Origin of the sequence: Hydrogenophaga sp. OTU3427 (assembly GCF_038440225.1) — a bacterium.
GTDB lineage: Bacteria > Pseudomonadota > Gammaproteobacteria > Burkholderiales > Burkholderiaceae_C > Hydrogenophaga.
Genome location: NZ_JASATI010000005.1, coordinates 1 through 55,201, shown reverse-complemented (window position 1 = coordinate 55,201; position 55,201 = coordinate 1). Strand labels below are relative to the sequence as shown.

At 68.4% G+C, this 55,201-nt stretch carries 54 protein-coding genes and 1 pseudogene (1 of these 55 cut by a window edge); 14 read left to right on the top strand and 41 right to left on the bottom strand.

The features are described 5' to 3' along the window. From AAHB17_RS04560 to AAHB17_RS04540, 5 genes are all read right to left on the bottom strand, one after another. Positions 1–1,941, bottom strand: the 5' portion of a protein-coding gene (locus tag AAHB17_RS04560) for a TolC family outer membrane protein (RefSeq protein WP_342129313.1). The gene continues 24 nt to the left of window position 1, outside the view; the window shows 1,941 of its 1,965 coding nt (coding positions 1–1,941); it begins with the start codon at positions 1,939–1,941; its stop codon lies beyond the left edge, outside the window. Further along, on the bottom strand, positions 1,938–2,396 hold the full coding sequence (locus AAHB17_RS04555; RefSeq protein ID WP_342129312.1) for a FecR family protein: 459 nt from the start codon (positions 2,394–2,396) through the stop codon (positions 1,938–1,940). The genes AAHB17_RS04560 and AAHB17_RS04555 overlap by 4 nt, the downstream gene beginning before the upstream one ends. A 93-nt stretch (positions 2,397–2,489) precedes the next feature. Then, positions 2,490–4,379, bottom strand: coding sequence for a patatin-like phospholipase family protein (locus tag AAHB17_RS04550; protein WP_342129311.1), 1,890 nt, complete (start codon positions 4,377–4,379; stop codon positions 2,490–2,492). 209 nt (positions 4,380–4,588) lie between these two features. After that, positions 4,589–4,960: a YciI family protein gene (locus tag AAHB17_RS04545; RefSeq protein ID WP_342129310.1), complete on the bottom strand. Its 372-nt coding sequence runs from the start codon at positions 4,958–4,960 to the stop codon at positions 4,589–4,591. 21 nt (positions 4,961–4,981) lie between these two features. After that, entirely contained in the window at positions 4,982–5,746 is a 765-nt protein-coding gene (locus AAHB17_RS04540) for an enoyl-CoA hydratase (RefSeq protein ID WP_342129309.1), read from the bottom strand. Between the two features lie 106 nt (positions 5,747–5,852). On the opposite strand from AAHB17_RS04540, the gene lexA reads away from it, so the two are divergent. Next, positions 5,853–6,506, top strand: coding sequence for a transcriptional repressor LexA (gene lexA / locus AAHB17_RS04535; RefSeq protein WP_342129308.1), 654 nt, complete (start codon positions 5,853–5,855; stop codon positions 6,504–6,506). Between the two features lie 12 nt (positions 6,507–6,518). Next, entirely contained in the window at positions 6,519–6,911 is a 393-nt protein-coding gene (gene gloA2 / locus AAHB17_RS04530) for an SMU1112c/YaeR family gloxylase I-like metalloprotein (RefSeq protein ID WP_342129307.1), read from the top strand. Positions 6,912–7,046: 135 nt separating this feature from the next. Here the strand turns inward: gloA2 and AAHB17_RS04525 are convergent, their stop codons facing one another. The 6 genes from AAHB17_RS04525 to bfr all read right to left on the bottom strand — a co-directional run bounded on the left by AAHB17_RS04525 (position 7,047) and on the right by bfr (position 14,089). Then, positions 7,047–7,634, bottom strand: a complete 588-nt coding sequence (locus AAHB17_RS04525; RefSeq protein WP_342129306.1) for a nucleotidyltransferase family protein — start codon at positions 7,632–7,634, stop codon at positions 7,047–7,049. After that, the gene (locus tag AAHB17_RS04520) at positions 7,627–8,163 is read right to left on the bottom strand and encodes a GNAT family N-acetyltransferase (protein WP_342129305.1); all 537 of its coding nucleotides are present in this window, start codon (positions 8,161–8,163) and stop codon (positions 7,627–7,629) included. The genes AAHB17_RS04525 and AAHB17_RS04520 overlap by 8 nt, the downstream gene beginning before the upstream one ends. Positions 8,164–8,192: 29 nt before the next feature. Further along, complete coding sequence (locus AAHB17_RS04515; protein WP_342129304.1) at positions 8,193–11,363, bottom strand: error-prone DNA polymerase; 3,171 nt, start codon at positions 11,361–11,363, stop codon at positions 8,193–8,195. An 88-nt stretch (positions 11,364–11,451) separates the two neighbouring features. Beyond that, positions 11,452–12,795 carry a DNA polymerase Y family protein gene (locus tag AAHB17_RS04510; protein ID WP_342129303.1) on the bottom strand — a complete coding sequence of 448 codons (1,344 nt, stop codon included), beginning with the start codon at positions 12,793–12,795 and terminating at the stop codon, positions 11,452–11,454. Then, positions 12,737–13,489, bottom strand: a complete 753-nt coding sequence (gene imuA, locus AAHB17_RS04505) for a translesion DNA synthesis-associated protein ImuA (RefSeq protein ID WP_342129302.1) — start codon at positions 13,487–13,489, stop codon at positions 12,737–12,739. Before imuA ends, AAHB17_RS04510 begins: the two co-directional genes overlap by 59 nt. 123 nt (positions 13,490–13,612) lie before the next feature. After that, positions 13,613–14,089 carry a bacterioferritin gene (gene bfr / locus AAHB17_RS04500; protein ID WP_342129301.1) on the bottom strand — a complete coding sequence of 159 codons (477 nt, stop codon included), beginning with the start codon at positions 14,087–14,089 and terminating at the stop codon, positions 13,613–13,615. Positions 14,090–14,348: 259 nt separating this feature from the next. On the opposite strand from bfr, the gene AAHB17_RS04495 reads away from it, so the two are divergent. Together AAHB17_RS04495 and AAHB17_RS04490 are read left to right on the top strand one after the other, a co-directional pair. Beyond that, positions 14,349–14,678 carry a hypothetical protein gene (locus AAHB17_RS04495; RefSeq protein WP_342129300.1) on the top strand — a complete coding sequence of 110 codons (330 nt, stop codon included), beginning with the start codon at positions 14,349–14,351 and terminating at the stop codon, positions 14,676–14,678. A gap of 11 nt (positions 14,679–14,689) precedes the next feature. Further along, positions 14,690–15,091 carry a hypothetical protein gene (locus AAHB17_RS04490; protein WP_342129299.1) on the top strand — a complete coding sequence of 134 codons (402 nt, stop codon included), beginning with the start codon at positions 14,690–14,692 and terminating at the stop codon, positions 15,089–15,091. 27 nt (positions 15,092–15,118) lie between these two features. Here the strand turns inward: AAHB17_RS04490 and AAHB17_RS04485 are convergent, their stop codons facing one another. Next, positions 15,119–15,340, bottom strand: coding sequence for a (2Fe-2S)-binding protein (locus AAHB17_RS04485; protein ID WP_342129298.1), 222 nt, complete (start codon positions 15,338–15,340; stop codon positions 15,119–15,121). Positions 15,341–15,412: 72 nt separating this feature from the next. Next, on the bottom strand, positions 15,413–17,377 hold the full coding sequence (locus tag AAHB17_RS04480; protein ID WP_342129297.1) for a YhgE/Pip domain-containing protein: 1,965 nt from the start codon (positions 17,375–17,377) through the stop codon (positions 15,413–15,415). A 101-nt stretch (positions 17,378–17,478) separates the two neighbouring features. Between AAHB17_RS04480 and AAHB17_RS04475 the strand changes: the two genes are divergently transcribed. Next, positions 17,479–19,329 (top strand): GGDEF domain-containing protein, encoded by a 1,851-nt coding sequence (locus AAHB17_RS04475; protein WP_342129296.1) that lies wholly within the window; start codon positions 17,479–17,481, stop codon positions 19,327–19,329. 4 nt (positions 19,330–19,333) lie between these two features. Here the strand turns inward: AAHB17_RS04475 and AAHB17_RS04470 are convergent, their stop codons facing one another. Together AAHB17_RS04470 and AAHB17_RS04465 are read right to left on the bottom strand one after the other, a co-directional pair. Further along, positions 19,334–20,503, bottom strand: coding sequence for a GGDEF domain-containing protein (locus AAHB17_RS04470; protein WP_342129295.1), 1,170 nt, complete (start codon positions 20,501–20,503; stop codon positions 19,334–19,336). A 150-nt stretch (positions 20,504–20,653) separates the two neighbouring features. Then, positions 20,654–20,902 carry a hypothetical protein gene (locus AAHB17_RS04465; RefSeq protein ID WP_342129294.1) on the bottom strand — a complete coding sequence of 83 codons (249 nt, stop codon included), beginning with the start codon at positions 20,900–20,902 and terminating at the stop codon, positions 20,654–20,656. Between the two features lie 70 nt (positions 20,903–20,972). Between AAHB17_RS04465 and AAHB17_RS04460 the strand changes: the two genes are divergently transcribed. After that, positions 20,973–23,255 carry a patatin-like phospholipase family protein gene (locus AAHB17_RS04460; RefSeq protein WP_342129293.1) on the top strand — a complete coding sequence of 761 codons (2,283 nt, stop codon included), beginning with the start codon at positions 20,973–20,975 and terminating at the stop codon, positions 23,253–23,255. Between the two features lie 9 nt (positions 23,256–23,264). Here the strand turns inward: AAHB17_RS04460 and AAHB17_RS04455 are convergent, their stop codons facing one another. The 13 genes from AAHB17_RS04455 to AAHB17_RS04395 form a co-directional block, all read right to left on the bottom strand. Further along, a complete protein-coding gene (locus AAHB17_RS04455) occupies positions 23,265–23,666 on the bottom strand; it encodes a MarR family winged helix-turn-helix transcriptional regulator (RefSeq protein WP_342129292.1) in 402 nt (133 codons plus the stop codon). A 73-nt stretch (positions 23,667–23,739) separates the two neighbouring features. Beyond that, positions 23,740–24,576: an alpha/beta fold hydrolase gene (locus AAHB17_RS04450; protein WP_342129291.1), complete on the bottom strand. Its 837-nt coding sequence runs from the start codon at positions 24,574–24,576 to the stop codon at positions 23,740–23,742. A 9-nt stretch (positions 24,577–24,585) separates the two neighbouring features. Then, complete coding sequence (locus AAHB17_RS04445; RefSeq protein ID WP_342129290.1) at positions 24,586–25,317, bottom strand: ABC transporter ATP-binding protein; 732 nt, start codon at positions 25,315–25,317, stop codon at positions 24,586–24,588. Further along, entirely contained in the window at positions 25,314–26,045 is a 732-nt protein-coding gene (locus AAHB17_RS04440; protein WP_342129289.1) for an ABC transporter ATP-binding protein, read from the bottom strand. The genes AAHB17_RS04445 and AAHB17_RS04440 overlap by 4 nt, the downstream gene beginning before the upstream one ends. Next, on the bottom strand, positions 26,042–26,983 hold the full coding sequence (locus AAHB17_RS04435; protein ID WP_342129288.1) for a branched-chain amino acid ABC transporter permease: 942 nt from the start codon (positions 26,981–26,983) through the stop codon (positions 26,042–26,044). The genes AAHB17_RS04440 and AAHB17_RS04435 overlap by 4 nt, the downstream gene beginning before the upstream one ends. A gap of 3 nt (positions 26,984–26,986) precedes the next feature. Then, positions 26,987–27,892: a branched-chain amino acid ABC transporter permease gene (locus AAHB17_RS04430; protein ID WP_342129287.1), complete on the bottom strand. Its 906-nt coding sequence runs from the start codon at positions 27,890–27,892 to the stop codon at positions 26,987–26,989. A gap of 79 nt (positions 27,893–27,971) precedes the next feature. Beyond that, positions 27,972–29,171 (bottom strand): amino acid ABC transporter substrate-binding protein, encoded by a 1,200-nt coding sequence (locus tag AAHB17_RS04425; protein WP_342129286.1) that lies wholly within the window; start codon positions 29,169–29,171, stop codon positions 27,972–27,974. Positions 29,172–29,201: 30 nt separating this feature from the next. After that, positions 29,202–30,053, bottom strand: a complete 852-nt coding sequence (locus AAHB17_RS04420) for an alpha/beta hydrolase (protein ID WP_342129285.1) — start codon at positions 30,051–30,053, stop codon at positions 29,202–29,204. Positions 30,054–30,055: 2 nt separating this feature from the next. Continuing rightward, positions 30,056–32,407: a xanthine dehydrogenase family protein molybdopterin-binding subunit gene (locus tag AAHB17_RS04415; protein WP_342129284.1), complete on the bottom strand. Its 2,352-nt coding sequence runs from the start codon at positions 32,405–32,407 to the stop codon at positions 30,056–30,058. Beyond that, positions 32,404–32,901, bottom strand: coding sequence for a (2Fe-2S)-binding protein (locus tag AAHB17_RS04410; protein WP_342129283.1), 498 nt, complete (start codon positions 32,899–32,901; stop codon positions 32,404–32,406). Before AAHB17_RS04410 ends, AAHB17_RS04415 begins: the two co-directional genes overlap by 4 nt. An 8-nt stretch (positions 32,902–32,909) precedes the next feature. After that, positions 32,910–33,764: an FAD binding domain-containing protein gene (locus AAHB17_RS04405; protein WP_342129282.1), complete on the bottom strand. Its 855-nt coding sequence runs from the start codon at positions 33,762–33,764 to the stop codon at positions 32,910–32,912. Positions 33,765–33,773: 9 nt separating this feature from the next. Beyond that, the gene (locus AAHB17_RS04400; RefSeq protein WP_342129281.1) at positions 33,774–34,367 is read right to left on the bottom strand and encodes a CoxG family protein; all 594 of its coding nucleotides are present in this window, start codon (positions 34,365–34,367) and stop codon (positions 33,774–33,776) included. Positions 34,368–34,383: 16 nt separating this feature from the next. Next, the gene (locus AAHB17_RS04395) at positions 34,384–35,460 is read right to left on the bottom strand and encodes a hypothetical protein (RefSeq protein ID WP_342129280.1); all 1,077 of its coding nucleotides are present in this window, start codon (positions 35,458–35,460) and stop codon (positions 34,384–34,386) included. A 290-nt stretch (positions 35,461–35,750) separates the two neighbouring features. Between AAHB17_RS04395 and AAHB17_RS04390 the strand changes: the two genes are divergently transcribed. Continuing rightward, positions 35,751–36,329: a TetR/AcrR family transcriptional regulator gene (locus AAHB17_RS04390; RefSeq protein ID WP_342129279.1), complete on the top strand. Its 579-nt coding sequence runs from the start codon at positions 35,751–35,753 to the stop codon at positions 36,327–36,329. Between the two features lie 172 nt (positions 36,330–36,501). On the opposite strand, the gene AAHB17_RS04385 is transcribed toward AAHB17_RS04390, so the two are convergent. Beyond that, positions 36,502–36,867, bottom strand: coding sequence for a hypothetical protein (locus tag AAHB17_RS04385; RefSeq protein WP_342129278.1), 366 nt, complete (start codon positions 36,865–36,867; stop codon positions 36,502–36,504). Positions 36,868–37,045: 178 nt separating this feature from the next. After that, positions 37,046–38,137: a redox-regulated ATPase YchF gene (gene ychF / locus AAHB17_RS04380; protein ID WP_342129277.1), complete on the bottom strand. Its 1,092-nt coding sequence runs from the start codon at positions 38,135–38,137 to the stop codon at positions 37,046–37,048. Positions 38,138–38,188: 51 nt separating this feature from the next. Between ychF and AAHB17_RS04375 the strand changes: the two genes are divergently transcribed. Continuing rightward, positions 38,189–39,436, top strand: a complete 1,248-nt coding sequence (locus tag AAHB17_RS04375) for a tyrosine-type recombinase/integrase (protein ID WP_342129276.1) — start codon at positions 38,189–38,191, stop codon at positions 39,434–39,436. 78 nt (positions 39,437–39,514) lie between these two features. Here the strand turns inward: AAHB17_RS04375 and AAHB17_RS04370 are convergent, their stop codons facing one another. The 3 genes from AAHB17_RS04370 to AAHB17_RS04360 form a co-directional block, all read right to left on the bottom strand. Next, positions 39,515–39,895: a BrnA antitoxin family protein gene (locus AAHB17_RS04370; RefSeq protein ID WP_342129275.1), complete on the bottom strand. Its 381-nt coding sequence runs from the start codon at positions 39,893–39,895 to the stop codon at positions 39,515–39,517. Further along, entirely contained in the window at positions 39,885–40,067 is a 183-nt protein-coding gene (locus tag AAHB17_RS04365; protein ID WP_342129274.1) for a hypothetical protein, read from the bottom strand. Before AAHB17_RS04365 ends, AAHB17_RS04370 begins: the two co-directional genes overlap by 11 nt. 336 nt (positions 40,068–40,403) lie before the next feature. Further along, positions 40,404–40,625 (bottom strand): hypothetical protein, encoded by a 222-nt coding sequence (locus AAHB17_RS04360; RefSeq protein WP_342129273.1) that lies wholly within the window; start codon positions 40,623–40,625, stop codon positions 40,404–40,406. A gap of 112 nt (positions 40,626–40,737) precedes the next feature. On the opposite strand from AAHB17_RS04360, the gene AAHB17_RS04355 reads away from it, so the two are divergent. After that, positions 40,738–41,400: a recombinase family protein gene (locus tag AAHB17_RS04355; protein WP_342129272.1), complete on the top strand. Its 663-nt coding sequence runs from the start codon at positions 40,738–40,740 to the stop codon at positions 41,398–41,400. 206 nt (positions 41,401–41,606) lie between these two features. Here AAHB17_RS04355 and ttdB read toward each other — a convergent pair whose 3' ends face one another. The 3 genes from ttdB to AAHB17_RS04340 are packed head-to-tail and all read right to left on the bottom strand — an operon-like array spanning position 41,607 to position 44,127. Then, positions 41,607–42,215, bottom strand: coding sequence for a L(+)-tartrate dehydratase subunit beta (gene ttdB, locus AAHB17_RS04350; protein WP_342129271.1), 609 nt, complete (start codon positions 42,213–42,215; stop codon positions 41,607–41,609). Next, positions 42,212–43,111, bottom strand: a complete 900-nt coding sequence (gene ttdA, locus AAHB17_RS04345; protein WP_252658593.1) for a L(+)-tartrate dehydratase subunit alpha — start codon at positions 43,109–43,111, stop codon at positions 42,212–42,214. Before ttdA ends, ttdB begins: the two co-directional genes overlap by 4 nt. A 29-nt stretch (positions 43,112–43,140) precedes the next feature. Next, positions 43,141–44,127 (bottom strand): Bug family tripartite tricarboxylate transporter substrate binding protein, encoded by a 987-nt coding sequence (locus AAHB17_RS04340; protein ID WP_342129270.1) that lies wholly within the window; start codon positions 44,125–44,127, stop codon positions 43,141–43,143. A 121-nt stretch (positions 44,128–44,248) separates the two neighbouring features. Here AAHB17_RS04340 and AAHB17_RS04335 point away from each other — a divergent pair, with 121 nt between their 5' ends. Continuing rightward, positions 44,249–45,178: a LysR family transcriptional regulator gene (locus AAHB17_RS04335; RefSeq protein WP_342129269.1), complete on the top strand. Its 930-nt coding sequence runs from the start codon at positions 44,249–44,251 to the stop codon at positions 45,176–45,178. Positions 45,179–45,528: 350 nt separating this feature from the next. Here AAHB17_RS04335 and AAHB17_RS04330 read toward each other — a convergent pair. The 4 genes and pseudogenes from AAHB17_RS04330 to AAHB17_RS04315 all read right to left on the bottom strand — a co-directional run. Then, positions 45,529–45,627: pseudogene (locus AAHB17_RS04330) on the bottom strand (GTPase); the annotation flags it as partial. A gap of 149 nt (positions 45,628–45,776) precedes the next feature. Continuing rightward, the gene (locus tag AAHB17_RS04325) at positions 45,777–46,931 is read right to left on the bottom strand and encodes a GGDEF domain-containing protein (RefSeq protein WP_342129268.1); all 1,155 of its coding nucleotides are present in this window, start codon (positions 46,929–46,931) and stop codon (positions 45,777–45,779) included. A gap of 4 nt (positions 46,932–46,935) precedes the next feature. Next, complete coding sequence (locus AAHB17_RS04320) at positions 46,936–47,850, bottom strand: MOSC domain-containing protein (RefSeq protein WP_342129267.1); 915 nt, start codon at positions 47,848–47,850, stop codon at positions 46,936–46,938. Between the two features lie 48 nt (positions 47,851–47,898). After that, positions 47,899–49,929 carry an AsmA-like C-terminal region-containing protein gene (locus tag AAHB17_RS04315; protein WP_342129266.1) on the bottom strand — a complete coding sequence of 677 codons (2,031 nt, stop codon included), beginning with the start codon at positions 49,927–49,929 and terminating at the stop codon, positions 47,899–47,901. Between the two features lie 79 nt (positions 49,930–50,008). Here AAHB17_RS04315 and AAHB17_RS04310 point away from each other — a divergent pair, with 79 nt between their 5' ends. From AAHB17_RS04310 to AAHB17_RS04295, 4 genes are read left to right on the top strand one after another with little or no spacing between them, the layout of a single operon-like run. After that, positions 50,009–51,151 (top strand): FAD-dependent monooxygenase, encoded by a 1,143-nt coding sequence (locus AAHB17_RS04310; protein ID WP_342129265.1) that lies wholly within the window; start codon positions 50,009–50,011, stop codon positions 51,149–51,151. Positions 51,152–51,190: 39 nt separating this feature from the next. Then, positions 51,191–51,928, top strand: a complete 738-nt coding sequence (locus AAHB17_RS04305; RefSeq protein WP_342129264.1) for a DsbC family protein — start codon at positions 51,191–51,193, stop codon at positions 51,926–51,928. Further along, on the top strand, positions 51,928–52,392 hold the full coding sequence (locus tag AAHB17_RS04300; protein WP_342129263.1) for a DUF3429 domain-containing protein: 465 nt from the start codon (positions 51,928–51,930) through the stop codon (positions 52,390–52,392). Before AAHB17_RS04305 ends, AAHB17_RS04300 begins: the two co-directional genes overlap by 1 nt. Before the next feature lie 8 nt (positions 52,393–52,400). Beyond that, complete coding sequence (locus AAHB17_RS04295; RefSeq protein ID WP_342129262.1) at positions 52,401–54,221, top strand: M61 family metallopeptidase; 1,821 nt, start codon at positions 52,401–52,403, stop codon at positions 54,219–54,221. Here the strand turns inward: AAHB17_RS04295 and AAHB17_RS04290 are convergent, their stop codons facing one another. Continuing rightward, on the bottom strand, positions 54,222–55,040 hold the full coding sequence (locus tag AAHB17_RS04290) for an enoyl-CoA hydratase-related protein (RefSeq protein WP_342129261.1): 819 nt from the start codon (positions 55,038–55,040) through the stop codon (positions 54,222–54,224). It lies immediately after the preceding gene. Positions 55,041–55,201 lie beyond the last annotated feature (161 nt).

The window sequence follows — 55,201 nt, the reverse complement described above, 5'->3', positions numbered from 1 at the left end:
CCGGTTGCGGGGCTCCGAGACGTTGTCGGCCGTCGGCACCACCGGGCTGGTCTCGCCCATGCCGCCGATGTCCATGGCCACGATGCGCGAAGCCACCGGCTTGAGCATGCGGCTGACCGACTCGGCACGGCGCAGCGACAGCGACTGGTTGGAGGCCGCGCTGCCCAGCGTGTCGGTGTGGCCCACGATGGACACGTCGGTGCTGGTGCGCTCGCGCACGCTGCCGAAGACGCGGTCCATCATGGCCTGCGACTGCGGCGTCAGCTTGGTGCTGCCCTTCTCGAAATTCAGCAGGAAAACCTGCGGAGCGATCGGGCTGCCGTCGATGGCGCGACCGGTGTCGCGGGCCAGCATGTCGTCGGGCACGGCGTAGGGCTGGCGCGAACCGTCAAGGGCCGAGGCATCGCGGGGTTGCCCCAGCTCGATCGTGCCCTTGTCGCCCGCAACCACCACCTTGCCGGTGGTGCCGTCGGCGTTCTGCAGCAGCACCACATACGAACGTGGCAGCGGCACCGGGCGCGGCGGCGGCGTCTTGTCGACCGCGACCAGGGCCACGGACTCCGGTGAGCACAGGCTGCCTGGATCGATTTCGGGCTGATCCTGCCCCATGTCGCTGGCGCTGGGCATGCCTTCGCGGGTGATGCCCAGCGCCGGTCCCAGGCGGCCGGTGGACGCGAGCACCTTGGCCTGCGCGGCGAACAGGGCATAGCGGGCGCGGGTGTAGGCGCGGCTGGCTTCAAAGGCCTCGTTCTGCGTGTCCAGCAGGTCCAGCAGGGTGCGCTGGCCAATGTTGAACTGCTGCTGGTAGGCCGCCTGCACCTTCTCGGTGGCCAGGCGCTGAGTGTCCAGCAACTGGGTCTGCTCGCGCTGGGTGTTGACCTCGTTGAGGGTGATGGCCAGGGTCTGGCGCAGGTCGCGGCAGGTGGCCTCCTGGTTGTCCAGCGCCTGGTTCATCGCCTCGGCCGCCTGCACCACACGGGCCTCGTAGCCGCCACCGCGGTAGAGGTTGAAACGCAGCAGCAGCTCGATCACCGCGTCGCGGGAACGGCCGCGCACGCCATCGAGGTTGCGGTCCAGCGACTGGCTGGCCCGCAGGTCCAGGCGCGGCCGGTTGGCGCTGCGGTAGACGTCCACCGCCGCACGGCTGGCGCGCACGTTCTCCACCGCCATCCACAGGCGCGGGCTCTGGCGCAGGGCCTGCGACAAGGCCTCGGGCACGTTGCCAGCAGGCACCGGCAAGCCCACGCTGGCCGCCAATTCGGGCACGTTGGCCGGGGGCAGCTCGCCCACCGCGTGCAGGTAGGCCTGCGCGGCGCGCTGGTGGCCCGCCAGCTCCTCGGCCAGGTTGGATTCGGCCAGGGCCAGACGCCCCAGGGACTGTTCCACGTCGGCGCGGCGCGACACGCCGCCACTCTCGCGCTCGGTCAGCTGCTGGTTGACCAGCTTGTGCTCCACGTAGTTGCGCTTGGCCAGCTCCACCAGTTCAGTGGCGCGCGCCAGATCGGCGTAGGCGAGCACCGCCGCCAGGGCGATGGCCTCGGCGCTGTCGAGCAGGCCGTAGTAGCGCGACAGGCGCTCGAAACCGGCCTGGCGCACGGCGCCGCCGGCGGCACCGCCGTCGTACAGCATCTGGTTCAGTGACAGCGTGCCGTTGGTGTGCGTGTAGCCGCCGGTGGAGCTGCCGGGGCGCTCCTGCCATTCGCGGCCCACGCTGGCGTGCAGGTCCACCTGCGGCAGCATGGGGCCACGTTCGGCTTCCTGGCGCGCGGTGGTGCCCAGCAGGGCATGCCACTTGGCCTGCACGCTGGGGTGGCTGTTGACGGCCTTGCGGGCGGCCTCGCGCATGGGTTCAGGCAGGTTCTGGGCCGTGGCCACGCCACCGGTCAGCAGCACCCCGCAGATGGCCGCCACCGCGGCCCGGGCCAGGATGTGCCGGTTCATTGCGACACCACCGCCACAAAACGGGTGCCACGGGCACCGATGGTGCCGGTCGGGGTCTTCACCGTCACGGCATCGGGCTTGGTCTTGGCGATCAGCCCCGACACGTAGTGCAGCGAGCCGCTGGTCAGGCGACCGCCCAGCTTGGCGTCGCCCTTGGCGGGGGCAAACAGGTATTCCTCCAGCACGAACTGCGTCGCCGGGCCGAAGGACATGACGGTGTTGTCCTTGAGCGTGATGCCCATGCTGGCGTTGGCGCCGGTGCGGATGGTGTCGCGCACCTTCAGGGGCGTGCCCGGCTTGGCGGCGACGCTTTTGCCGTCGGTCACCACAAAGGCCTCACCACTGACCGTCTTGACGTACCCGATGGCCGCCGTATCCGCCGACGTGCCCTGTGCGCTGGCGGACCAGCAGGCCACCGCCATCGCACTCGCCACCCAGGCTTGTTTGCACCACATGTTCACTCCAATCCTCGGGCACCCAGGTGCCCGTCCCCGTTTGAACCCGTCTGCCGCGCTGAGCCCTGCAGACACCCGGACCATCCAAAAACGTCAAATGGCGGTCGCCCGAACCCGCTTCAGCAGGGCGGGATCCAAGGACTGCAACACTTCGTTACCGTGTGTGTAACCTTGTTTTACGATTTGATCAAGTTTATTCCAAGCCAGCATGCCCACGCGGTCCAACGGCGGATTGAAATAAACATCGGTCAGGGCCTCGACCTCGCGCTGCCGCGACACACTGTACAGAATGGTCACATTCATCAGCAAGGCGGCCATGGACGGCAGCTTGTAGCGACGCCGCGCGCGCGGGCGCAGCTTGTCGCGCAGCAGTGCCCAGGTGCCGGGCACCTCGTTGAACGTGATTTTTCGGGGCTTCTTGAAGCTCAGATCCACGCCGAGCACCGTGCCCACTCCTCGCATTTTTCGCATCACATCGACCGGAAAATTGTTGAAAGTGCCACCGTCACACAACAGATCACCGTCGTGGATGACCGGCGGCAGGGCTCCCGGGATGGCGATGCTGGCCCGGATGGCCCGGCCCAGGTTGCCACGGCGCAACACCACCTCGCTGGCGGTGGAGTAATTGGTGGCGATGCAGTAGTAGTTCTTCCACAGATCCTCGACGTTGGGGTCGCCGTTGAACAACGTCTGCATCGACTCCTTGACCACTTGGCGCAGGCGGTGGCCCTTGATCAGCGAGATCAGCGGCAGCCAGTTGAAGTCGCCCGTGGGGTTGCTGCCAAAGGCCTTGCGGGTCACCGCCATCAGGTCGTCCAGCGGCTGGTCGGAGGCCACCAGCATGGCCATGATGGCGCCTATGCTGGTGCCACCGACGCAGTCGACCTCGATGCCATGTTCCTGCAAGGCACGGTAGATGCCCAGCTGCGACAGGCCACGGGCTCCGCCACCGGCGAACACCAGGCCCACCGCGGTGCGGGTCTGCAGCCGCGCCAACCGGGCCATGTCGCGCTCGGCGCCACGGCGCAGGTGCACGTGGTCGGCCACCGGGCGGCGGTCCAGCCAGGCCCGGGTCTTGACCGGGGTCTGGTCGTCGTCGTCGTGCAGCAGCACCAGCACATGGGCGGCCTCGGCACGCGGGGGGCGCAGCATGAGGAAGTCGGTCTCGATGGGGTGCAGCCGCGCCGGCTGGCGGGTGTCGACCAGCAGCAGCAGTTCGTCGCAGTGGCGCGCGCAGCGGTGGGTCCACGGCGAAGGGGTGGCATCGGCCACCAGCAGCACGAAGTCGTTCTCGGCCTCGATCTGGTCGAGCACCATGGCGACCTGGCGCCGCACCTCGGCACTGTCGTGGGCGCCATCGCCTTCACTGTCGGACAGCCCCAGGGCCAACAGGCGCTGGCGCATCAGCGCCGAGTCCACCACCTGCACGCGGCCAGCCCGCGCCATGTGGGTGGCCAACTGGGCACCCAATCCCGCCACGTTGACGCCGTCGGTGATGGCCATGAGCGCGATCGTGACCGGTTTGTCGGCCGACACCCGCGCGTGTTCGGTCTGCAGGCGGCGGATGAGCTGGCCGGTCAGGCCGATGGAGGCCTGCGCGCTGCTGGCCAGCAGGTGGTTGAAGGCGGTCTTGTTCAGCCGGATCAGCACCGAATCGCGGATGGCCACCACGGTGGCCGAACGCGGCGCCCCGGTGTAGAGGCTCATCTCGCCAATCACCTGCCCGCGCGCGAGTTCGCGCACCGCGCGCTGCTCGCCGTTCTCGTCGCGGATGTAGGCACGCAGGCGCCCGCTGATCGCCAGGTACATCGAGTCGCCCGGGTCGCCCTGCTCCATCAACGTTTCACCGCTGCCGACCTCTATCCATTCCAGGTGCTCGCGCAACAGGTCGATGGCGGCCGGATCGGTGTCGCCCAGAAACGCCTGCAGGTGCCGAACCAGCAGCCCATCCTGGTACTTGTGTCTCGTTTGTATGACTTGCATGCGCTGCTTGTGGTGGTGGAGGACGGGCGCGAAGCGCAAATCCAACTGCCAAAAATGAACAGCCGGGACCGTTAGCAAGCTTAACCACATTTGTAAAAAATCGTCAATCACACAGATGGACGAGGGCGGCGGGCGCCCCACCCCGGGCACGGTGCCGGGACCCGAGCCCACACGCAGGGCTCGAAGCGTGTGGTGGCGCGGGCGGTGGCTCAGGCCGCCGCGCGGCTGTCGTCGAAACAGGGCGCCAGCGAGCGCACCTCGACCGTGGCCCAGGCCGCCGCCGGGCAGCGCTGGGCGATGGCCACCGCCTCCCGCATGTCGGTGCAATCCAGCAGGAAAAAGCCGCCGATCATTTCCTTGGCCTCGGCGAAGGGGCCGTCAAGCACCTGCGGGTGGCCGCCGCCGGTGTGCACCCGCACCGCGCTGGCGTGTGACGCCAGCGACTCGGCCGCCTTGAGCTTGCCCTGCGCCCGCAGGCCGGCCGCGAAGTCCAGCATGCTCTGGTAGGCCGCCTGGCCCTCGGCCTCGGTGCGGGTGGCGCGCTGGCCGGTGGGTTCGATGATCAGCAGCATGCAGTCCATGGGCGGGCCTCCTTGGAGGGATCAGAGCTTGGAGAAATCCGGCTTGCGCTTTTCCATGAAGGCGCCAAAGGCCTCGCGCGCGGCGGGCTCCGTCAACATGCGACCAAAGTGCGTGGCCTCCTCGTTCATCTGCGCCAGCACCAGCGCGGTCTGGCCCTTCTTCATGAGCTGCTTGGTCTGCAGGAGCGCGCTCATGGGCTTGGCCGCGAGCTTGCGGGCCACGGTCTGGGCGTAGGCATTGGCCTCGGTGGGCGGCAGCACCTTGTTGACCAGTCCCACCTCCAGCGCGGCCTCGGCCATGAAGGGCTCGCCCAGCAGCAGCGCCTCGGCGGCACGGTGGTAACCCATCATCTGCGGCACCAGCAGGCTGGACGCGGCCTCGGGACACAGGCCCAGGTTGACAAAAGGCATGGCGAAGGCGGCGTTGTCGCCCGCGTAGACCAGATCGCAATGGAACAGCATGGTGGTGCCTATGCCCACCGCCGGACCGCAGACGGCGGCCACCACCGGCTTGGGGAACTGGGCAATGCCGCGCAGGAAACGGAACACCGGCGCGCCCTCGTTGTTGGGCGGTGCGTTGAGGAAATCGGCGATGTCGTTGCCGGCGCTGAACACCGCCTCGTGGCCCTGGAAGACCACCACACGCACGGCCGCATCGGCCTCGGCGGCGACCAGCGCGTCGGCCAGCGCTGCGTACATGGCCGCGGTGATCGAGTTCTTCTTGTCGGCGCGGTTGAAGGTGATGGTGCAGACGCCGGCTTCGGTGTGGACGAGGATGTCGCTCATGGGGGCATTCCGTTGGGGTTGGCGGGATGGGAAATCGAAACGCGCAAGTTATCATGGGAAAGCGCTGTATATTGATACAGTTGCGACACATTGGAGTCACCACCCCATGAACGAACCGGTCAAGCTCACCCTCCGCCAGCAGGACATCCTGACGCTGATCGAGGACACCATGGCCGAAACCGGCGCCCCGCCCACCCGCGCCGAGATCGCCACCGCCTTCGGCTTCAGGTCGGCCAACGCGGCCGAGGAGCACCTGCGCGCCCTGGCGCGCAAGGGCGTGATCGAGCTGGTCGGCAACACCTCGCGTGGCATCCGCCTGCGCACCGGCAGCCACCCCACGCCCCGCCAGATGCCACTCGGCCTGCCCGAACTGCAGCAGCTCACCCTGCCCCTGATCGGCCGTGTGGCCGCGGGCGTGCCCATCCTGGCGCAGGCCCACGTGGAGAGCACGTTCACGGTGGAGCAGCGCCTCTTCAGCCGCCGCCCCGACTACCTGCTGCGCGTGCGCGGACTGTCCATGCGCGATGCCGGCATCCTCGACGGCGACCTGCTGGCCGTGCACACCACCCGCGAAGCCCTGCACCAGCAGATCGTGGTGGCCAGGCTCGGCGACGAAGTCACCGTCAAGCGCCTGGTGCGCCAGCGTGGCCACATCGAACTGCACCCCGCCAACCCCGACTTCCAGCCCATGGTGATCGGGCCGGCCGACGGCTTCGAGATCGAAGGCGTGATGGTCGGCCTGATCCGCAACATGGGCTGACGCGGGCGGCCCATGCTCAAACGCATACACCATGCCGCCATCATCTGCTCGGACTACGCGAGGTCCAAACACTTCTACACCGAGGTGCTGGGGCTGCGGGTGGTGGCCGAGAACGTCCGTGCCCAGCGCCAGTCCCACAAGCTGGACCTGGCCCTGCCCGACGGCAGCCAGCTCGAGCTGTTCTCCTTCCCCGACGCCCCACCCCGCCCGTCCTACCCCGAGGCCAGGGGCTTGCGCCACCTGGCCTTCGAGGTGGATGACGTGGGGGCCTGCAAGCAGCGGCTGGAGTCACAGGGCGTGGTGGTCGAGGCGGTGCGGCTGGACGAATACACCCAGCGGCGTTTTGTGTTTTTTGCCGATCCGGATGGGCTGCCGCTGGAGCTTTACGAGGCAGCGCGCGTCTGAGCGCCCCCCTGATCCCGTCCATGGCCCACTGGTGTTTGGGCAATCAACATGACACAGCGCTGTGGTTTTGCAGAGCCGCAGTACGCGGGCGCAAGACTCCAGATGCCGGGGTGTGGGTGATGATGGGCGTTCCGGCTAACGGCAATTCACGGCATCAAACACCACCACACGCGGCCAACGTTGCGCGAAGCGCTTGGCCAGCACGCGGCTCCGATAAGCGTCGGCGCTGACGCGGGCCGGGTTGTGGCGCACAAGCATGTTGAAGAGATCATCTAGCCCGAAGGGGGCAAGCACCTCAATCTCGTCTTGGGCCGTCAGACACACACCGACGGCGGTGGCATATTCCGGCCAGGTGGCCAGGCCATCCACCAAGGATGGCAAGGGCTCAACCTCTTGGCCAAATCGGGTCGCGTACCACAGGTGGACGGCGGCCTGGTTGGTGACATCCCAAACCGAGTTCGGACAACAAGACAGCAGCTGCGCACGCAAACGCGCTTCGGTGGCTGGATTCAGGTCATCGGGGTCGAAGTAGACCAGGTCCAAGTCATCGCAAGGAGTGGCCTCACCATGGCCATGCAGGTGGTCCCACACCAGGTTGCGCAGCACACCGGCACCGATGCACCAGGACGACAGCCCCAATGATCGGCCCGCCCGCAAGGCATGCATCAGCTCGGGACACTGGCGCACCAGCGCCACCAGTTGCAGCCGATGCACCTCACGCATGGTTGTGTCCAAGCGCCTGTGCGTTCAACGGGCACCACATGTGTTGCTTGTGGACGAAGCCTTCGCCCACCCGCACAGCCCAGGGCTCGCGGCCCCAGGTCTCGAAGCCAGCCGAGCGGTAAAGCGCGACGGCGCCCGCATTGCCTTCGGTGACGGTGAGTTGCAGCACGGAGATCTCCGGGCGGGTGTGGGCGTGCGCCAGCACGGCGGCGACGAGCTGGCGCCCGAGGCCCTGGCCGCGCACGTCAGGCCGCACATACATGCCAAACAAGGTGGCCTTGTGGCGCACTTTGTCGCGGCGCTCGAAAGACAGGCCGGCCACGCCCTGCAAGTTCTCGCCGTCCATGGCGGCCCAGACGGCCTCGGGCGCGTCGTCGGCCGGCGAAAGGCGCGCGGCCCACCAGGCCAGCGGCAAGGCCGCGCGCTCGGCCGCGCTGGAGGTGAAGGCGTCGGGGTGGCGGGCGTAGGCGTCGAGCATCAGCGCGCGGTAGGCCTGGGCGTGTGGGGGTTGGAGACGGACGATGGGCATGAGGTGGTTGGCCGCAGTGTAGGGGTGGTTCAGCGGAAATCGCGGCTGTGGGTGGCCAGCCCGTGCAGATGGGGTGTCAGATCGACGAGGTGCTGGGCAATCAGGTGGGTGACAACGTGTGTGTCGTCCTCGCCAGTGCGCTGCCAGCGCCCGTACACCGCCAGCAGGCGGGCCTGCAACAGGGGCGCGCGCTGGCGTTCGCGCAGGGCTTTCCAGACGATGACCTGCACGGTGCCGGTTTCATCCTCCAGCGTGACAAAGACCACACCCTTGGCGGTGCCCGGGCGCTGGCGGGTGGTGACCAGACCACAGGCGCGCACCAGGCGACCATCGGGCACATCGCGCAGGGCGGCGGCGGTCATCAGGCGCTGGGCCGCCAGCCACGGGCGCAGCAACGCCAGCGGGTGCTGGCGCAGGCTCAGGCCCAGGGCGGCGTAGTCGTGCACCACGGCCTCGCCTTCGCCAGCGGCGGGCAGGTCCAGCGCGGCCTCGTGCACCGGCGCGCCACGCAGCAAGGCTGGCGCGACGTGTTGGGCGCTGGCCGCCCACACCTGCTGGCGGCGGTGGCCGGCCAGGCCGGCCAGGGCATCGGCGGCGGCCAGGGCCTTGAGGTCGCTGGCGTCGAGCCCCGCACGCCGGGCCAGCTCCTGCACGTCGTGGCATCCGCCCTGCGCACGCGCATCGGCGATACGCCCGGCCACCTCGATCGACAGGCCTTTGACCAGGGACAGGCCCAGGCGCACCGCCGGCTGTGGCGAATCGCCCATCGAAGGTTCCAGGTGACTGTCCCAGCCGCTGTGCAGCACATCCACTGGCCGCACCTCCACCCCGTGGCGCTGAGCGTCCTGCACCAGCTGCGAGGGGCTGTAGAAACCCATGGGCTGCGAATTGAGCAGGGCCGCCAGGAAGGCCGCCGGATGGTGCTGCTTGAGCCAGGCGCTGCTGTAGACCAGCAGGGCAAAACTGGCGGCGTGGCTTTCGGGGAAGCCGTATTCGCCAAAGCCCTCGATCTGGCGGAAGATGGCCTCGGCGAACTCGACCGTGTAGCCGTTGGCCAGCATGCCCGAGACCAGCTTGTGGTGGAACTTGTCCACCCCGCCCTTGCGCCGCCAGGCGGCCATGGCGCGGCGCAGCTGGTCGGCCTCGCCGGGCGTGAAGCCGGCGGCCAGCACGGCGATCTGCATCACCTGTTCCTGGAAGATGGGCACGCCCAGGGTGCGCGCCAGCGCGGGCTTGAGGGCGTCGCTGGGGTAGTCGATCCGGCCGCCGCTGCGCGCCAGCTCGCGCCGCTGCAGAAAGGGGTGGACCATGCCGCCCTGTATGGGCCCGGGGCGCACGATGGCGACCTCGATGACCAGGTCGTAGAAGGTGCGGGGCCGCAGGCGCGGCAACATGCTCATCTGGGCGCGGCTCTCGATCTGGAACACGCCCACGGTGTCGGCGCGGCAGATCATGTCGTAGGTGGCCTTGTCGTCCTGGGGAATGTCCTGCAGTCGCAGGGGCCGCCCGGTCCAGGCGCCCACCATGTCCAGCATGCGCCGCAGCGCGCTGAGCATGCCCAGGGCCAGCACGTCCACCTTCATGAGGCCCAGGGCGTCGATGTCGTCCTTGTCCCATTCGATGATGCTGCGCCCGGCCATGGCCGCCGGCACCACCGGCACGGTGGACGTGAGCCGGTCCTGCGTGAGCACGAAGCCGCCGCTGTGCTGCGACAGGTGGCGCGGGAACCCCATCAGCGTGCGGGTGATGTCCAGCAGCTGGCGCAGCCGCCGGTCGTGCGGGTCCAGGCCGTTTTCGATCAGGCGCTCGTGCATCAGCTCGGTGCCGTCCCACCACTGCTGGCCCTTGGCCAGGGTGTCGACCAGCTCGGGCGCCAGGCCCAGCGCCTTGCCGACGTCGCGGATGGCGCTGCGCGGGTGGTAGGTGGCCACGGCGGCGGCCAGGGCGGCGCGGTGGCGGCCGTATTTGGTGTACAGGTACTGGATCACCTCCTCGCGCCGCTGGTGTTCGAAATCGACGTCGATGTCGGGCGGCTCGTTGCGCTCCTTGCTGATGAAACGCTCGAACAGCAGGGTGGACTGCGCCGGGTTGACCTCGGTGATGCCCAGGCAGTAGCAGACCGCCGAGTTGGCGGCCGAGCCGCGGCCCTGGCACAGGATCTTCTGTTCGCGGGCGAAGGCCACCACGTCATAGACGGTGAGGAAATACGGTTCGTAGCGCAGCGCCGAGATCAGGTCCAGCTCCTTGTCGATCTGCGCCATCACCGGCGCCGGCACGCCTTGCGGGTAGCGCTCGGCCGCCCCCAACAGCGTGAGCCGGCGCAGATGGCTGGCAGGGGTCTGGCCTGCGGGCACCAGCTCGTGGGGGTATTCGTAGCGCAGTTCGGACAGATCGAAATCGCACAGCGCGGCCACCCGCAGGGTCTCGTCCAGCAGCTCGCGGGGGTAAATCCAGGCCAGGCTGACCCGGCTGCGCAGGTGGGCCTCTGCGTTGGCGCTGAGGGCGTCACCGCAGTCGGCCACCGGGCGGTGCTGGCGGATGGCGGTCATCACATCCAGCACCGGCTTGCGGGTGCGCACATGCATGAGCGCACCACCGGCGGCCACCAGGGGCAGGCCGCTGGCCTGCGCCACAGTCTGCAGACGCGCCAGCCACAGGGCGTCGTCCAGGCGCCGGTGCAAGGCCACGCCCAGCCAGGCCTGGTGGAGGAAGCGTTGACCCAGCCAGTACGCGGCCCGCTCGATGTCGGCTTCGCTGCTGCCGTGGGCCTGGCCCGCCACCTCGCGCCAGGGCAGCAGCAGGGCCAGCACATCGCCCAGCGGCGCCTCGCTCAAGGGCGGCTGCTGCCAGTGCAGGCGGTAGCGTTCGCGCCCGCGCTGTTCGCGGCCACGCGCGGCGGTGATGAGCTCACACAGCTGGCCATAGCCTTGGCGGTGGCGTGCCAGCAGCACCAGGGTGAAGCCGCCGCAGGCGAGCTCGGGCGCGCTGATGCGCAGTTCGGTGCCGATGAGCAACTGCAGGCCCGTGCCCTGGGCCGCCAGGTGGGCGCGCACCACGCCGGCCATCGAACATTCGTCGGTGATGGCCAGCGCGCGGTAGCCCAGCGCCAGGGCGCGCGCCACCATCTCGTCGGGGCTGGAGGCGCCACGCTGGAAGCTGAAATGGCTCAGCGCATGGAGTTCGGCGTAGGCGGGCAGCATGGGTCAAGGCCGCAGCGCCGGGCCGCCCCAAGCAAGGCCGCGCCCCCTCGGGGGGCAGCGACCCGCGCAGCGGCGGAGCGTGGGGGCATCAGCCATAGATGCCGTGCAAATACCAGGCGGGCTGTGGGCCGTGCAGCAGAAAAATCCACACCAGCCCCGCCTGCGGGCTCAGGGCCACGTGGTAGTCGCGCTGCACCGTCGGGGCATCGCTGGTTTCGTCCACCCACCAGCCGGTCTCTATCCGTTGCGGCCCGGCCAGCAGGCGCAACGCGCCGTGATAGACCGGCTGATCGCGCACCACGGCCAGGCGCAGCGGCTCGCGCAGCAGCCAGGGGGGTTGCCAGGCCAGGGTGGCGGGCGGGGGCGCCTCGGGCGGCGGCCTGGGCCCGGTGGCCGGCACCCAGCGTGCCATGGCCTCGGGCCGGTGGTCGGCGCACAAGCGCCCCTGCAACACCCGCTCCGGCCCCAGCCGGGCCGACAGGCGCTCCAGCAGCTGGCCCCAGCCCTCGCCGGCCTGGCGCGCGTCAGGCAGCAGGCTCAGGGACGCGGTGGGCAGCGAGGCCACTTCGTCGGCCCGCAGGCGCAGCGCCAGCACCGGGGCCGCCAGGGTGACACGTGCCAGGTGCTCGGCCAGCAGGCGCGCCAGGTGGGCCATGTCGCGGGTGGCGTGGGCGGTGCGCAGGGCCAGCTGGCCGCCGGAGAGTTCGCTGCGGCGCAAGCGGTCGTGTTCCCAGTGCAGGGTGAAGGCCAGCACGCCTGACTGGCGCGCGGCCAGCCAGGTCGACAAGGCCGCCAGCAGGCGCTGGGCGCCGAACAGCATGGCCTGCGCGTGTTCGATGGCGCTGGGGCATTCAAGCCGCCGCTCGAAGCGTTCGGGCAGCGTGATCCAGCGTTGGGGCTCGGTCTGCAAGCCGTAGGCTCGGTCGAGCGCGGCCAGCAGCCCGGCGCCGAAGCGTCGCGAGACACCTTCGCGTGGCAGGGCGCGCACCTCGCCCAGGGTGCGACAACCGAGCTGGCGCAAGGTGTCGGCATGCGGCCGGGCGGCGCTCAGGTGGGCCAGCGGCAGGGCATCGAGCGTGGCGCGCAGGCGGCGCGCGCCGCAACCGGTGGCGCGCAGCGTGGGGGCGCCACCGGTGGGCAGGTCGGTCTCGGCGTCGAACTGCCGCAGCAGCGCCAGGGCCGCCAGCGCCGTGGGCGCCGTGGCCATGGCGCTGGCGCCGGCCGTGGCGGCCTGGACGCGCAGGCGCTGCAGCAGCACGCGCCGGCCGCCAAACAGGCGTTCGCTGGCCAACACCTCCAGCAGCACGGCTTCGTCGAGCAGGCACACACGCGGCGTCCATTGCAGGGACCACCAGGCCAGGGCCAGCGCCGCCTCAGACGGGGACGGTGCGGGCGGGGCGGCGCAACGGGGCAACAGGGCGATCCACCACATGGGCAGGCGCGGGTGTGGGAACGGACGGCGAGCGGCGCAGGCAGGCCATGACCGGCAGCTCGGCCGGCAGCGTGATGGCCGTGTGCTGCGGCGGGCCACGGCGTTTGAACACCAGCACCCGCAGGCCCGTGCCGTCACCCTGCAGGACCAGGCGCAGCGGCGCGGGCGAGGACTGCTGGCGTGCCGACTCGGGCCTCAGGGCAAACAGCAGCGGGCCAGCACCGCCGCCCTCGGGGGTGGCTTCGCGCGCGGCCAGGTGCAGGCGGCGCAGGTGTTCTGCCCGTGCCTGGGGCAGCCACAGCAGCACAGCACCGGCCGTGCCACTGCGCAGCACCTGCTCGGCCGCCCACAGGCGCTCGGTGAAGGCTTCCGCCTCCACCCGCAGCCAGCGTGTGGACGGGATGCCTTGGGCGGCCAGTGCCGCCAGGTGCGGCTGGTGGGGCGCGCCCACCAGCACCAGCGGGCCATGCCGCTGGGCCTGACGCAGCGCGGGCAGGAGCAGGCGGGCTTCGTGCTGGGCGGCCGGGGACTGGAGCAGTTCGGTGAGTTCGCCCGCCGGCCAGCCGCCACCGGGCAGCTCGGCGTCGAGTGCGGCGTGGCCCGTGGCGCAGGCCGGCAGGGGGCTGGGCGACCAGGTGTCGCAGCGCCACACCCCGGGCAGTTGTGGAGGCGCGGCCTTGGGTGAGGGTGGCATGGGCTGGCTCGGTGAGAATCGTGAAATACTGTTCGTTTATACAGTATTTCACGCCCACCATCCAGGCGATATGCGAACCCCTGACCGGCCATGCCTGCCGACCGGGAAACCGCTTGAAGCGCCTTACTCGATCTCGCCCATGATGCTTTGCAGGTAGTTCTGCGTGCCCACCTTGTCCAGCAGCTCGAGCTGGGTTTCGAGGAAGTCGACATGCTCCTCGGTGTCGTCGAGGATGTGCTGCAGCAGATCGCGCGAGACGTAGTCGCGCACCGATTCGCAATGGGCGATGCCGGCCTTGATGGTGGCCTGCGCGCCCTGCTCCAGCGCCAGGTCGGACCGCAGGATCTCAGGCACGTCCTCGCCAATGCCCAGCTTGCCCAGGTCCTGCAGGTTGGGCAGGCCGTCGAGCGTGAAGATGCGGTCCATGAGCTGGTCGGCGTGTTTCATCTCGCCGATGGACTCGGCGTATTCCTTCTTCGCCAGCTTGTCGAAGCCCCAGTGCTTGAGCATGCGGTAGTGCACGAAGTACTGGTTGATGGCGGTGAGTTCATTCTTCAGTTGCGCTTGCAGGTGTGCGATGACTTGTGGGTCGCCTTTCATGGGAGGGCTCCTTGTTGTTGGGTTGAAAAAGTGAAAAGGGATGCTGCCGGCAAGTGTAGGCCGGGAAGCTGGCACCGACTCGGTTCTGGCCTGCTGGCGCCCATGGATTCGGGGAGAAGTCTCTTATCAAATAAGAATCATTCGCATATACTGAGCACGTAGCCAGGCCCAGCGAGCGGGACCAGCGCCCGCATCGACCTTGTGCCAGCCAGGCTTTGCCGCCAGCCCCCGCGCGGCCACCCCACCCTCAGGAGCAGCCATGAACCCAGACGCCGACACCCACGCCGACAGTGAGTACGAGATGCCCAGCGCCGAAGCCCTGCTGGCCGGCACCCTGGCCCTCATGACCGGACACGCCCAGAGCGCCTGCGCACGGCAGCGCAGCCTGATGGCGGCAAAGATCGGCTCCAACCTGTTGTTCCTGGCCAGCCACCCGATCCTGTCGACCAGCTTCAAGGCCGTGGTGGAACGCATGCGCCCCCATTGGGCGGTGTTTGCCCAGACCCACGCGGACGCGCCAGCACCCCCGTCGCGCGCCAGCGCCGAGTCGCCCCACCTGTGGCACGCCGCCGCCACGCGGCTGCAATGATGGGCGCAGCCATGCAGCGCCTGCCCCTCACCCAAGGCGACCCCCACGGCTGCGCCGCCGAGTACACCGCCCTGCTGCGCATGTGGGGGCGGCTTCAGTCCGAACTGAGCGTGCGATGCCAGGCCCACGCGGACGCGCTGGCCACGCTGGAAGCGGAGGTGCTGCGCCTGCGCGCCGATCTGCTGCTCGCCCGCACGGCGGTGTGCTGGGGGCTGGCCGCGGGCGCCCTGATCCCCCCACCGCGCCAGCGCAGGCGCGCTGCCCAGCCAGCCACGCCGTGGGTGGCACCGTCAGAAGCGGAAGAAGTGTTGTGCCGCACCGCCTGCGAAGGACATGCGCACCATTGGTTGGACGACGACAATGGCTGCGCACGCACCGGCCAGCCCTGCCACCGGCTCACGCGGCCGGCGTGAAGCCGGACGCGGCCGTGGACTTGGGGGTCAGCCCATCTCCATGGCCACGCGGGGCTGGGACTCGTTGCGCAGGTGCGCCACCGGCGCCACGGAGCGGCATTCGGACCAGATGTTGCGGGCCGTGCATTCGCACTTGCCACACTGGGTGGCCACGCCGAGTTCGAGCTGAATGTCCTCGAACGCATGCCCAGCGCGGGCACAACGCTCGATGGTCCGGTCACTGACCCGATGGCACACACACACGATCATCACTGGGCTCCGAAAAGTTGAGCGAATGATAATCGTTCCCATTCAAAAGTCAACACCGGCCATGGAACACCCTCAAATATCCATGGCCGGGTGCATGTCGCGCCAGGGGACGAAGCGCCAGCGTCCCACCCAGCAGGCCACCGCCGCCGCCGCCAGGCCGATCGCGCCGATCACCGCCAGGGGCGTCTGCCAGTTGCCTTCGTAGGCGCCGAACATGCTGGCCTTCACGCCCATGACGACCCAGGTCATGGGCAGCCAGGGGCTGATCTGGGCGTAGAGGCTGCCGCTGAGCTCCACGGGCAGCAGGCCGCCCGAGGCCGAGAACTGCAGGGCCAGGAACAGCATGGCCAGGGCCTTGCCGGCGTCGCCAAAAGCCCGCGTGAGCGCGAAGACGATGCAGACGAAGGTCAGCGAGGCGCAAACCAGCGTCAGCACCAGGGCCAGCGGGTGGCGGATGGCAATGCCCAGCACCGAGCGCACCGTCACCAGCACCAGCGTGGCCTGGAGCAGGGACACCCCCGCCGGCACCAGCACCTTGCCCAGGAACAGGGCCGGGCGCGCGAAGTCGCGTGCCGAACGGGGCAGCAGGCGCACGCGGATCAGGAAGGCGGCGATACCCGCCCCCAGCCACAGCGCGGCCGGAATGACGTTGGGCGCAAAACCGCTGCCATGGTTGGGCACCTCGGCCTCGACCTCCAGCACCGGCGTGACCGAATAGGCCAGGCCTTCCGCGCTGCCTTCGATGGAGCCCACCGAGCGGGGCAGTTCGCGCATCAGCAGCTCCAGGCCCGCGCCCAGGTGCACGGCGCCCTCGCGCAGGTGCGACACGCCTTCCTGCAGCTGCCCGGTGGCGCGCGCCAGCTCGGCCGAGCCGTTGCGCAGCAGCTCCAGCTGGCCGTCATCGGGCAGCTTGGCCGTCATGCCACGCAGGCCGGCGCGCAGGTCACGCACGCCGCGCGCCAGCGAGCCCACCTGGGTGCTGAGCTGCGACGCGCCCTGGCTGAGCTGCTGCTGACCGCTCTGGGCCTGGGCCAGTCCCAGGTCCAGCTGCTCGATGCCCAGGCGCAGCCGCTCCAGTCCGTCCGACACGGCGCCCGGCACGAACAGGCTCTGGTCGGCTTCGGCCTTGAAGGCCTCCACGCCGAGCGCCAGGCGCTGGCCGCCCACGCGCAGCTCCTGCAGGCCCTTGCCGAACTCCTGGTGTCCCGAGGCCAGGGCCTCGGCACCCAGCCGCAGGTTGCGCACGTCCTCCACCGGCGGCAGCCCGGCTTCCATGGCGCGCAGGCCCACGCCCAACTGATGGGAGCCGTCGGCCAGGCGCGAGACACCGTCCTGCAGGCGCAGGGCGCCCTGGCGCACGGTGGCGCTGCCGGCCTCGGCCTTGGCCGCGCCCAGGGCCAGCTCGCTCGCGCCGGCACGCAACTGGGCCAGCCCCTGGCGCAGGCGGTCCACGTTCTGCTGCGATCCGGCACTGGCGCTGAGCACCAGCGACCAGCGCCGCTCGTTGAGCGTGCGGTTGACATCTTCGCCCAGGGCCTTGGCGAACTGCGACGCCAACACCGAGCTTTCATAGTTGTTGCCCGCAGAGGTATAGACCACCAGCCGGCCACGCCCGGCCTGCAGCCCCGGCACCGCGTTGGCGCTGAAATCGGCCGGGATGATGAGGGCGAAGGCCAGTTGCCCCCGGCGCACCAGCTGGCGCGCCTCGTCCTCGCTGGCGCTCTCGCGGTAGCCGAAGTGGTTGTTCTGGCGCAGCCTGTCCATGAGGTCGCGCCCGATGTTGAGCGACTGGCCGCGGTAGCTCACGCCCTGGTCCTGGTTGACCAGCCCCACCGGCAGCGCGCCAGTGCGCGCGGCCGGGTCCCAGACGCTGGACAGGTAGATCAGCAGGTAGATGGACGGAATCAGCACCACCACCAGGGCCGCGAGCAGCAGCTTGGGGAAGCGCCGGAAAAAACCCAGCTCGACGCTCGCCACGTGGCGGACCTGCTGGAACAGGTGGCGCCGCGAGGCGCGATGAAATGATGCAGATGACATGTCGGCCCAAGCTTAGCGCGCATCGCGCCTCCGTGTGTTGTGGTGCTTGATTTGCCTCTGGCGCTGCCCCATCATGCGCCCATGCACTCCTTCTGGGCCACATGACGCTGCAGCCGCGCACCCTGCACCTGGCGCTGATCGCCTTGCTGGCGGCCGCCGGCTTCGCCATCAACCACCGTGGCGTCACCATCTTCTTCGACATCCAGATCATGCTGGGTGGCAGCCTGGCGGTGTTCGCCCTGCTGCGCTATGGCCGCTGGGGCATTGCGATCGGGGCGGTGGCGGGGCTGGCCACCGTGCTGCTCTGGAAACACCCCTGGGCGGCGCTCAACCACCTGCTGGAGCTGTTCTGGCTGAAATATTTCCTGGAACGGCTCAACGGCGGTCCCCACCGGCGCGACAACGGCCGCGTGGTGCTGGCCGACATCGCCTTCTGGGTGGTGGTGGGCATCCCGCTGGAAACCCTGATTTACATCGTTGCGCTGCACACCGATCCCGGCAACGCCCTGAGCGTGGTGTTCAAGCAAGGTGTCAATGGTGTCATCAACACCTCGATCGGTCTGGTGATCTACGTCTGCGTCCAGTTCCTGGTTGCCCGGCGCCAGGGCCCGTCAGAGCGTGCTCCTGGCCGCGCCGACAACCCCTACCGCGGCGTGTCCGTGCGCGGCGCCAGCTTCGCCACCGTGCTGGTGGCCATCACCCTGCCGGGGCTCCTGATCATGGGCATCCTGTCGGACAAGCTCAAGTCCGCCACGCTGGAACGCACCCGCATGGCGATGCAGCTGTATGCCTCGTCGGCCATACACACCGCCCAGGCGCACCCGCAGGAGGCGGCCGAGCTGGCGGCCCAGGGCGGCAATGGTCTGGCCTTCGAGAAACGGGAAGCCGATGGACGGCTCAGCACCTCCAACCGCGCCCTCTTCTTCCGGCTCGAAACCCAGTACGAGCCACGCCAGCCCAGCCCCACCGGCCTGGACGGCTTCGACCTTTATGTGGCCCGAGACGAGCTGTCCACGCTGCAGCGCACGCTCAGCGGCTACTGGGTCTACCGCTACACCGTGCCCCCCGATACCCCGGGGGCCGCGCCGGCCCAGGTGAGCGTGGTCCAGCCGGCGCGTGAGCTGATCACCGAGATGAACGAGCAGATGGCGCGTTCGCTGCACCTGCTGGCCCTGCTGCTGCTGATCGGCGCCATCGCGGGCGAATTCATGGGCAGCCTGTTCGAGAAGCAGTTCCGCTCGGTGATGGCGCCCATCACCCAGGCGCTGCCCGACGATGAGGTTCCCCAGGGACCGGACACCCTGCCCATGCCGGACCTGGCCGGCTCGGTGTTGCGCGAACTCGACGCCATGGTCCAGATCGTCAACGACCGCAGCCGGCGGGTGAACGAACTCACGCAGACGCTGCGCGGCGCCAACGTCGAGCTGCAGCTGTCCAAGCTCGAACTCGAACGGCTGAGCATCACCGACCCCTTGACCGGCTGCTTCAACCGGCGCGAACTGGTGCGCCGCCTGGACGAGGAAATCCGCCGCGCCGAGCGGCTGAACAGCGAACTGGCCTACCTGGCCTTCGACATCGACCACTTCAAGCACGTGAACGACGTCCACGGCCACGCCATGGGCGACGAGGTGCTGCGGTCGCTGGCCGACGTGGTGCGGGGGCGCCTGCGCAGCACCGACAGCTTCTTCCGCACCGGAGGCGAGGAATTTTCGGTCCTGCTTCCCCACTGCTCACCCGAGGCGGCACGGCGGTATGGCGAACTGCTGCGGGCCAGCGTGGCCGAACACCACAGCGCCCAGCAAGGCCAGAGCGCGCGGGTCACCATCAGCGTGGGCATTGCCCATTGGCGCCCCGGGCAGGACAGCCTGGAGCGGCTCATGAACCGCGCCGACCAGGCGCTCTACGCAGCCAAGGACCGCGGCCGCGACCAGGTGGTCATCCACACCGAATGAGGGATCAGGCCCGCGCCCGCGCCGCGCGCCGGCTGGCCAGCTTTTCGGCGGACATGCGGCGGTCCGCCACGGCCAGCAGGGGAGCGATGTCCTGGCCGTCGGCGGGAAAAAGTGCCCAACCCACACTCGCGCCGGTGGCCACCGCGATGCCCTGGGGCAGGAAGGGCTTGGCCAGCACGGCCCGCAGCTTGGCGGCCATGCCATCGAGATCGCTGTCGGCGTTGACCTTGTCGACGATCAGCGCGAACTCGTCGCCACCCACCCGGGCACAGAAGTCGCTCGCGCGGATGACCTTCTGCAAGCGGTTGGCCACGGTCTGCAGCAGCACGTCACCCACCGCGTGGCCGTGGCGGTCGTTCACCGGCTTGAAGTCGTTGAGGTCGATGCACATGACACCGAAGCGGCTGCCTTCGCGCTCGGCCAGGCTGCGCGTGCGCAGGAAGACCTGTTCGAAATAGCGGCGGTTGGCCAGCCCGGTCAGCTCGTCGTGCATGGCCATGTGGTTCATGTAGGCCTTGGTGCGGCGCTGTTCCTCCAGCGCGTCCTTCAGGCGCTCGTCCAGCTCGATGGCCTGGATCGCCGTGGCCGACACCCCGCGCGCCTTGAGCACAACCACCCCTTGCCAGAGCAGCGACACGGTGCCCAGCAGCAGGTGGAAGGGGTCGTCGCGCACCACGAAGGCGTAGAGGCTGTGCAGGCTCAGCGGCATCACGCTCAGGAGGCTGAGCAGGGCGCAATAGGCCGGCACCACCGCGTAGTTCATGGCACCCACGGTGACCACGGTGGACACGATGAGGAACAGGAAGGCATGTTCGGCGGGCGGGCGGCCCGCCGGCAGCAGGAACACCGCCAGCCCGTACAGCAGCGCCACCGCCCCGCCCAGCACAAGGCGCCAGCGCAGCAGCCGCCGCGCGCCCTGCAGCGTCTCCAGCGGCTGCCCATCGGCCCAGGCTTCGTAGCCCGTCAGGGTCACCACCGACACCAGCAAGGCGACAAACCAGGCCATCAGGGCCGCATCGGCCACCCCGGCCGCACGCAACAGGGCGCCAATCAGCACGCCGCCGATGACGACACTGAACAGGTTGCCGGCGGCGTGGCCAAAAAAGCGGCGGATGCGCCCCAGCGCTATCCGGTCGGACAGGGTCGGCAGATCCTCGGGGTCGATGTCGGTCATGGTGGGTGGAACAGGAGCACGGCGCCCATGGCGGACGCCGTGCCACCGGATTATGTCGCCCCGCCGCCCCCACCGAGGCACCAAAAAACCCGGTCAGGCAATGCCATCTGTGCGGATGGCGACCAGCGGGCCGCCCCGCCCGCTCGCCGATCAGGCGCCGGACGGGCTCTGGTAGAGCACGCTGGCGCGGGTGAGGTGGTCGCGCATGGCCTGCTCGGCAGCGACCGGATCGCGCGCGGCGATGGTCTGGTGGTAGGCGCTGGCCCAGTTGACCAGGGCCTCGACGATGGCCGGGCATATGGGATTGCCGGCGATGGTGGTGATCTCGCGGTGGAACTGCATGTCGCACTGCAGAAACAGGCGATCCAGCACCTCCTGGTAAATCTTGCGGCGCAACATCTGCAACAAGCCACATCGACGGCGGCCTCTGGGTGTCTGCGGCGCGCGGGCGCGCCCTAAACTCCTGGTCATGCCTTTCTTTCGATCCTTCCGCGGCAACACACTCGGCCTGCTGCTGGGCCTGCTGGCCACGCTGCCGGCCCTGGCGCAGACCCCCGCGCCCCCACCAGCGCCCACGTTCACGCCGGCCGCCGACACGCCGCGCCCGCGCGTGGCCCTGGTGCTGTCCGGCGGCGGTGCGCGCGGCTTTGCCCACGTGGGCGTGCTCAAGGCACTGGAAGCGGCGCGTGTGCCGGTCGATCTGGTGGTCGGCACCTCCATGGGCGCCATCATTGGCGGCCTCTACGCCGCCGGTCTGAATCCCGACGAGCTGGAGCGCGAGCTGCTGGCGGTGGAGTGGTCGGCAATCTTCAACACGCGCGAGCCTCGCCAGATGCTGTCGCAGCGGCGCAAGGAAGAAGACTTCGAGTTCTCGCCGGTGCTGCAGCTGGGCTTTCGCGATGGTGAATTCCGGCTGCCCACCGGCGCCGTCTCCAGCCGCTCGCTGGAGATGCTGCTGCGCCGCTACACCCTGGGCACGCGCCAGCTGCGCGACTTCGACGCCCTGCCCACGCCCTTCCGCGCCATCGCCACCGACATGGAAAACGGCCAGGCGGTGGTGCTGGAGCGCGGTGACCTGGCGGCCGCGCTGCGCGCCAGCATGTCGGTGCCAGGCGTGTTCGCGCCACTGGAGGTGGACGGTCGCATCCTCGGCGACGGCGGCCTGGTCAACAACCTGCCGGTCGACGTGGCGCGCCGACTCGGCGCCGACGCGGTGATCGCGGTCAACATCGGCACGCCGCTGGCCGGGCGCGAAACGCTGGGCAGCGTCATCGGCGTGAGCGCGCAGATGATCAACATCCTGACCGAGCAGAACGTGCAGCGCAGCCTCGCCAGCCTGACGCCGCGCGACCTGCTGCTGGCGCCGCCGCTGGGCCGGCTCAGTTCGGCCGACTTCGACAAGGCCTCCGACCTGGTGGCGCTGGGCCGCGACTTCGCCAGCAAGGCCGGCCCGGACCTGGCGCGTTTTGCGGTCGCCCCGGCGGACTACGAGGCCTGGCGGGCACAGCGCCGCCAGGCCAGCAACGCCCATCCACCGCCCACGCAGCTGGCCTTCGTCGGCATCGAGGGCGTCAAGCCCGAGCGCGTGCCGCGCCTGCGCACCCAGATCGAGGCCAGCGCCGGCCAGGCCATGGACCCGGCCCTGGCCGAGCAGGACCTGCAACGCCTGGCCGCCAGCGGCGACTACATGCGCGCCGACTACCGGCTGGCCACCACCGCCGATGGCGAGGGGCTGGTCTACCAGCTCACCGAAAAGGACTGGGGCCGCAACCACTTCCGGCTCGGGCTGGACCTGCGCACCGACTTCCAGGGCCAGGGCGCCTTCAACCTGCGCATCAGCCACAACCGGCACTGGATCAACGACCAGGGCGCCGAGTGGCGCAACCGCGTCCAGCTGGGCGAGAAAAGCGGGCTCTACTCCGAGCTCTACCAGCCGCTGGACCGCAGCGCGGGCTACTTCGTCTCGGGCTACGTCGACCACTGGCTGCGCCGCTTCGACCTCTACGACGCCGACAACAACGTGGCGGTGGTCTACCGGCGCCGCGAGTCCCGGCTGGGCCTGGACCTGGGCACCACGCTGGGCCGCGACGGCGCGTTTGGCGACGCCCGCCTGGGCTGGTTTGGCGCCCGCCGCGTGACCACGCCCGAGATCATCGCCGGCTTCGACAGCGGCGAAATCGAACGGCTGGCCTGGAACGAACAAGGCCTGCGCCTGGCCGTGGTGTCCGACCAGCTGGATTACGCCAACTTTCCGTTGGCCGGCTACCGGGTGCGCGCCGAGGCCATCACCGGCCGCCGCGACCTGCTCGGCGCGCGCCAGGGCTTTCACCGCCAGGAGCTGACCGCCACCTACGTCAGCAGCTTCGACCGCGACACCTTCAACCTGCACCTGCGCCTGGCCCGCTCCAGCTCCTTGCCGGTGGGCGCGCTCGACGAGTATTCGCTGGGCGGCTTCCAGCAGCTCTCGGGCTACCGGGTCGGCCAGGTCGTCGGCAACAACCTGCTCTTCACCCGCCTGACCCACTACCGGCGCCTGGACCTCAACCCCGGCATCGCCCGCGCGCTGTTCGCTGGCGGCTCGCTGGAGCTGGGCAACGCCTGGCCACGCGGCAGCGCCATGCGCCTGCGCGACCTGCGCCTGGGCAGCAGCCTCTTCCTGGGGGCCGACACCGCCGTGGGACCGGTCTACCTGGCGCTGGTGCATGCGCCGCGCGGCTTCACGGGCGTGTATTTCTTCCTGGGGCGGCCGTAGCCCCGGTGGTCAGCCGCCCAGCAGGCAATGCCCCATGGCCGCCAGCGGCCAGGCCGGCAGCCGCGACAAGGGGCCCTTGAGGCCACGCTCCATCGCCAGCACCAGGCGCTGGCCTGCCTCGGTCAGCTGGACGGTGGCGGCCCGCCGGTCCAAGGGACTGCGGACACGGCGCACCAGCAGCTGGCGCTCGAGTTCGTCGACACAACGGATGACCTGGGACCGCTCCAGGCGCAACGCGTGCACCAGCGACTTCAAGGGCAAGGCGCCAGCCGCGGCCTGCAGGCGGGCCAGGGCCTCGTAGGCCTTGTTCGTCAGCCCGTAGGCGGCCACCAGTGGCCGTATGCACAACTCGATCTGCGCCGCTGTGGCCCGCATGTCGTCGGCCAGGCGCAACGCGTCGGTGGCGCTCATGCCGCGCAGGGCGCAACCGTCGCAGCGCGGGGCGGCCGCCGCGCCGCCCCTCACCGGCCGCGCCCACTTCGGTTCAGAGGGTGGCGAGGCGGGGCGCATCGGCATGGCCGGCGTGGCGCAGCAGCCAGTCCAGGGCGGCGCGGTTGAAGGCGGTGGGGTTCTCGATGTTGCTCAGGTGCCCGGCCTCGGGCAACACGCTCACCGGCGCCCCGCCCAGCTTCGCCGCCATCTCGAAGTGCATGGCGGGCGGCGTGAGTGGGTCGTCGGCGCCGACGATGAAGTGCGCGGGCGCCGTGATCCGCGCGATGTCGCCAAGGTCGGCCTGCGCCACCGTGGCCTCCAACGACTTGATGTAGGACGCCGGGTGCAGCGCCGCGATGCTGCGGGCCAGGGTTTCGATGTGCTCCGGCCGTGCCATGACACCGGCCAGCGAGCGGGCCACCGGCCAGGCGATGTCGGCGGGCGTCTGGCCCGCCAGCAAGGGCGCCTTGCGGCTGTTGACGAAGTCGATCCGCTGCTGAGGGGTGAAGGCTGAAAAGCCTTCGTGGGTGTCCACCAGCGTCAGCGTACCGACGCGCTCGGGGTGAATCAGGGCGGCCCGCATGGCGATGCGCCCGCCCATGGACAGGCCCAGCAGGTGGGCCTTGCGCACACCGAAGTGGTCCAGCACGCGCAACACGTCACCGACAAAATCATCGAAGGCCAGCTCACCGTCGTAGTCGTCGCTCAGCCCATAGCCACGCGCGTCCCAGGCGGCGAAGCTGAAGTGCTCGGCGAAGGCGGCGCTCTGGCCGCTCCAGTTGGTCCGGTTGCCGCCGATGCCGTGCATCAGCAGCACCAGCGGGCCGTGGCCCGCCAGCTCCAGTGCGATGCGCGGCGCGCCCGCCACATGGATGGTTCGTGTTGGCATGTCCATCGCTCACAGGCCCAGGTAGGCCTCGCGGATGCGAGGGTCGTTCTGCAGCTCGTCGCAAGGGCCCTGCGCCGCCACGCGGCCGTTCTCGATGACGTAGGCGTAGTCCGCGGCGGCCAGGGTCTTGCGCACATCCTGCTCGGCCAGCAACAGCGTCAGGCCATCGGCACGCAGCCGCTTGATGAGGTCGAAGATCTGGACGCAGATCAGCGGCGCCAGGCCCAGCGTGGGCTCGTCCAGCAGCATCAGCCGGGGCTCGGCCATCATGCCGCGCCCGATCGCCAGCATCTGCTGCTCGCCACCCGACAGCGTGGCGGCCGCCTGCGACTCGCGCTCCCTGAGCTTGGGGAACACATCGAAGACACGCTCCAGGTTGCGCTTCCAGCGCGCCCGCACGCGCGGGTTGATGCCGCCCAGGCGCAGGTTCTCGCGCACCGTCAGGCTGGGGAAGACCATGCGGCCCTCCGGCACCAGGACCAGGCCGTCGAGCACGCGCCGGTGGCTTGGGTGGCGGGTCATGTCGCCGCCCTCGAATTGCAGCGAGCCCCGGGTGACCGGCACCAGTCCCGAGAGGGCCTTCATCAGCGTGGTCTTGCCGGCGCCGTTGGCGCCCAGCAAGGCCGTGACCTGGCCGGCCGGCACCTTCAGCGTGATGCCGTGGAGGATTTCGGAGGCGCCGTAACCGGCGACGACGTCGCGCACGTCCAGCATGGCAGTGGAGGAGGAAAGCTTGCTCATGCGTGGGACTCGCCAAAATACACCGACAGCACCTTGCTGTTGGCGCCAATCTCCTGCGGCGTGCCCTGGGCGATCAGCTGCCCGCGGTCCAGCACCACGATCTGGTCGCTGAGGTCCATGAGCGCACGCATGACGTGTTCAATGATCAGGATGGTGAGACCCCTCTCCTGATGGATGTGGCGCAGGGTCTCCAGCATCTGCAGCACCTCGGTGGGTGTCAGGCCGGCCATCACCTCGTCCAGCATCAGCAGCTCGGCGCCGGTCGCGATGGCGCGCGCCACCTCGAGCCGTTTCTGGCCCGAGAGGGTCAGCGTCGACGCCGGCTGTTGGGCCGCCTCGGCCAGGCCCACGGCCCGCAGGATGGCATGGCTGTCGGCATCGGCCCGCGCGACGCTGCGGTGCTGCGCACGGCCAAAAAAGGCGGCGGTGCGCAGGTTCTCCATCACCGTGAGGCCGGCGAACGGGCGCACGATCTGGAAGGTGCGGGCCACGCCCAGCCGGCAGACCTGGTCGGGCCGCAGGCCGCCCAGGGGCTGGCCGTCGAAGACGATCTCGCCCGAAGTCGGCCGGTTGTTGCCGGCGATGAGCGAGAACAGCGTGGTTTTCCCTGCGCCGTTGGCGCCCATCACGCCCACGATCTGGCCACGCTCGACGTCGAAGGACACATCCGAGACCGCTTGCAGGCCGCCGAAGCGTTTGCCCAGTTTTCTGACCGACAGCAGGGTCATGGCAGCACCTCCACCGGGCGCGACTGGCGCGCCCGCCGCTCTTGCCACAGGCCCCACAGACCATTGGGCAGCACCAGCACGAACACCATGAGGATGGCGCCCAGGATCAGCATGTAGACCAGCGGCGCCTGGGCCCAGAGGACCTCGGACAGCAAGGTCAGGAAGACCACGCCCAGCAAGGGCCCCTTGGGCGAATCGCCGCCGCCGAGCAAGGCCATGGCGATGACGGTGACCGAGATCATGGGATCGAACACCTGGCCGGCGACGAAGTAGGTCGAGCGCAAGGCCATGACACCGCCCACCATGCCCGGGATGGCGGCCGACAGCACGAAGGCGGTCAGCTTGAAACGCGCCACCGGCACGCCCACGGTTTCGGCCGCTTCCTCGTTCTCGCGCAGCGAACGCAAGCCATGGCCGAAACGCGAGCGGCTGACGGCGGCCAGCAAGACGACGGATGCGACCGCCAGCGCCAGCATCAGGCCGTAGACCAGCCACAGCTCGGGTGTGCCAAACAGGATGCGGCTGGCCACGCCCGAGGCCGCCTCGCCGGTCACGATGCTGTACTTGACCAGCTCCGCCAGCCCGAAGGTCAGGATGACAAAGTACGGCCCGCGCACCCGCATGACCGGCAGGCCAACCAGGAAGGCGAACACCGCGGCCAGCAGCCCGGCACCGGGAATGGACAGCCACAGGGGCACGGCCTGCCAGGAGATGACCACCAGGTAGGCACCCATGCCGTAGAACACCACCAGGCCCAGCGACACGTAGCCGGTCAGCTGGGAGAGCACACACCAGCTCTGCGTGAGCGCCACCCACATCAGCAGCGTCAGGCCCACACCCACTATGTAGTCGTTGGCCACGAGCGGCAGCCCGGCCAGGGCCACGATGGCCAGCGCGCCCGCCGCCCAGGTGGAGAGATCAGAACGGTTTTGTTTCACGTTTCACTTCCGGGAAAAGGCCGAGCGGCTCAGCAGGCCGTTGGGAAACAGCAGCAGGGCCAGCACGAAAACGCCGTACAGGAGCACCGAGCGGAAGGTGGCCGATGTCAGTGCGACACCGTAGGTTTCGATGGCGCCCAGCAACAAGGCCGCCACCAGGCCGGCCATCAGGTTGCCCAGGCCACCGAGGATGATGACGATGAAGCCGGCGATGGTCAGCGGGAAACCCACGAAGGGAGAGAACTGCTCCAGCATGGACACCAGCACACCGGCCAGCGCCGCGCTGCCAAAGCCCAGCGCGAAGCTCAGCCACTGCACGCGGTTCACGTCCACGCCCACGACGTAGGCGGCCTCGCGCCGCTCGATGAGCGCGCGCATGGACAGGCCGGTGGCGCTGAAGCCCAGGAACACCGCCACCACCAGGCAGGCCCCGGCGGCGACCACCAGGGCCAGCAGGCGGTTGCCCGTCATGGCCACGTCGCCCAGGCGCACGATCTGGTCCAGGTAGGTGTAGGCCTGGCTGTTGGGGGAGTACAGCAGGGCCACGGCGTTCTGGATGACGATGGACAGCCCGAAGAACAGCAGCAGCGAATTGCCTTCCATGCGGCTGGCCGCGCCTTGCCGGCCCGACAGCAAGCGCTTGAAGAGCAGCTTGTAGGTGACGTAGCCCGCCAGCGCACCCATGAGGGCCACCATGGGCAGCGCCAGCAGGGGCGACACGCCCAGCAGGCTGTAGGCCCAGAACGCGGCGTAGGCGCCCAGCATGACCACGTCCCCATGGGCGACGTTGAGCATGCGCATGGTGCCGTAGACCAGGTTCAGGCCCAAGGCCACGAGGGCGTAGATGGAGCCGGTCAGCAAGGCGGCGAACAGCAGTTGGCCGGAGAACAAGACATCAAGCAGCGACATGGGCAGCCTCTCACAAATGGCGGTACGCCAGGCCGGTGGCGGGGCGGCACCCGGGGGCGCCGCCTCGCACCGGAACAACTCACCAGGCCTTCTTGGGCTGGTAGGGCGCGGTCGCCATGGCCGGTGGCCAGACGATCTGCAGCCGGCCCTTCTGGTTCTGCACGAAGGCCGTCGGCGTGATGGCGTTCTGCACGCCATCGAACCGGACCTTGCCGTTGATGGTGTCGAAGGTCTCGCGGCCGATGAAGTCGCGGATCCGGGCCTTGTCGAGGCCGTTCTTCGCCACCGCCGCCTCCAGGATCTCCAGCGACATCCAGGCCAGCGCCGAGTTCAGGAAGTCGGGCTCCTCGTTGAACTTCTTCAGGTAGGCGTCGTAGAAGGCTTGCGAGCCTTTCCACTCGGCCTTGGGTACCCAGTGGGCGATGGTGACCACACCGTCGGCCGAGCTGGCGCCCACCGCCTTGGGGAAGAACGCATCGCTCGGGCCGATGGCGATGAACTGGAAGGGGCTGGCGATGCCCAGCTCCTTGGCCTGCTTGGCGTACAGGACCGAATCGCCTGGGTAGGCCAGCGCCATCACCGCGTCGGGGTTGGCCTGGCGGACCTGTGTCAGCAGCGAGGTCATGTCCTTGATGTCCGGCGGGTAGTCGGTGCTGAGCTTGATCTCGATGCCGGCCTTCTTGAGTTCGGGTTCGAGGAAGTTCTTGATCTCCTTGGTGAACGGCAGCACGTTCGCGATGACGGCCACGCTCTTCACGTTCTGCGCCTTGAGCATGGCCGCCATTTCGGCGCCAATGCGGTCGGGGATGGCCGAGGTCGGGAACCAGATGTAGCCCGGCTTGACCTGGCGCAGCGAGACCGACGCCGCCGTGTTGCCCACCATCGGGAACTTGTACTTCTCCAGCACCGGGGCGATGGAGATCTGGAACGGCGTGCCCCAGGGCGCCAGCAGCAGGTCGACCTTGTCGTCGGTGATCAGTTTTTCGTAGATGCGCACCGCCTGGTCCGGCTTGGACTGGTCGTCATAGACCACAAATTCCACGCGCCGCCTGACGCCGCCCACGTCCATGCCACCCCGGGCATTGACCTGTTCGCGCCACAGCTCGTAGGTGTTCATCTGCGAGGGCGTGGCGTTGGCCAGCATGCCGGTGCGGGCCATCGAGAAGCCGAGCCGCAGTGGCGCGCCGGCCTGGGCGCTGGCCGCGCCGGAAGCCACCACGAGCGTGGCCGCGGTGATGGCGCTGAGCACCGTGCGACGGGATGGGAAGGGCAGTGTCATTGAAGACTCCATGGGTTGGTCAATTGCGTGTCACTTGGCGCCGGTCTGGCGCATCCACTGGGCGGCCCGGGCGGGCCAGCCACGCTCACCGTGCTCACCACAGGCCAGGCTGGCACCGAAGTGGTCACAATCCGCGAGCACCTGCCGCTGCACCGGCACGCCGTGGCGCTGGAGCAGGTCCTCCATGTCGATGGCCTGCGCGATCAGGTGGTCAAAATCCCGCTCGCCGTGCGCCATGAAAAAGGGGGGCGTCACCGCGGCATCGATGAGCAGGGCCGGCGAGGCGTGGAGCTCGTTGTCGGCCGCTTCGCCGAGAAAACGCGGCCGCGCGCTCAGACCGCTGCCGGCGCCGAACCGGTACACGCCGGAGACCGGCAGGCAGCCCGCCACCAGGCCCAGCGGCAGGTGACGCCTGGCGCGCCAGCCCTGGGTCACGGCCAGCAGGGCCGCCAAATGCCCGCCGGCGGAATGCCCGCCCACGAACAGGCGCCCGGGGGGGGTGCCGAGGCGGTGCATGTTGTCGTGCACCCAGGCCAGCGCGTCCGCGGCATCGTCCAGGCCCGTCGGAAACACATGACCGGGCGCCAGCCGGTAGCCGGGACACACCAGGGTGATGCCCTGCGCCAGCAGGGACGGCGCCATGAAGTACATCCACTCCTTGTAGCCGCTGGTCCAGCCGCCGCCGTGCAGGAAGACCAGCACGCCCCGTGGCGTGCCCGGCGCGGGAAACACCGTCAGCGTCTGGTACGGGTCCGGCCCATAGGCAAAGGTTTCACCGTGGCAGCGCGCCAGCACGCCCTCGCCGCGCGCCAGGCACTGCGCGGCATAGGCCGCGCCCACGGGCGACAGGGGCTCCTGCGCGGGGTAGTGGTCGAGTCGCATGTTCAACCCCACGCGGGTTCGGTGGACGGCAGGCCCAGGTGGGCGTCCAGCACGCGTTCGGCGCTCAGCGGCAGGCGCCGGATGCGCGCGCCGCCCAGCGCATGGGAGACCGCGTTCGCGATGGCCGCGGCCACCGTGTTGATGCCGATCTCGCCCACGCTCTTGGCGCCAAAGGGCCCTGTGCCGTCGCCGGATTCGACGATGTAGGCGCGCAGCGTGGCGGGCAGTTCCGCGAAGGTCGGGATCTTGTAGTCCATCAGGCTGGGGTTGGCCAGGCGCGCGCCATCCCACACCATCTCCTCGGTCAGCGCGTAGCCCATGCCCTGCACGAACGCGCCGTCGATCTGGCCCTTGACCATCTGGGGGTTGATGGCCTTGCCAACGTCGCAGGCCGACCAGGCCCCGATGACCTTGACCTTGCCAGTGGCCTCGTCCACTTCCACCTCGACCACCAGCGCGCCGAAGCAGAACACGCCAATGCGGGGGAAAGGCAGGCCCACGGCGACGCTGCGCTTGGGGTCCAGGGTCGGCTGATCGAAGACCCAGCTGTGTTTGCCGATCAGCGGGCCGCCCACGGCCCAGTGGGCGCGCCCCGACACCGCCGCCAGGCTGACCTGCCGCCCCGGCTGACCGACCACGCCGATGTGGCCGCCGTCGCGCAGCTCGAGTTGATCCAGCGGGGCGCCCAGCATCTCGGCCGCGTGGACCTTGGCCTGGGCCACGATGTCCTGTGCGGCGGCCACCACCGAGGTGCCGGTGACGTACGTCACGCGGCTGGCGGTGGTGCCCCAGTTGTAGGGCGAGCCGTCGGTGTCCGGGCTGGCGATGGCCACCTTGTCCAGGGGCAACTTCAGGGCCTCGGCGCACATCTGGAGCAGCACCGTGTTGGAGCCCTGGCCGATGTCGACCGCGCCGGTGTTCAGGATGGCGGTGCCGTCCTCCAGCAGGCGCACGATGGCACCCGATGACAGCAGGCCGCTGATGTGCCCGGCGGTGGCCATGCCCACGCCCCGGCGCTTGCCCTTGGCGCTGCGCGCCGGCTCACGCTTCCGGGCCCAGCCGGACTCGCGCACCACCGTCTCCATGCACTCGGCGAGCCCGTTGGAGGTCAGCGCCTGGCCGCCGAACCAGACGTCGTTCGGTCCCAAGGCATTGCCGGCGCGCATCTGCGCCGGGTCCAGCCCCAGGCGTTCCGCGATCTCGTCGATCTGCTGCTCGCTGGCGAAGGTGACCTGGGGCACGCCAAAGCCGCGCATGGCGCCAAAACGCATCTTGTTGGTGTAGGCCACGCGGCCGTGCGCATGGACGTTGGGAATGCGGTAGGGGCCACAGTTCATGAGCAGGGCATACCCCAGCACACCCGGGCTGTCGTCGCCGTAGGCGCCGCCGTCCAGCACCAGCTCCACCTCGCGCGCCAGCAGCCTGCCGTCACGGGTGGCGCCGGTCTTCATGCGGATGTGGAAGGGATGGCGGGCGCGCACCGACTCGAAGTCTTCCTCGCGGCTCATGATGAGGCGCACGGGGCGCTTGCTCTTCATCGCCAGCAGCACGGTGACGGGCTGCACATGCGCCTCCATCTTGTTGCCGAAACCGGCGCCAATGCGCGGCGTGAGGCAACGCACGCGCGACATCGGCAAACCCAGCGTCTCGCACACGCTGGCCTGGACGCGGAACACCGACTGGTTGGCCGACCACAGGCTCACGCGGCCGCTGGCGTCCACTTCGGCGAGCGCGCCACACGGCTCGATCGACAGGTGGGCCTGGGCCTGGGTCTGGAACACGCCCTCGACCACCACGTCGCACTGGGCCCAGGCTTGCGCGGCGTCGCCCTGGCCCAGTTCGGTGCGGGCGCAGGTGTTGTGGTGCGTGCCGGATTCGAAGACCGTTTCGTAGTCGTGCGAGTGCTCGTGAACCGCAGGGCTGTGGGGCTTCAGCGCCTCGATGGGGTCGACCACGGCGGGCAGGTCCTCGTAGTCCACCCGGATCAGCTGGGCCGCGCGGCGCGCGATGGCCTCCGTGTCGGCCGCCACGGCGGCCACGATTTCGCCCACGTAGCGCACCTTGCCCTTGGCCATCGCCGGCTCGTCCTTGACGAAGGCGCCCATGCGGTGGGCCGCGTCGATGTCGTCGCCGGTGACGATGGCCCGCACGCCGGGCAAGGCCAGGGCCTCGCTCAGTTCGTAGCCAAGGATGCGCGCGTGGGGGTGCGGGCTCTGCAGCAAGGCGCCATGCAGCATGCCCGGACGACTCAGGTCGGCGATGTACTGGGCGGAGCCGTCCAGCTTCTCGGCGGCCTCCAGCTGGGGCACCGAACGCCCAACGGTCATCAGGGACGGGACAGATGCGGTCGTCATGCGAACTTCTCCTGGCCGCTGAGTGCCTGTGCGGCCGCGTCGACGGCGGCGATGATGCTGACGTAGCCGGTGCAGCGGCAGAGGTTGCCGGACAAGTGGCCCCGCACATCGGCCTCGGTGGGGCGGGGGTTGTGCTTCAACAGTGCATAGGCGCTGATCAGCATGCCGGGCGTGCAGAAGCCACACTGGAAAGCTCCGCCCGAGGCGAAGGCGGCCTGCAGCGCCTGCATCACCGGGTCTCCGCGCAGGCCTTCCAGCGTCTGGATGGCTCTGTCCTCTGCGTTCTGCGACAGGGTCAGGCAGGCCCGCGCGGTCCTGCCGTCGATCAGCACGGTGCAGGCGCCACACACGCCCTGGTTGCAACCGCGTTTGGCGGCGGTCAGGCACAGATCCTCGCGCAAGGTGCTGAGCAAGGTCCCGGTCAGCGGTGCCACGGCGCGCTGCGCGACGCCATTGACGTTCAACTGCACCGGCCAGCCGCCGTCGGTTTCCATGATCCGATTCACTGCGCACCTCCCATCTCATCGTCGAGTTGTCGAACGGCCGACACCAACATGCGTGGAATCAACCGGCGCCGGTAGTCGGCGGTCCCCCTCACGTCGTCCAGCGGGTCCGCCAGTTCGACCAACAGCGCGGCCGCGCGGACCAGGCTCGCCTCGTCCCGGGCGGCGCCCAGTGCCTGGTCGACATCGGCATGCGACAGGGGCGTGGGGCCGCAGCCACCGATGGCGACACGCCAGGTGCCACTGGCACTGGCGCAGACAGCCACCGAGGCCGTGGCGTAATCGCCCACCACGCGGGCGTGCTTGAGGTAGAGGCCGTGGCCGGTCGCATGGGATGCCGGCAGGACCACCGCCGTCACGATCTCGCCCGGCGCCAGCGCGGTGGTGTACCAGTCGACAAAAAAGTCCTTCGCCGGGACCGACCGCTCGCCGGCCGCGCCGGCGATGTGCACCTCGGCGCCCACCGCCACCAGCGCGGGCGGGTAGTCCAGGCCGGGGTCGGCGAATGAAATGGAGCCACCGATGGTGCCCATGTTGCGCACCGTGGCGTTGGCGATCTGAGACGCCGCGTGCGACACCAGGCGGCGGGTGCCGGTCGTGAGCCGGCTTTCCGCGGTCTCGCGGTGGCGGGTGAAGCCGCCGATGCGGATGCGGCCATCCGCCAATTCGGTGATGCCCTTGAGTTCCGGAATGCCCGCCAGGCTGACCAGCTGCTCGGGCGCGATGACGCGTGCGTTGATCATCGCCACCAGCGTGGCGCCGCCCGAGATGGGCTTGGCCTCGGGATGGCGGGCCAGCAGCTCGACGGCCTCCGCCACGCTGCGCGGCCTGAACAAGGTTGGGTGGGTGTCCATAAGGCCTCTTCAGGAGGAACGTGCCGATGCGCCGGTGAGCGCCAGCCACAGGCGCCGCCACCACGGCAGGCTGGCCTCGACGGTCCGCGGCGCGGGGGCTTGCACGGGGGCCTGTGCGGGCGCGGCTGCCGGCTCGACCGCGGCCGTGGCGGCATCGGCCTGCAGCGCTTCGAGACGGGCGCGCAAGTTCTCCGCGAACTCGTCGCCCATGCTCTGGGCCTTCTTCTTCATCATGCCCAGGGCAAAACGCCCCAGGCGCCCGGTGATGTTGACCTCGGACTTGTAGCTCACGAGGGTGGCGGTGCCGACCGGCGTCAGGGTGACCACGCTCTCGGATTGCAGCGAACTCGCCCGCCCGCCCTCCTCGCCCTTGGTGAGCGACCAGATGTTGTGCTCGTCGCGCCGGGTGATCTCCACGCGGAGGTCAAACTGGGCCTTGATGCCGGCCATGGCGATGACCACCACCGCGCGGTACTGGTCGTCGGCGAGGCGCTCCAGCGTCTCGCAACCGGGCAGGCACGAGGCCATCAGACTGGCATCGAGCAAGTGCACCATCAGCGCCTGGGGCGGCGCCGCGACCTCGAACTGTCCTTCGATCTGCATGGGGTCTTCTCGCTGGTTAACGCGCGACGCGGGGGACGACCATCTTCGGATCGACCACGCGGCCATCCTTCACCACCACGTTGCCATCGAGCGCGATGGTGCAATCGCGCATGGGCACGTCATAGTGGCCGCGCGTCACGCGTTTGCCGCCACCCTGGCTGTTGGGGCCGGTGGAGAACAGAAAATTGCCGGGGAAGCTGCGCGAGGCGGCGCGGTTGCGTTCGGGGCTGTCGCCGTAGAGGGCGATCGAGTCCCAACGGGCCTGCGGGTTCAGGCCCCAGCCCAGGTGCGAAATGGCGACGGGGTCGCGGTCGTCCTCACTGGTCTTGCCCTCGGCCAGCCAGTCGCGCATCAGCTTGGCCTCCAGGCCGCCCCGGATGGAAGTGATGTGGCCGCCTTCGATGTCCAGCTCGATGGCGTCCTGCACATAGCGGCAGTAAGGCAGGATGATGATGTCGCCCGGCGCGATCACCACGCGGCCACGCGCGCTGCCTTCGTTCGGGAAGGTGTGCAGCAGGCCCACACCCCAGTGGTCGAAGCGGCCGGGTTCGTCGGCCATGCCGTACTGGCTCATCACCGGGTATTCACCGCACTCGTAGACCAGATCGGTGCCGGCCGCGCTGGTGACCCGCACCTGGCGCGTTTTTTCATACAGGCGATGGGCATGCAGCACGGCCTCCTTGAGGCCCGGGGGCGACTGCAGCTGCTCCAGTTCGTCGGGCGCGTCGATGATCATCTGTACACGCACGCCGTGGTTCATGACTTCCTTGAGCCACTTCGAGAACAGCGGCACGTGGAAGATCAACACCATGTCACAGGCCATCAGGGCCTCCATCGTGCCCTTGCATTGACCAATCGTGGGCACGCCCACCTTGGTCCAGCCCGGGATGGTGTTGACGCACATCTCGTAGATGTCGATGCCCAAAGCATCGGCGGCGGCGAAGGCCGCCTGGATGTACTCGCGGCGCGTGCCGATGTCGCTCACGATGGCCACGGTCTGCCCCGGCGCCAGCTTGCACAGCTCGAACTGCTTCTTGTACAGGCCCATGAGTTTGGCCGGATTGACTTCGGGGGTGCGGATGGCTGACTGCATTGCTACTCCATGGTTGATCGACGTCACTGTCGCGTTGGATGGCATGTTATGGGTCGCGTTTTTGGGTGTCAATAGAGAATGGCATTCTTTTTTGAAAATTTATTCACACTTAAACCATTGGCTCGGATTGAGACTCATAAAACAAGGGTTTACACGTATAAGAATGCTGATTTTTGCTGAAAATTAAGATGAGCACGCCGTCGGTTTCACCATCAAAACCGAACAAAAGACGCTGCTGATCACCACAACTTTGGTAAGCTCACGCCAGCGCAGAACGAAACCCCAAACGCATGGCACAAATCAAGAAGGAAGAAGTTCGAGACGCCATCCTGGCCGCCTCTTTCGAGCTTTTTCGGGACAAGGGCTACAACGACACCTCGCTGCCCACGATCGCGCGCGCGGCGGGCATCTCGACGGCCAATGTCTACGTGTACTTCGGCTCCAAGCTGGAGATTCTTTTCACGCTCTACGCGCCCTGGATCCAGCAGCGGCTGGACCAGCTCGACCGCTCGCTCGCTCGCACGCGCAGCCGGCGCGCGCGGCTGGAGAAGTTGCTGCTGGCCTTGTGGCGAGACATCCCGCGCGACGACAACGGTTTCTCCAGCAATGTCATCCAGGCCCTGGCCAGCACGCCGCGCGACGAATACAACCCGCTGCTGCGGGAGCTGTTTCAGGGACGCGTGTCCAGCTGGCTGGCCGAGTTCCTGGACATGTCCAGCCGCGAGGCCGGGCACATGGCTGGCGTGCTGCTGATGGCTTTCGACGGTTTTGTCATCAACGTGAGGCTGGCCCACGGCGTCGGCTTCAACGAAGAGATGGCACAGATGCTGAGCCGCATCCTGCTGGGCGCCGACGAAACCAGCACCTGAAGGGTGCGTCGTGGCGAGGAAAAAGCGGGGTGGGGAGGAAATGGCGGCCTGCGCGCAGCGGATGTGCCCCACGCAGGCCCGGTGATCGGTGCAGGCCCCGCCTCCCCCTGGGGCCTGACCTCAACACATGCCGCCGCTCAGTCCATCGCGGACGACGGCGACGAGACGATGATCAATTGCTGCCGGTGCGGCCCGGTGCCCGGGCCTGGCCATCGACGGACACCGCCTCACGGACCGTCGCCCCCACCGAGCCGGCGCCCTCTTGCGCCTTGCCCTCGGTGACGGCCGACAAGGCATCGGCGCTGCGACCCTTGTTGTCGTGCTGGGCGCCCTTCTGGGCGTTGGCGCTCGCGCCCTTCTGCACGTTGGCCCGCACATTCGCGTCGGTGGCAGCGGCGGCGTTTCCGGGGCCGGTGCTGAATTTCGGCTTGGCGCTCACGCCCACATCGAGATCGGCAGCATGCAGCGGAAGGCCCCAGGACATGGCCGTGGTCATCAGCATCGCAACGGGAAGGGTACGCAGGGAAAACTTGGACATCGGTGTGACTCCGTTTCAGTTGAAGAGGGCTCCAGTCTGCAGGGGAATGGCTGTTACGTGGGTGTCTGTGATGTAGCGCATGTAACGAGCTGGTCGGGCGCGGCGCGGGCACAAAAAACGGCCCCGAGGGGCCGTCTGCGAACACGCGTGGAACGGGGCGTCTGATGCGCCCGCGCACTCAGGAACTGAACAGGAAGTTCATCACGTCGCCGTCCTTGACGACGTAGTCCTTGCCTTCGGCGCGCATCTTGCCCGCGTCCTTGGCGCCCTGCTCGCCCTTGTAGGCGATGTAGTCGTCAAAAGAGATGGTCTGGGCGCGGATATAGCCCTTCTCGAAATCGGTGTGGATCACACCGGCGGCCTGCGGGCCGGTGTCGCCCACGTGGATGGTCCAGGCGCGCACTTCCTTGACACCGGCGGTGAAGTAGGTCTGCAGGCCCAGTAGCTTGTAGGCGGCGCGGATCAGACGGTTCAGGCCGGGCTCTTCCTGGCCCAGCTCCTGCAGAAACTCCAGCCGGTCGGCGTCGTCCATCTCGGACAGCTCGGCCTCGATCTTGGCGCAGATGGCCACCACCGGCGCGTTCTGTGCCTTGGCGAATTCGGTCAGGCGGTCCAGCAGCGGGTTGTTCTCGAAGCCGTCCTCGGCCACGTTGGCCACGAACATGGTGGGCTTGGCGGTGATCAGGAAGAACTGCTTGAGCTGGGCCAATTCTTCCTTGCTGAAGTCGATGGTGCGCACCGGTTGCGTGTTGTTGAGCGCGACCTGGCATTTCTCCAGGATGGCGAGCTGCTTGATCGCTTCCTTGTCGCCGGCCCGCGCCACCTTGCTGACGCGGTGGACCGCCTTCTCGACGGCGGCCAGGTCGGCCAGGCACAGCTCGGTCAGGATGACCTCGATGTCGGCGATGGGGTCGACCTTGCCGGCCACGTGGATGACGTTGGGGTCCTCGAAACAACGCACCACGTTGACGGTGGCGTCGGTCTCGCGGATGTGGGCCAGGAACTTGTTGCCCAGGCCTTCACCGGTGCTGGCACCGGCCACCAGGCCGGCGATGTCGACAAACTCGACGATGGCCGGCACCACACGCTCGGGCTCGACGATGGCGGACAGTTGCGCCAGGCGCGGGTCTGGCACCTCGACCACGCCGGTGTTGGGCTCGATGGTGCAGAAGGGGTAGTTCTCGGCCGCGATGCCCGCCTTGGTCAGGGCGTTGAACAGGGTGGATTTGCCGACGTTGGGCAAACCAACGATGCCGCACTTGAGACTCATGGAATTTCCTTTGAAATCAACCCCCTCCGCACCATCGAGCCCAACACCGGCGTGGTGGAGGTGCCCGATCCGCGCGCGCAGCACACGGGCCGACATGGTGGCGACAGCGCGCAAAGGCGCTCGCCCTTCCGGGACTTTTGTCCTCGTTTTGCCAAGGGGAAACTGGTGCCAATTGTACTGATCACCGAATCTTTGCTGCGCCACAGCACGGTCGCCGACGGGCGACTGCTGCGCGACAGGATGCTTTCTGGTTTTTGCGTGCGCATGAACGCGCGCAAGCGCACCTTCAGGGTCGCCACCAGCGTTGGCGGCAAGCAGTTCCGCATGAACCTGGGCTATTGGCCGCTCATGACCGTTGAAGAGGCCCGCGCCCAGGCCATGGAGGTGCTGGCACAGTGCCGACGCGGCGAGCGCCCTGCCCGACCGTCGGCCCCCGTGGCACTGCCCACGCTTCGGGCTGCATATCTGGCCTACTGCACCGACAAGGGGATCAAGCCGGCGAGCCAGAAGCGCTATGAGTCCCTGTTTCGCACACACTTCGGTGACTGGCTTGATCGGCCGGTGGCAGACCTGGGTCTGCCGGAGTTCATCGAGCACTGCCATGCCTTTGCCCAGACCAAGGGCGCGGCCCTCGTGGAGCTGGCGCGCGGCGTGGTGGGTGCGCTGATCAGGTACGTGAACGCGCTGCACGGAACAGCCCTCGCCTCCCCCTTCACCAAGCTGGCCGCTGTGGGCTTGCTGCCTGACCGCGCCCAGCCCCGCGCCCGGGTGCTGCAGGAGTCGGATTTACCGGCCTGGAGGGCTGCCGTAGACAAGCTCGGCGCGGTCCAACGCGACTACCTGTATCTGGTGCTCTACACGGGCTTGAGGCGCGATGAAGCCAGGGAGCTACGTCGCGAGCAAATTGACCTCACCACGGGCGTTCTGAGCGTTCCTACGACCAAGAATGGCAAGCCCCACTCCCTGCCCATCACCGGGGCGATGCGGCAGGTACTGGAACGCCGATGCACCGGCCTGGAGCCAGACGGTGAGCTCTTCGCTGGGGTTGCTGCCGGGCACCTGTCGAAGATGGTGGCACGGGCTGGCGGCCCAAAGTTCATGCTGCACGACCTGCGCAAGCTGGTGGCAACTGTCGGTGAAAGGCTGGGGGTCGGTGACGCGACACTAAGGCGCATCCTGAACCACACCCCTCCCAAGGCCGATGTGCTGCATCGGCACTATGTCAGCCTGGGGGTGGTGGATGTCCACGACGCACTAACGCGCATCCAGATGGAGGTACGGCGAGACCTGGAGAGATAACTGGCCAGCCGGGTGTATGCACATGCACAAGACCGCCACTTGTTTGATCACAACAAGCCCCACACCACGCCCATTCGCTTATAGGGCGAACTTCTCTGTGGCATCTGCCAGGACTCGGTTCATCAAGGTCTGATAGTTCTTGCCCGCCTTGATCGCTTCGGCCTTGAACGCATTGACGACCCGGTTCGGAATTCGGATCGACACATGTTTGGTGCCCGTCACGTACTCGGGCACCGCTACGGTAGCCGGGCTTGGTTCGTCTGCGAGTTCCGGCATGGGCAGCAGGCTGTCGAGCAGCACATCCACATCCGGGAGCTCACTGTCAACGCCATCACACAGCCCTGTCATGTCCAAAGAGGCGGGATCCTCCACGGCAGCCATCAACCTCTTGAACACGTCGATGACCACCTCACGGGATATCGATGTCTTGCGCCCCATCAGCACAACCTCAAAGTTCACCAGCAGCGCATTTCTGTACTGCTGCGGCCTTCATCCCCGGCCCGGTGTGAACCCCTTGACTGCCATCTGGCTGACCGTCCCCACCCCGCTGCCGGGCTGCTGCATCTTCACGCGCCTTGATCCTGGTGAAAATCACGTCCAGGTTCAAGCTCAGTTCTTCAAACCAATTCATCTCATTTTTCCTTGTTCTTCTTGTACTTCTTTTGTCTTTTCTGGGATATCCGGGAGAGAGGGTCAAAGCTCCCCCAAGAACCCTTGAAAAAGGGAGCTTCGAGCTGAGAGCCAATCTCGAAAATGCACATCCGTACATCGAGGGGGCCGCACACGTTCTAACCTTCGGTGCGATTCATACCTGGCCACGGCACAGACTTATCAGGAAAGGTACTCCTGCCACTCTAGGGTTCTGCAAGCCGTTAGCTCCCGCCCCCACCGCCTTGAGTTCCGTCTTGCGGTGCTTGTGTTCCGGGCCTGGCTCGCCGTTGGTTTCGCCCTCCTACCTTCCAGACCGTCAGCTCGCGCTGCGTGAACAGATGAATTCTCTCAGGGTCAACATCAAAAGTACATATAAGCACTTTTTTGTATCTTTGGCCCCATAAGCACTTTTCGGAAAATTCAGGAAAAACGGCACCAAGGGCCAGCTTTGCGCGCAGATCGGCATAAGGGGTGCAAGGTCCACGCGATCGCCCAGCGCCCGGCCTACCACGCCGATGACAGTCGCCAGCGTCTTCAAGCAAAGATCCTCGGCGATGCAACACCAGCCTTCACGCCGCCCGGGCCACCACTTAGGCTTTGGATACACACAGGACGTTCGTCCTGTCATGTATCCACCCAGGAGGTCTCTCATGGCACAGCGGTTCATCGTCTACCTTCGTGTCAGCACCCAGCGTCAGGGTGCATCCGGGCTTGGCCTGGAGGCCCAGCGCAGTGCGGTGGCGGCATACCTCTCAGAAGGCTCCAGAACGGCCCTGGAAGAGCTCGTGGAGGTCGAGACAGGCAAGGGTAGTAACGCGCTCGATAAACGCCCACAACTGCGCCTGGCGCTTGAGCGCTGCCGCAAGACCGGCGCCACCCTGCTGATCGCCAAGCTGGACCGCCTGGCTCGCAATGTCCACTTCGTATCCGGGTTGATCGAGACTGGGGTGGACTTCGTCGCGGCCGACATGCCGCACGCCAACAAGGTCATGATCCAGATGCACGCAGTCATGAGCGAATGGGAACGCGATCAGATCAGCGAGCGCACCAAGGTGGCGCTGGCGGCGGCGAAGGCCCGGGGCGTGGTGTTGGGCGTCACTGGACCGGCTAACCTTCGTCGTCAGAACGAAGAGCGCAAGCTTGAGGCCCAAGCGTTCCGGGAGCGTCTTCAACCCGTGCTGGCAGGGTTCGTGGCCAAGGGCCTGACGCGCCGAGCAATGGTTGCGCGCTTGAACGACTTGGGCATCAAGACCCCGATGGGTGGCGCCTGGTCATACGCGCAAGTCCAGCGATTTGCCGCAGCCGCCATCTAACCAGCTACTCACTACCCTGAAAAGCCGCTCAGGTTATAAGGCCCACCGTCGGCAGTGCAGCGATGTCTGTCACCCAAAGCCGACAGGCGATTTCACGGTATCCGGCACTTTGGAGTCATCGGATCCGACGCCTGTTACCTTTAGCTCAACCGCAGTGCATGCACTGCGGTTGAAAAACTACATGGAAAAGACCGCGCCGCGTCAGATCACTTAATAAAGCGCACTTGCTGGTTGATCCGTTCGAGGATGGGCTTCTTCTTCTCGTTGAAGACTGCCTTGTTTTCCTCGATCAGGTTATTGCCCTTGGTGTCGATGGAGATGATCAGCGGACCGAACTCCTTCACGCGGTTGACCCACAGAGTTTCGGGCATGCCCAGGTCGGTCCATTCCGCGGCCTCGATTTTCTCCACCTGTGTGGCCGCCAGCACCGCACAGCCACCGGGGAAGATGGCGTGTACCGCCTTGTTTTCCAAGCAGCCCTGCTGCGTCTCTGGACCCATGCCACCCTTGCCAACGATCAGCTTGACGCCAGTTTGCTCAATGAAGGCTTTCTCGAACTTCTCCATGCGCATGCTGGTGGTGGGGCCGATGGACACCATCTCGTATTCACCGTCGTCTTTCTGACGCACGATGGGACCGGCGTGGAAGATGGCCCCGCCCTTGAGCTGCACCGGCAGCTCGCGGCCCTGTTCGATCAGGCGGCGGTGGGCCACGTCTCGGCAGGTCACCAGCGTGCCGGTGAGGTAGACCACGTCGCCAATATTCAGCGCCTCCAGGTCTTCGTCCTTGATGGGGGTGGTGAGGATTTTTTTCATGCTTGAAAACCCTGGTGAGAAATGACTTCGTGGGTCAGGTCGGCGTTGATCTTGATGCGGCCACGACGGTGCGCCCAGCAGCCGGTGGACACCGCCACACCGATGGTGGAAGGGTGACGAGCAGACGATTCGATGTTCACGCCCATTACGCTGTTGTTGCCGGTCAGGCCCTGCGGCCCCAGGCCCAGTTCGTTGAGGCCCTCGGTCAGAAGGTCTTCCATCAGCGCCGCTTTTTCGTTGGCGTTGCGCGCCGTCACAGGGCGCAGGATGGCTTTTTTGGACAGGCGAGCCGCCGTTTCGGCCGAAGTGGACACCCCCACACCCACCAGGAGGGGCGGACAGGCATTGACGCCACGCGATGTGATTACATCGAACACGAACTCGGCGACACCTTCGTAGCCCTGACCCGGCATCAGCACAGTGGCTTTGCCCGGCAGCGTGCAACCGCCGCCGGCCATGTAGACGTCGATGGTCACGCTGTCGTCGTTCGGCACGATTTCCCAGTCCAGCCAGGGAATCTTGCTGCCGGTGTTAGTGCCGGTGTTTTTCTCCTCGAAAGTCTCGACCGCGTTGTGGCGCAGCGGACCCATGCGGGTGGCGCCGGCAGTGGCGCCCTGGAGAATTTCCTCCAGTTCGCCCAGCAGCGGGAAATTGGCGCCCGCTTGCAGGAAGTACTGGATCACCCCGGTGTCCTGACAACTGGGGCGGTCGAGTTTGTCAGCCGCCTCCTGATTGGCGCGCATCGACTCGTAGACCTCCTTGGCAAGGAAGTTGACTTCCTTCTCGCGCAGTTCGCCGAGCTTCTGGGTTACATCGGTGGGCAGGCGCTTGCCGATGTGCGAGGTGAATTTCGCCAGCAGATCGGTCAGATCGGCGACGGCGGTAGCTTTGTCCACGGTGGGCTCCTGTGTAGAGGTGGTTGGTTTCATTCAACCGTGACGTTGCCGGCCTTCACGAGCGCGGCAAACTTCTCGGTTTCGTCCTTGATCTGGCGGGCCATTTCCTCGGCTTTGTTGCCCACTGGCTGGGCGCCGATGTCGTCCATCCGTTTGACGAACTCGGGCGACTTGATGATCTTGACCATTTCGGTGTTCAGGCGGGTCAACACTTCCTTGGGCGTGGCCGTGGGGGCCAGCACACCGAACCAGGTTCCGATGTTGAAACCGCTCAGGCCGGCTTCGCTGAGGGTGGGCACCTCGGGCAGGGCACTGGAACGGCTGGCCGTGGTCACCGCCAGCGGGCGCAGCTTGCCGGCCTTGATGTGGGGCAGCACCGGGGTGATGGTGTCGAAACTCATCAGGATCTGGCCGCCCAGCAGGTCGGTCGCCAGCGGGCCGCTGCCTTTGTAAGGAATGTGGGCGACCTTGGTGCCTGTCATGCCCTGGAACTGGGTGCCGATCAGGTGTTGGGCCGTGCCATTGCCGTTGGAACCGTAGCTGGCTTGGTCAGGCTTGGCCTTGAGCAGGGCCACTAGCTCATTCACATTCTTGGCAGGCGTGTTGGCATTGACGACCAGCACGTTGGGCACCAGGGCGATGGTGGTGATGGGTGCGAGGTCTTTCTGGAAGTCGTACGGCAGCTTTTTGAAGACACTGCTGGCGATGGTGTGGTGAACCGCGCCCACCAACAACACGTGGCCGTCTGCCTTGGCCTTGGCCACGTAGTCGGCGCCGATGGTGGCACCCGCGCCGGGCTTGTTTTCAACAATTACGGGCTGCCCCAGCGCCGGTGCTAAGCGTTCGGCCAGCGCACGCGCCAGCACGTCGGTGGTGCCACCAGGTGGGAAGGGAACTACCAGGCTAATGGGCTTAGCGGGAAAGGCTTGAGCAAGGACACCGCCAGACGCCAGCGCGGCGAACAAGGCGATGGAGGATGCCGCAAGCATCGTGCGGCGGGGCAGTGAATGGGTCATGTTTTGTCTCCAGTCGTGGGTGATGTGTGCTGACGAGATGGACTGTAGTTTTTAGACCATCCGATCAATCGCTCAAAAACTGAATCCATAATTAACTTCAACGCAACAATCAGAGACTGCTATGGACCAGGGCATTCAGGCCGCCGATCTCGGCTTTTTCTCCACGCTGGCCAGCGCGGGCAGCCTGAGCGCCGCTGCGCGCGAGCTGGGCATCACCACCCCGGCGGTGAGTCGGCGCCTGGCGCAGATGGAGGCGCGGTTAGGTGTTGGCCTGGTCAACCGCACCACACGGCGCATGGGCCTCACTCCCGAAGGCGAGCTGTATATAGCCCACGCGCGCCGCATCTTGGGCGAGATTCAGGACCTGGGCGAGCTGCTGGGTGCTTCCAAGTCCAGCCCGCAGGGCCTGCTGCGCGTCAACGCCACGCTGGGCTTCGGGCGCACCCACATCGCGCCGCTGATTTCGCGCTTCGTGCGTCAGCACACCGGCGTGGACGTGCAGTTGCAGCTGTCAGTCAACCCGCCGCCGCTCACCGACGACGCCTTCGATGTCTGCATCCGCTTTGGCGCACCACCTGATGCGCGAGTGATCGCCCGCCACATCGCGCCAAATCGGCGCCTCCTATGCGCCTCACCGGCCTATCTGAAGAAGCACGGCACACCGCGCACGCCGCACGAGCTGACGCGGCACAACTGCATCGGCATCCGCCAAGGTGAAGAGGCTTACGGCACTTGGCGGCTCACGCACGGCCGTGGCAGGCAGGCGGTGACCGAAGCGGTCAAGACCCGGGGCAACCTCACGACCAACGATGGCGAGATTGCGGTCCACTGGGCTCTGGATGGACACGGCATCCTGATGCGGGCCGAATGGGACATCCAGCGCTACCTCCAAAGCGGGCGCCTGGTGCAGGTGCTGCCCCAGTGCTTCACACCCGACGCAGACGTCTACGCTGTCTACCCGCAACGCCATCAGATGGCCGCCCGGGTGCGGGCCTTTGTGGATTTTGTGGCGCTGTCGTTTTCTCAACCGGCCGCCACTGCCTCCAATTGAGAGGCGAGCATCAACCTAAGTTCAACGCACTCAAATTCGCATCGTGATGTGCCGCCCAGCAACTGGCTGATTGCACGACCGCTGGTGGGGAGCGCGAACCTTCAGGACTCTAGTTGGAACGTCTGGAATCAGCCTTCAAGAGCCGTTCGGGTCCGAGAATAAGAAGGCGGCTCATGGCCGCAAGCAGGTTCTTAGTAGCTGCACAAAGCCGTCCACACCGACACCACAAACAATAAAGGCCATCCTATGATGGCCCTGTGAAGCAACATTTGTCCTGCTGTTGCCAGGTCAGAGTCCCGAACCCTCGGAAGACCTTGAGGCCAAAGGAGTTCTCAAAAAGTCCAGCCTGTGGGGTAGTTCTCCGCCGCGATGCCCGCCTTGGTCAGGGCGTTGAAAAGGGTGGACTTGCCGACGTTGGGCAGGCCGACGATGCCGCACTTGAGGCTCATGGAAATTCCTTTGAAATCATTGGCTCCATCGAACCCCATGCAGGCGCCGTGGTGGCACCGGAACGCGCGGGCCGCGCGGCCGCGTGGGTTCGATCGCTTCAGGGCCCGGACGCGCCGAAGGCTCGGCAGACGCCCTTGGCGGGCCTGAATCAGTGCCCCGATTGTAATGAGGGGGCCGCCAGCCGCTCCACGCGGTTGCGCCCACCCGCCTTGGCGGCGTACATCGCGGCGTCCGCACGGTGCAGCAGGCCGCGCAGGTCGTCGGCGTCGAAATGGGCCTCGGCCACCCCCACGCTGACGGTGACATGCCCTCCGGCGCCTGCGTCCAGCGCCAGGGCCTCGATGGCCTGACGCAGCTTGTCGGCCACCACCACGGCGGCCTCCGGGCCGGTGTCGGCCAGCAGCACCGCGAACTCCTCGCCCCCCAGGCGGCCACACACGTCGGCCTCGCGGAAGCTGCCCAGCAACAACCGGCCCAGGCCTCGCAGCACCTCGTCACCGGCCTGGTGGCCCCGAGTGTCGTTGATGCGCTTGAAATGGTCGATGTCCATGACCAGGGCGCACAGCGGGCGCTGGTTGCGCCTGCAATAGCGCAGCAGCTGTTCAGCGCGCTCGAAGAAGGCGCGCCGGTTGTGCACGCCGGTGAGTTCGTCCGTCTGCGCCGCCACCGAGGCCACCCGGTGCGCCAGATCCATCTCGTGTGTCAGCCGCAGGGCCTTTTGCAAGGCGTTGGACAACTCCTTGGTGGTCCGCACCACGGCAAAGGAAAACAGCAGGGCCGTCAGGGCCAGCAGGCGCTGCGTGGCGAACGGCTGCATCAGCACCCACAGGGAGGTGGGCAGCAACACCAGGCCCGCGGCGACCAGGGTCATGGAGCGGTAGGCCGAATAGGAGGACACCGCGCTGCCGGCCATGCCGGTGGCAAAAAACAGGGTCGTGACCTGCGACTGCAGGCTGTCCGGCGACATCACCATCAGGGCGCCAAAGCCCCAGACGGAGGCCGACAGGACCAGCGTGGCCCAGTAGACGCGCTCCCAGTCTGGCCAGCCGCGCCGCTCGGGTGTCGCACGGAAATAGGCCAGGAACATGGCCAGGCGCAGCACGGAACAGGCGCCCTGCACCGTCAGCCACAGGCCGATGAAACCCTGGTCGCCCGCTGGCCAATGCAGGTGGGCCAGGATGCAGGCCGCCACGAAGCTGCCCACGGTGGCCAGCATGGACTGGCGAAACAGCAGGTGCAGGCGGTCGGCGCGCACCTTGCGCGCGATCAGTTCGTGGTCGACCTGGAGAAGGGCGGTCGCCATCGCGTCAGCGCCAGCCGGCCCAGGCCGCCGCGCCCGCCTGGCCCTGGTGCAGCTCGCTCTCGGCGCCGGCACGCACGATGGCGTTCATGCCGAAGGTGAGGGCACCGTCCAGCCGCGCATCGGCGCGGTAGGCGCGCAGTGCCTGGCCGACGGCGCCACCGGTGGCGGCGGTGTCGGGGTGGACGTCGGGGATGCTGCAGCGCGCGCAGGGCTTGACCGGCTGCAGGTGCACCAGCGCCGTGCCGGCCCCCACCAGGTAGAGGTCGCTGAAGCGGTCCTCGTCGTGGGCCTCCACGCCGGCCAGCACGATGTTGGGCCGGAAGCGCCGCATGTCCACCGCCGAGGCGCCCGCCACCGCCAGGCGCTGATTCAGGTCATCCAGCGCGGCGGTGCTGGTCAGCAGCAACGGAAAACCGTCGCCAAACTGGTTGGGCGCCTCGACGCCGCCGGTCCACTTGAGGCTGGACAGACGGCGCACCTCGGGATCGAAACGCACCAGGCGCAGGCGTCCCGGCGCGGTGGGCCTGCCCGAGGCCAGGAAGTCGCTGAACCACTGTGCGGCGACATCACCCATGTCGTAGGCGTCGAGTTCGTCGTCCCACACCCGCACGCGGCAGGGGGCCTCGGCGCCGTCCAGCTGCAGGTGCAAGGCCAGCATGCCGGGGGCGCGCAGCACCAGTTGCCCCAGCTGGAAGGCCGGCTGGATCAGGGCCATGCGCGGCAGTTCGCGCTGGGAGACGAACTCACCCGCCTCGTCGACCACCATCCAGCAGCGGTCCCATTCCAGCCCGGTGGGCAGCAGGGTGCTGCGCGGCACCCGCACGCCGGCGCAGGACTTGACGGGGTAGACCCACAGCTCGGCGATGTGGAAGGGCTGGTCGGCCTCGGCGGGCCAGGCGGGAGACAGGGACAACAGCATGGGTCAGCTCCGGGGGATGAGTTGGCGGTCTGTGGGGGATGCGCGGCGTCAGGGCACCAGGGTGCGCGGCGCCTGCCAGGGGCCCGACATGCGCAGTGTGGCAGGCCGGTTGCGCCGCGCCGGCTGGGCCTGCCAGTTCAGCTCCAGGGCCGCCTGCCGCAGGTCCAGCTCGCCGTTGGCCTGGGCGCGCCAGGTCGGCGCCTGCAGCTGCATCTCGCCTTGGGCCAGGCCGGCCGCGATGGTGCCGGCCGCGCGCAGGCGGCGCCATTCGGTGCGCTCGCCCGCCTCGGCCACGCGCCACGCGCCCGACGGCGCCAGCCAGGCGGCGCCCAGGTCGATGCCGCTCCAATGGCCCGCCCGCGCGTCCCAGGACCAGTCGCCCCGCAACGCGCCGGTGTCCCACGCCTGGCCTTGCAGGGCCAGCTGGCCGCTCCAGCGCCCCTGGGCCAGGGGCTCGGACTTGCCTGAACGTGGCGCTGGCGCGGCCAGGGTCTCGCGCAACGCCGCCAGCTCGGCCTCCTGCAGTTGCGCGGCCAGGGTCCAGCGGCCGTCGGCCTGCGCCCACTGGCCGGACGCGGTGAGCGTGCCATCCCACAGCCGGGCCTTGAACTGCGGCATGCGGACCCGCGTGCCATCGTTGTCCAACCGGGCCACCACGCTGCCCAGGCGCAAGCCCAGGCCGGTGAGGTAACCCACGCGCAGGTCCAGGCTGCCGGGCCAGCGGTGCCAGCCCAGCCACCAGGCGGCCTGCTTGTCGGCCGGGCGGCTGGCCTGCCAGCGGTCCAGTTGCAGGGTCGTCAACTGCAGCTGTGCCGCCACCCGGGGCTGCGGCCAGCGGCGCCACTCGCCCTGGGTGGCAAACGGCCCATCCCAGACCGCCTGTTCGGGCGCGCCGCCGTGGGCCTGGCCTTCCAGGTGCCAGGCGGCCACGCGCGCATTCCATTGGGCCTGGCCGCGCAGGCTCCACTGCCGCTCCGGTTGCCCGGCGGGTTGCACGCTGAACTGGCCCACCAGGGCATCCCAGCGCAGGCCCTCGGCCACGCCCAGCCAGGCCAGGTCCGCCTGCACCTGCCCACCGGCCCGCGTGCCTTGCTGACCCGCCAGCGCCACGCGCCACAGCGGCCAGTGCACGGCGCCATAACGGCCACGCGGCAAGCCGCTGTCCAGGCTCAGCTTGAGCGGGAACGGTTGCAGCGCCGACCACTCGCCGGTGGCCGGTGTGCCGCTGGCCCCGTCGGGGCCCAGCAGCAGTGCCGGCCAGCGCAGGTCCAGCCGGCCGAGCGTGCCACGTTCGCCCAGCCGGGCCTGCAGCTGCAGCTCGTCCCAGGCCAGGACCTGCTGCGCGGGCTGGTGCTGCCAGCGCGCGATCCGAAGCTGGGCGTCCTCGACCCGCTGGCCGGCCAGCTCGCCCTGGAACTGCAATTGCACCTGGCGCCAGTGCGCGGGCCGCTCGGCACGCGCGGGGAACCACGCGGCCCGCGCCCGCCAGCGGCCCTTGAGCCAGGTCACGTCGTCCACTGGCGAGGGCTGCAGCGGGCGCAGCACCAGGTCCAGCGAGGCGTCGATGGCGCGGCTGCCTCCGGCGTCGGCGGCGCCCAGTGCCACCTGCTGCACCTGCCACTCGCTGGCCAGGCCGGTGTCGGCATTGGCGTGACTGAACGACAGGCCCTGGGCCAGCGCGTGGTGCAGGCGCGGCTCGCCGGCCCACAGCGAGGTCCATTCCAGCGCCAGGGTCAGCTGCTGGATGCGCAGCTCGCCTTCGGTGGCCAGCCGGGTGTCCACCGGCCAGCGCACATCATTCAAGCGCAGCTGCGGGCGCGGCAGCAGGCGCCAGCCGGGCGTGCCCGCCCAGCGCAGCCCGGCGGCGGGCGGTACCTGGGCGCGGTCCGGGCCCGCCCCGGGCTGGCGCCACAGGGCCGGCCACATGGGTTCGAATTCCGCGCCCCAGCGCGCGGCCAGCACCGACGCATCCGCCGCGTCCAGGCGCGACAGGCGCCAAGCCGCGCCGCCCACGGCCAGCGCGCCCAACAACAGCAACGCGGCCAACATGGCCACGCCCCGCTTCCACCAACGCTTCATTGCATCCTTCAGGTCTCGAGCAACCCGGCATTGTGCCCGCTGCCCGGCGGGTGATCGGGCCAGTCCCTAAAATCCAGCCATGAGCAAAAAGTTCGATGTCTGTGTGCGCGGCGGCGGCGTGGTCGCCCATGCGCTGGCCCTGACGCTGGCGCGCGAGCGCCTGCGGGTGGCCCTGGTGCGCAACACGCCCCCCGCCCCCGGGCGCCACGACATCCGCGCCTACGCGCTCAACGCCGCCTCGCGCGCGCTGCTCGAAGGCCTGCGCGCCTGGCCCGAGGGCACGGCGGCAACCCCCGTGACCGCGATGTTGATCGGCGAACGCGAGCACCCGGCCAGCGTCCACTTCGACGCCGCCAGCCAGGGCGAACCGCTGGCCTGGATCGTGGACGTGCCCGCGCTGGAGCAGCGGCTGGCCGATGCGGTGGGCTTCCAGGGCGGCATCACGGTGCTGGACGAGGCCCCGCCCGCCGCGCTGACGGTGATCTGCGAAGGCAAGCGCAGCAGCAGCCGCGCGGCCTTCGGTTTCGAATTCGACACCCGCCCCTACCCCCACACCGCGGTGGCCGCGCGCCTGCGCTGCGAGCTGCCCCATGAGGGCGTGGCCCGCCAGTGGTTCAGCGAGGGCGACATCATGGCCTGGCTGCCCATGGACGGCGCGGATGGCCATCGGGTGGCGCTGGTGTGGTCGGTGCAGCACGCGCACGCCCGGGAGCTGCTGGCGCTGTCGCCCGAGAACCTGGCCGCCAAGGTGCGGGCCGCGGGCGGATCGGCCCTGGGCCAGATGGCCCTGGAAGGCGCTCCGGCCGGCTGGCCGCTGGAGCTGTCGCATGCCAAGCGCTGGGTGATGCGCCAGGACGGCGCGGGTATCGCCTTGGCGGGTGATGCCGCCCACGCCATGCACCCGCTGGCCGGCCAGGGACTGAACGTGGGCCTGGCCGATGTCGCCGAACTGGCCCGCGTGATGCACGAACGCGAATACTGGCGCGAGCCCGGTGACCTGCGCCTGCTGCGCCGCTATGAACGGGCCCGCCAGGCCGACGTGGCGGCCATGGGCGCCGTGACCGATGGCCTGTACGGCCTGTTTGCCCACACCGACAGCCGCCTGCAGGCGCTGCGGCGCTGGGGCATGGAACGTTTTGAGCACAGCGGCCCTCTCAAACGCTGGGTCACCGCCCAGGCCACCGGCGCCGCGCGCGCCGCCCACCTGCGCACGGGCCACTGAACACACCCCATCCACCCCCGATCTACCGGACCCGACACCATGAACACACCGCTGAAAACCCTGGCCACCGCCCTCGCCGCTGCCCTGCTGGCCGTGGGTTGCTCCACCAGCCAGCCGCCGGAAGACGCCATCCGCCAGGCCCTCGTCGAGCGCCTGCCCAACCTGCCCAAGATCGACGAGGTCAGCAAGACCCCCATGGAAGGGCTCTACGAGGTGCGGGTCAACAAGTCGGAAATCTTCTACACCGACCGGGCCGGCAACTACCTGATCCAGGGCGAGCTGATCGACACCAAGGGGCGCCAGAACCTGACCGAGGCACGGATCGAGAAGCTCACCGCCGTGGCCTTCGACAGCCTGCCGCTGAAGGACGCCTTCACCATCGTGCGAGGCAATGGCGAGCGCAAGATGGCCATCTTCGAAGACCCGAACTGCGGCTTCTGCAAGCGCTTCGAAAAAGAGCTGGACAAACTGGACAACGTGACCATGCACGTGTTCCTTTTCCCCATCCTGGGACCCGATTCGGTGACCAAGTCCACCCACATCTGGTGCGCGCAGGACAAGGGCAAGACCTTCGTCGACTGGATGGTCAACAGCAAGCTGCCGGCCGAGGCCAGCTGCGACACCGCCGCCGTGCAACGCAACGTCGCCTTTGGCCAGGCCAACCGCATCACCGGCACCCCCACCACCATCTTCGCCGACGGCACGCGCGTGGCCGGCGCCGTGCCGCTGGAGCGCGTCGAACAAGGCCTGAACGGCAAGAAAACCGCCACCCCCTGATGAACCGCCCCGCCGCCCTGCCCTTGTCCGCCGACGACAACCTCATCCAGCGACTGGGCCACGCCGGCCTGGTTCCCTTCGTTCTGCTGGCCGCCACGGTCTGGCTGGTCGAGCCCGAGCTGCAGCCCTGGGCCGCCATCGCCATGGCCAGCTACGCGGCGCTGATCGTGTCCTTTTTGGGCGGCATCCACTGGGGCCTGGCGTTCCGGCAGCCGGCCCAGGCCGCCCAGCCCCCCTTGCGCCCGCACCTGGGCTGGGGCGTGGTCGCCTCGCTGCTGGCCTGGCCGGGCGTGCTGATGCCACCCCACGCCGGCCTGGTGTGGCTGGCGCTGGCCCTGATCGGCTGCTACGCGGTGGACCGCCGCCTCTATCCCGCCGCCGGCGTGGGCCGCTGGCTCACGCTGCGTTTTCGCCTGTCGGCGGTGGCCGCCCTGAGCTGCCTGCTGGCCGCGGGCGCTGTCTGAACCATTCCATGACCACCACACACCAAGAAGCCGGCGTGCACCACCGGGTGCGGGTGCTGGACCCGCACAGCCACCGTTTTGAGGTCACCCTCACCGTCGCCCGGCCCGCCGCCCGCCAGCGGCTGGCCCTGCCGGTGTGGATACCGGGCAGCTACCTGGTGCGCGAGTTCTCGCAACACCTGCTGCGCGTGCAGGCCAGCCAGAACGGCCAGCCAGTGACCCTGCGGCAGCTCGACAAGAACACCTGGCAAGCCGAGCGCCTGGGCAACGGCCCCCTGACCGTGACGGCCGAGGTCTACGCCTTCGACGCCTCGGTGCGCACCGCCTGGCTGGACGCCTCGCGCGGCTTCTTCAACCCGACCAGCCTGTGCCTGCGCGTGCTGGGTCAGGAAGACCGACCCCACACGCTGGAACTGGCCGAGAACGCCCACACCAAGGGCTGGCAGGTGGCCACCGGCCTGCGGCCTCTGCGGACCAAACGCAGCGGCTTTGGCAGCTACCACGCGGACCACTACGACGAACTGGCCGACAGCCCGGTGGAGATGGGCCGCTTCTGGAGCGGCAGCTTCAAGGTGCGCGGCGTGCCCCACCGTTTTGTGGTCAGCGGTGTCGGCGCCTGGTTCGACGGCGAACGCCTGCTGCGCGACACGCGCCGCATCGTCGAGGCACAGATGGCTTTCTGGCACGGCGCCAAGGACCAGCCGGCCTTCGACCGCTACGTGTTCATGCTGCACGCCACCGACGACGGCTACGGTGGCCTGGAGCACCGCCACAGCACAGCGCTGATCGCCAAACGGGCCGACCTGCCGCGCCTGCCCGGCCCCGACGCCAAGGCCAGCGACACCGAACCGGCGTTGAAGGCCACCGACGGCTACACCACGCTGCTGGGCCTGATCAGCCACGAGTATTTCCACACCTGGAACGTCAAGCGCCTGCGCCCGGCCGAATTCAGGCGCTACGACTACGACCGCGAAAACCACACCGAACTGCTCTGGTTCTTCGAAGGTTTCACCAGCTACTACGACGACCTGCTGCTGCGCCGTGCCGGCCTCATCACCCCGGCGGTGTACCTGCAGCTGCTGGGCAAGACCGCCAACCAGGTGCTGCAGACGCCGGGGCGCGAGGTGCAGAGCGTGGCCCAGGCCAGCTTCGAGGCGTGGACCAAGTACTACCGCGTGCAGGAGAACACCGCCAACGCCACGGTGAGCTACTACACCAAGGGTGCGCTGGTGGCGGCCTGCATCGACCTCACCCTGCGCGCCGAAGGCCGCAGCAACCTCGACGAAGTGATGCGCGCCCTGTGGCAGCGCTGCGACGGCGGCCCCATGAAGGAGGCCGACCTGCTGGCGGTGCTGCGCCGCCTGGGCGGGCGCGACTTCGGCGCCGAGATCGCGGCCTGGGTGCACGGCACGGCCGAACTGCCCCTGCCCGACAAGCTGCGGGCCATGGGCCTGCTGGCCACCGACGAGCCCGCCGCCATCGCCCAGCGCCTTGGCTTGCGCGTGAGCGAGGGCACGGGCGGCATCGCCATCAAGACCGTGCTGCACGGCTCGGTGGCCGCGGCCGCCGGCCTGGCCGCCGGCGACGACTGGCTGGGCATCGAGCTCGACCCCGTGGCACCGGATGGCTCACCCGAGGCCTGGCGCGTGAACAAGCTCGACGACGTGGTGTTCTACCTGGGCCCGCGGCGCCAGCTCACCGCGCTGCTGGCACGCGACAAGCGCCTGCTGCGTTGCCCGCTGACGTGGCCAGCACCGGCCAGCAGCCTCAAGATCGCGCTGCCCACCGCCCCGGACGACAGCGCGCGTTGGAAGGCCTGGCTGGGCTGATCACTCGCCCTTGAATCGCGGCGCGCGCTTTTCGAGGAACGCCCCCACGCCCTCGAAGTAGTCGTGGGTGCGGCCCAAGCCCGACTGCACGTCGCGCTCGGCGTCCAGTTGCTGGTCCAGGCTGCGGCTGGCGCTGTCTCGCAACATCTGGCGCGTGGCCACCAACGCCCGCGTGGGCATGGTGGCCAATCGCTGCGCCAGCGCCAGCGCGGCCTCCACACAGGCCTGAGGCTCGCCCTCCGCCACGTCCCAGATCAGACCCCATTCCCTGGCCTGGCGCGCGGGCAGCTTGTCGCCGGTCATGGCCAGCGCCATCGCCCGCGCCAGCCCCAGCCGCTGCGGCAGGAACCAGGTGCCTCCAGCGTCCGGGATCAGGCCAATCTTGCTGAAGGCCTGGATGAAGCTCGCGCTCTCGGTGGCGATCGCGATGTCGCAGGTCATGGCCAGCGACGCGCCCGCGCCCGCCGCCACGCCGTTGACCGCAGCGATGGTGGGCATGCGCAGCGCCTGCAGGCGGCGCACCGTGGGGTTGAAGGCCTGCTCGATGATGGGGCCGGGATCGGCCCGCTCGATCAGGCCGGGGCCGGGCGTGAAATCAAAGGCGGCCAGATCAGCGCCCGCGCAAAAGCCCCGCCCGGCGCCGGTGATGACCAGCGCCCTCACCTGCGGATCGGCCTCGACCTGGTCCAGCGCGCGCCACAGGTCGTGGTGCATCTCGCGGGTGAAGCTGTTCAGTGCCTGCGGGCGGTTGAGCGTCAGCAAGGCCACCGGGCCCCGAAGCTCAAGCAGCACCTGGGTGGCGGACGATGGATCGGACATGGGCAGTCTCCTGGGTTTTTTACGGATTGGGCGGCCGGCAATGCAGCGCGCGGACTCGCTATAGTCGATTCTCTTCGACCCTCCCACGAACTGTTTACCGGAAGCTCGCATGACCACCACCCCAGAAATGATCCAGGTCCGCACGGAAGGCCGTGTCGGCA

Bases quoted from the DNA above. Each gene is read 5' to 3' on its own strand.
- AAHB17_RS04555 (WP_342129312.1), bottom strand. From the start codon at position 2,396: ATGTGGTGCAAACAAGCCTGGGTGGCGAGTGCGATGGCGGTGGCCTGC.
- AAHB17_RS04550 (WP_342129311.1), bottom strand. From the start codon at position 4,379: ATGCAAGTCATACAAACGAGACACAAGTACCAGGATGGGCTGCTGGTT.
- AAHB17_RS04545 (WP_342129310.1), bottom strand. From the start codon at position 4,960: ATGGACTGCATGCTGCTGATCATCGAACCCACCGGCCAGCGCGCCACC.
- AAHB17_RS04540 (WP_342129309.1), bottom strand. From the start codon at position 5,746: ATGAGCGACATCCTCGTCCACACCGAAGCCGGCGTCTGCACCATCACC.
- lexA (WP_342129308.1), top strand. From the start codon at position 5,853: ATGAACGAACCGGTCAAGCTCACCCTCCGCCAGCAGGACATCCTGACG.
- gloA2 (WP_342129307.1), top strand. From the start codon at position 6,519: ATGCTCAAACGCATACACCATGCCGCCATCATCTGCTCGGACTACGCG.
- AAHB17_RS04525 (WP_342129306.1), bottom strand. From the start codon at position 7,634: ATGCGTGAGGTGCATCGGCTGCAACTGGTGGCGCTGGTGCGCCAGTGT.
- AAHB17_RS04520 (WP_342129305.1), bottom strand. From the start codon at position 8,163: ATGCCCATCGTCCGTCTCCAACCCCCACACGCCCAGGCCTACCGCGCG.
- AAHB17_RS04515 (WP_342129304.1), bottom strand. From the start codon at position 11,363: ATGCTGCCCGCCTACGCCGAACTCCATGCGCTGAGCCATTTCAGCTTC.
- AAHB17_RS04510 (WP_342129303.1), bottom strand. From the start codon at position 12,795: ATGTGGTGGATCGCCCTGTTGCCCCGTTGCGCCGCCCCGCCCGCACCG.
- imuA (WP_342129302.1), bottom strand. From the start codon at position 13,489: ATGCCACCCTCACCCAAGGCCGCGCCTCCACAACTGCCCGGGGTGTGG.
- bfr (WP_342129301.1), bottom strand. From the start codon at position 14,089: ATGAAAGGCGACCCACAAGTCATCGCACACCTGCAAGCGCAACTGAAG.
- AAHB17_RS04495 (WP_342129300.1), top strand. From the start codon at position 14,349: ATGAACCCAGACGCCGACACCCACGCCGACAGTGAGTACGAGATGCCC.
- AAHB17_RS04490 (WP_342129299.1), top strand. From the start codon at position 14,690: ATGCAGCGCCTGCCCCTCACCCAAGGCGACCCCCACGGCTGCGCCGCC.
- AAHB17_RS04485 (WP_342129298.1), bottom strand. From the start codon at position 15,340: ATGATCGTGTGTGTGTGCCATCGGGTCAGTGACCGGACCATCGAGCGT.
- AAHB17_RS04480 (WP_342129297.1), bottom strand. From the start codon at position 17,377: ATGTCATCTGCATCATTTCATCGCGCCTCGCGGCGCCACCTGTTCCAG.
- AAHB17_RS04475 (WP_342129296.1), top strand. From the start codon at position 17,479: ATGACGCTGCAGCCGCGCACCCTGCACCTGGCGCTGATCGCCTTGCTG.
- AAHB17_RS04470 (WP_342129295.1), bottom strand. From the start codon at position 20,503: ATGACCGACATCGACCCCGAGGATCTGCCGACCCTGTCCGACCGGATA.
- AAHB17_RS04465 (WP_342129294.1), bottom strand. From the start codon at position 20,902: ATGTTGCGCCGCAAGATTTACCAGGAGGTGCTGGATCGCCTGTTTCTG.
- AAHB17_RS04460 (WP_342129293.1), top strand. From the start codon at position 20,973: ATGCCTTTCTTTCGATCCTTCCGCGGCAACACACTCGGCCTGCTGCTG.
- AAHB17_RS04455 (WP_342129292.1), bottom strand. From the start codon at position 23,666: ATGAGCGCCACCGACGCGTTGCGCCTGGCCGACGACATGCGGGCCACA.
- AAHB17_RS04450 (WP_342129291.1), bottom strand. From the start codon at position 24,576: ATGCCAACACGAACCATCCATGTGGCGGGCGCGCCGCGCATCGCACTG.
- AAHB17_RS04445 (WP_342129290.1), bottom strand. From the start codon at position 25,317: ATGAGCAAGCTTTCCTCCTCCACTGCCATGCTGGACGTGCGCGACGTC.
- AAHB17_RS04440 (WP_342129289.1), bottom strand. From the start codon at position 26,045: ATGACCCTGCTGTCGGTCAGAAAACTGGGCAAACGCTTCGGCGGCCTG.
- AAHB17_RS04430 (WP_342129287.1), bottom strand. From the start codon at position 27,892: ATGTCGCTGCTTGATGTCTTGTTCTCCGGCCAACTGCTGTTCGCCGCC.
- AAHB17_RS04425 (WP_342129286.1), bottom strand. From the start codon at position 29,171: ATGACACTGCCCTTCCCATCCCGTCGCACGGTGCTCAGCGCCATCACC.
- AAHB17_RS04420 (WP_342129285.1), bottom strand. From the start codon at position 30,053: ATGCGACTCGACCACTACCCCGCGCAGGAGCCCCTGTCGCCCGTGGGC.
- AAHB17_RS04415 (WP_342129284.1), bottom strand. From the start codon at position 32,407: ATGACGACCGCATCTGTCCCGTCCCTGATGACCGTTGGGCGTTCGGTG.
- AAHB17_RS04410 (WP_342129283.1), bottom strand. From the start codon at position 32,901: ATGGAAACCGACGGCGGCTGGCCGGTGCAGTTGAACGTCAATGGCGTC.
- AAHB17_RS04405 (WP_342129282.1), bottom strand. From the start codon at position 33,764: ATGGACACCCACCCAACCTTGTTCAGGCCGCGCAGCGTGGCGGAGGCC.
- AAHB17_RS04400 (WP_342129281.1), bottom strand. From the start codon at position 34,367: ATGCAGATCGAAGGACAGTTCGAGGTCGCGGCGCCGCCCCAGGCGCTG.
- AAHB17_RS04395 (WP_342129280.1), bottom strand. From the start codon at position 35,460: ATGCAGTCAGCCATCCGCACCCCCGAAGTCAATCCGGCCAAACTCATG.
- AAHB17_RS04390 (WP_342129279.1), top strand. From the start codon at position 35,751: ATGGCACAAATCAAGAAGGAAGAAGTTCGAGACGCCATCCTGGCCGCC.
- AAHB17_RS04385 (WP_342129278.1), bottom strand. From the start codon at position 36,867: ATGTCCAAGTTTTCCCTGCGTACCCTTCCCGTTGCGATGCTGATGACC.
- ychF (WP_342129277.1), bottom strand. From the start codon at position 38,137: ATGAGTCTCAAGTGCGGCATCGTTGGTTTGCCCAACGTCGGCAAATCC.
- AAHB17_RS04365 (WP_342129274.1), bottom strand. From the start codon at position 40,067: ATGAATTGGTTTGAAGAACTGAGCTTGAACCTGGACGTGATTTTCACC.
- AAHB17_RS04355 (WP_342129272.1), top strand. From the start codon at position 40,738: ATGGCACAGCGGTTCATCGTCTACCTTCGTGTCAGCACCCAGCGTCAG.
- ttdB (WP_342129271.1), bottom strand. From the start codon at position 42,215: ATGAAAAAAATCCTCACCACCCCCATCAAGGACGAAGACCTGGAGGCG.
- AAHB17_RS04340 (WP_342129270.1), bottom strand. From the start codon at position 44,127: ATGACCCATTCACTGCCCCGCCGCACGATGCTTGCGGCATCCTCCATC.
- AAHB17_RS04335 (WP_342129269.1), top strand. From the start codon at position 44,249: ATGGACCAGGGCATTCAGGCCGCCGATCTCGGCTTTTTCTCCACGCTG.
- AAHB17_RS04325 (WP_342129268.1), bottom strand. From the start codon at position 46,931: ATGGCGACCGCCCTTCTCCAGGTCGACCACGAACTGATCGCGCGCAAG.
- AAHB17_RS04320 (WP_342129267.1), bottom strand. From the start codon at position 47,850: ATGCTGTTGTCCCTGTCTCCCGCCTGGCCCGCCGAGGCCGACCAGCCC.
- AAHB17_RS04315 (WP_342129266.1), bottom strand. From the start codon at position 49,929: ATGAAGCGTTGGTGGAAGCGGGGCGTGGCCATGTTGGCCGCGTTGCTG.
- AAHB17_RS04310 (WP_342129265.1), top strand. From the start codon at position 50,009: ATGAGCAAAAAGTTCGATGTCTGTGTGCGCGGCGGCGGCGTGGTCGCC.
- AAHB17_RS04305 (WP_342129264.1), top strand. From the start codon at position 51,191: ATGAACACACCGCTGAAAACCCTGGCCACCGCCCTCGCCGCTGCCCTG.
- AAHB17_RS04300 (WP_342129263.1), top strand. From the start codon at position 51,928: ATGAACCGCCCCGCCGCCCTGCCCTTGTCCGCCGACGACAACCTCATC.
- AAHB17_RS04295 (WP_342129262.1), top strand. From the start codon at position 52,401: ATGACCACCACACACCAAGAAGCCGGCGTGCACCACCGGGTGCGGGTG.
- AAHB17_RS04290 (WP_342129261.1), bottom strand. From the start codon at position 55,040: ATGTCCGATCCATCGTCCGCCACCCAGGTGCTGCTTGAGCTTCGGGGC.